This window comes from Prevotella sp. oral taxon 313, assembly GCF_003043935.1.
GTDB classification, from domain to species: Bacteria; Bacteroidota; Bacteroidia; order Bacteroidales; family Bacteroidaceae; genus Prevotella; species Prevotella jejuni.
Window position 1 is genome coordinate 3,287,278 of sequence record NZ_PYXE01000001.1, and the last position, 57,671, is coordinate 3,344,948.

Below are 57,671 nucleotides of genomic sequence, written 5' to 3' on the forward strand. Positions count from 1 at the left end.
GTGAAGAAAATCTTTGCTATCATACGTGAGGTGCTTAAGAACAAAAAACGATGGGATGTAGAAGAAGAATGTATCTTGGGCGTTTTCTCGTTTAGTAAGTTCCTTATGTGGAATGATATCCATAACCACAGACAAGAACTGCTTGAGAACAATATAGTATGTAGTCTTGTAGAACAAAAACTGACCTTTACTCCAAGCCAAGTAATATCAGAGTTGAAAGATAAGGATAAAGAGGTGAAGCCATCTGACCTTGCATTACCTGTCCCTGTAGACTCGTCACAGATGGCAGCCGTAATGGAAGCTGGTCAGGGACACTCTTTTATTCTATATGGTCCTCCTGGAACAGGTAAGTCGCAGACCATTACAAACCTTATTGCTAATGCTTTGTTCCAAGGTAAACGAGTACTGTTTGTTGCAGAGAAAATGGCAGCCTTGAATGTGGTACAGAAGCGTTTGGAGAAGATAAACCTTGGTCCATTCTGTCTTGAAATGCATTCAAACAAAATTACAAAGCGTCATGTACTTGAACAGTTGAAGAAGGCTATGGAGGCAACTCATATTCAACATCCAAAAGAATATGCACGTATTGCTGACGAACTCTATGCTCAACGGTGTAAATTGATTGAGTATATGGAGGCACTCCATGATGTTAAAGGACCGGAGGGGATGTCTTTATTTGACAGTATCATCAGATATGAATCCATAGATGGGCCAGAGCTTGATTTAGATGTGAACGATGCTGCATTTAAGCAAGTGTTCCGAATAGAGAAAATGGATAAATACGCACATCTATTGAGTCAGAAGTACCAGGCTGTACTTAGCATTACGGGGACTCCTTCAAAACACCCTTTACTTGGGCTTACTATTGAAGACGACGACCTTGCCAATGTTGGATATCTATCATCACGACTCAAAACAGCATCTGAAACACTCCGTAAGGGTGATGAGGAAAGGCATAAGCTTTTGGAAGCTGAAGCTATAAAAGCTGAATTATTAAGAGATTGCAATGATGAAGTGTTATCTCAAGATGGAGAGACGTTATATAACGAGTGGAGGAGTATCAAGGCTAAGTGGTTTCTACCTCGCTTCTTTGCTAAAAGGAGTTTCTTAACTAAGTTGAAGCAATTTAATAATCTTATTATTGAGCAAGATATTGATACTTTCCTCTCTAAATTACTAAATTATCAGCAATTACATAATGAGATAGTAACAATACAGGATGTTATACATACGTATTTTGCCGTAAGTTTTGATGATGATAAGCTTCCAACCAATGAAGACTTGAAGTGTTATGTACTGAAACTCGATAACTGGCTTCAGCATACAGATGAAGCACGAGATTGGTATCAGTGGTGTGCTTATAAGAAGGAACTTGAGATTGAGGGTCTTGGCATCATCGCTCAATATATTGAAAATAAGGAAATTTCAGCCGATAGACTGAAGGATGCCTTCTTTAAGCGAGTTTTTCGAAATTTTGCCTGTGAGAAGATAGCGTCGTCACAGGTCTTACGAACCTTTGAAGGAACAATCTTTGACGAGACAATCTCACGCTACAAAAAACTGACAGAAGAGTTTCAATTACTCAGTCAGAAGGAACTTTACGCTCGATTGGCTGCGAATGTACCCCATGTGACAGACAGTATAGACAATAGTAGTCCTATAGGCTTCCTTAATAGAAACATTGCAAATGGTGGTAGAGGAGTCTCGCTCCGTGATTTGTTTGATAATATTGACACACTATTACCAAGACTTTGCCCATGTATGTTGATGAGTCCTATGTCCGTGGCACAGTTTTTAGATTTATCACGAAGCAAGTTCGACCTTGTTATCTTTGATGAGGCTTCACAGATGCCTACAAGTGAGGCGATAGGTGCAATTGCTCGTGGCAAGTCTTTAATAGTTGTAGGTGACCCGAAGCAGATGCCTCCAACGAGTTTCTTCTCATCAACAAGTGTTAGTGAAGATGAAGCTGATATCGATGATCTTGATAGTATTCTTGATGATTGCCATAGTCTTGGTATACCATCACTTCAGTTGAACTGGCATTATCGTTCAAAGCACGAATCGCTAATTGCCTTCTCTAATAATGAGTATTATGATGGTGAACTTATCACATTCCCATCTGTTGATGACCAAACGACGAAGGTAAAGTATTATTATGTAGATGGTGTGTATGATAAGGGTGGACGCCGTTCTAATAAGAAGGAAGCTGAGACTATCGTAGAAGATATCGTCAAAAGATTGCAGAGTAAAGACCAAACAAAGTATAGTATTGGTGTGATAGCATTCAGTCAGGTACAGCAAAACTTAATTGATGACTTGTTAACTGAAAAGCTCGACAAGGATAAGAAACTGCGAGAAGCAGCTGAAGCATTATACGAGCCTATCTTTGTAAAGAACCTTGAAAACGTACAGGGTGACGAGCGTGACATCATCTTATTCTCTATTGGTTATGGTCCAGATAAGGATGGCAGAGTATCAATGAACTTTGGACCGCTAAATAATAATGGGGGAGAAAAGCGTTTGAATGTAGCAGTAAGCCGTGCCAGAAGAGAAATGAATGTCTATTCGTCTTTGAAAGCATCACAGATTGATTTGAAACGTACTAAGGCACGGGGAGTAGAAGGGTTGAAACATTTCTTAGAGTATGCGGAGCAACAAGTACTGATTAATATTTCTAATAATCATAAGGAGAACTCTGACTACATCATCTCTGAGCAGATTGCTGATGGACTCAGGGCTCATGGCCATATAGTAAATACCAATGTAGGGCGTTCAAACTTCAAGGTTGATGTGGCTATTGCAGATGCTGTTAATAATGACAATTATGTTATGGGTATTCTACTCGATGGTGAGGTCTATCATAATACGCAGACTACAAGAGATAGAGAGATTGTCCAACCAACTGTTTTGAACTTACTTGGTTGGAAGATAATGCGTGTGTGGAGTGTCGATTGGATTAATAATCCTGAACGTGTTATAGCACGTATTGAAAAGGTACTACAGCAGAACGGGAAGTTAGAAAAGGCATTCGTAAAGAATACTACCTTTGATGTTACAAAAGAAAAGGTTGAGAAAATTGAAAGCAATGAGAAAGACTATCATACGTATCAAGGTTTGGAAGATACTGGTGCTATGAGTGATGAGGTTCTTGCAAAAAAGATACTTGCATGTGAACAGCCAATGACACTGATGTATTTATGTCGATGTATCTGTGTACATAGAGGTACTGCAAGAGTTACTTCCTCTTTGGTGGCCTCGGTTAAGGATATTGCTGATAGGCTATTATTTGTTCAAGAGATAGGTAACTCAACGATATTGTGGACAGATAAAGCATGTGCTGATTCTTTCAGTGGATATAGACAGGCTCACGGAAGAGATATAACAGAAATACCTCTAATAGAAATAATGAATGCAATCATACTAACAGTACGAGAGCAGCTTTCTATCAAGACCGATGCACTGACTCTTCTTGTTGCAAAGAGGCTGGGTTTTTCACGTCGTGGCTCTAAGGTAGAACAAGCTTTAAAAGAGGGCTTAGAAGCACTTTTACGTTCTAAGAGTATTTTAGAAACTGATGGCTTTGTAAGACTACCAGAGTAAGGGTGTAGCTCTTTTTGTCAGGTTCGTCCAGCATTTGGGAGACTCCATACCTTACTGAAATAGCAATCTATACTAACGAGATTAGGGGGCATACAATTCACCTGAGATTAGTCAAGCCTTGGCGTCATTATGCTTCTGTGCCATCATACAGCGTATCTTGTAGATCAGTTAGTTATGTTTTATCTATGGGTGACTTTGATTGACACCTTGATGAAGTTGGAACATCTGCTAATATGACTGTAATGTTTATTCTCTTCAGACTTTTAAGTCTTCTTTACTATTAAGCTTCGATTTAGGTCTTCTTTGTTCAAATTTGACAGAAAAATATGGCCTGATGGTGCTTCTGAAAATAATCGGTTGTAAGCCCATCAGTACTATGACAATGGTGTCTAATATATCCCAGCTCATATTAAATTTATTTATGTAGTATCAATCAACTTCGTTATCAAGGTTTATAATAGAAACTAAGCATCAGTTCTCTTCCTCTAATGTCTTGATTACTAAAGCTACTTGAAAGCGTATTATTAATTCCATAGCTATAGCTTTTATTATTAAAGACATTGTTCCAAGCAAGACTTAAGTCAAAGTGTTTGGCTTTAAATATCAAAGTGAAGTCTTGAAAGAACATATCCTTAAACTCCTTTTTTGCAATCTCGTTATGATAGTATTCCGTCAAAGTTTCCAAACTCAAAACCTTACAAAGAGGTAGTCTAAGGCTTCCCTCATGCTTCCAACTATTTAGATTAGACGTCTTTCCGAAAGCAGGCATCTTCATCTGGTGAAAGCCATAAGTAAGTTTATAAGCTAAATCGACACCCTTTATTAAGCCAATATCAAGGTTAGAGATTATTTTTAAGTTCTTTGTGTCGTAAGGCATTTGTTGCTTATTCTGAACCATATAACTATTCATGGCATTATATAAAGCCTTTACATTTAGCTTTCCTTTTAAAAAGCCTATGCCTTGTGAACCCATTAGGAACATACTCCAGCTATTGTATTTTGTTTCTTCAGAAGTCAATGATTCTACGATATAGTTGCCCACAAAATCTTGGGTTGATGTATAAGGAGAGATTCCAAACGATCTTGTTATGCGTAATCGTATAGAAGTACCTTTCAGCGCATCGCTATAAACAACTCCTATTCCTACGCTTTTCTCTTTGTTTAGGTTATAGCCTGCCAGACCTTTATTCATATATTGATAATCTTGCAGTACCAAAGTTGGATAAAATTGGGCAGCATTTATCTGCATTGTATTAATGGATGCATCAGCCGAGAATGTCCATGTTGCTGTAGCGTTCCATCTGATATGGAAGTTAGGGGAGAATAAAACTTTAGACTGACCATTATCTAAACTATACTTATAATGGTTGTACGACATATCGCCATATAATGTGAAATCAAAGTCCTTCACCATATATTCAATGCTCGGATTGGCATATAACCTTGCAAATGTAAAGCTGCTTTTGCCCATTAGCAGTCCGATACTATCTGAAACTCCGACTAAATCAGAAGCGAAGCGGTGTTCTCCTGCATTTACTCCTATTTGTCCTGATAGAATAAATCTCCCTATTCTGAAACTTCCTCTTACGTCTGTATTCGTTTCATAGTAATGTTGATTAATAGACTGCACCAGCGAATCGACATATAGTTGTTGCGGACGTATATCCATTATATTCTTTGATTGCAGAGTGACAAGGCGTTTGCCATATTTCTTCATTATACTGAAATTATCTTTTAATGTATAAATCGGAAGATTACCCATCATCTTATGAGGATGAGTTCCCTGTTCATTCAGCCATTGTTTGTTCCAAGAGAAGTCACCAGAAAGCTCATTTTTAAGATAGTGGTTTTTAGCGTTATTCTCGTATTTTATCTTTGCAAAGAGGTCATTACTTTTCTCCAAATACTGTTTTCTGTTTTCTATTGTCTTTATACCGCTATTCGTATAAAAGTCTGAATGGCGCAAAGAGGTAGCCTCATTGCGGTCATTGGCAAATGTAATCTGTACGTTTACTTGAGAATTTTCATCTATACGCTGTAGTGCATTCAAACTAACAGCATGTGAGCGGTTAAATAATGAACGTCCTTTGAGCAATAGAGGCGATGGTGAAGGAAGAGAGAGCATAGCTGACAAAGGACTTTGTAGCTCATTAAAACTTAAAAGATTGTCCGTCTCTCTCCTTATATTCTTACCTATATTATTTGTCTTATAGGTGAGAAATGTCTGAAAAGAAGGCTTCAGACGCATGGCAAAGGTTTCAAAATTCCACAATCCTCCATGACTCTTTAGTCCTATGCCACCGCTATAGGTCGTCATCCAGCGTGCCTTAGCTCCTTGTTTCATCTTAATATTGATAGCATTATCGTCAGAATAAGTAAAATCATCTAACACACGGATAGGTTGATGATGCTTCATTACTTCTACTGTTGCGACGTCATCTTGAGGCAATGACTTTGTTGCCAAGCCATATTTCCCTCCCATCAGATTCATACCTTCTATATAGAAATTGCTGATAGACTTACCTTCGTATTGTATCTCGCCATTCTCTTTATTCACCTCAAAGCCAGGGACACGTGCAAGAACATCAGCTAATGTTCGGTCTCCTTCTCTTTTATAGGTAGTGAGTAGATATTGAATCGTATCGCCTTTTATCTTAATTGGTTTTGCCTTTACAGTTATCTCCGATAACGTTTTCGTATCTTCCTCTAATGTAATATGCTGTGCAGGCATATCCATTGTAACCTTTAATTCCTGCTTTTTATAACTTATTGCTGAAATAGATAGAATATTACCTTCTTGTGCTGTAATGGTAAACTTCCCCTTTGTATCTGTCTGACAGAAATGTAATGTCTTTTTTGTGGTTGCATCTACAGTCTTGATAATAGCTGCAGACACAGGGTGTCCTCCTACGTCAGTAACGACACCTTCCACTATCCTCTGTGCACTTATTGACTGTACAAGTAGGATAAGCAAACATAAGATAATATATTTCTTCATTAGTTATATCTTATTCTAACTCCATTTTGGGAATCTTGGTTGTATTCTTTGGGTAGATCGTAGGGTCTGAAGCCTTTTTTAAATAAGAGAGCCGGTCTATATCCTTATACTTTTTTTCCCAGAAATTATAAAACTTGACAGGTGACAACTGTTCTCTTTTAATGTTACTTGCAGTTATGTCTAAATAGCCATCGCAATGTGCAGCTAAGATTAAACCGGGTAGTCCACCTAATTTCCACGGACCGAGCGGTAAAGGAATCTCCTCACTGAACCACACCTTCCAGTCTCGTCCACGGAAATGCGTGGTCGCCATTGTGCAATTAAAGCCTATGACATTTCGTGTACTGTCTTCGTGAATAACCCATTCCGGTGTGGGTATGTCTTCTGTTATCTTATAATAAGAGTCCCATACCTGTGTGTAAGTTGTCATTTTTCCTTCTTCAAGATTTCTGTAAAGATAATCACGACTATTAGGACTTTCTACCTTATGGGTAGTCTTATTATTATTGCGAGCAGCTTTTATCTTTTCATTAATTATTGCCAAAGCCGTCTCAGGGTTGCTCCCTAAGGAATCGAAGCGCAAAGTATGATAGCTAAAGTATTCACTTACATTTTTCCCTATCCTAAGCGCATAGTCATCATAACTGTTAAGATACTTTGTGTGATAACTGATTTCGAGAATACTCGGTTCGATGATATGTGTCTCTTGTCCAAAGCAGCTAAGTAGAGACAGCATGAATGTGATACAGAAAGCGTATAATTTCATAATCATTATTTTTGATTAACGTGTTTAGAGATAATCCTTTGTGCATTAGTCTCTTTTCTTTATAGGTCTCATTGATTAAGATATTGCAAATATATAATAATATTCAATACGGCGCAACTATTTGAATAAAAATATTGCAAAGGAATTAATAGGACTTTGTAATAGCATTTAGAGACTTTGTGATTAATGTAAAATATATTCACAGGTTGTTTCTAATGGATGCATTCCCTATAGGCATATTTGAGATGTTAATATCCCTTTGATTTATATCATTTAGCCCTTATTTCATCATGTTTTGTGCCATCATACAGTGTCTTTTGAAAATAAGAAAGTTGAGTTTAATTTATGCGTGACTTTGGGTGACGCATTGAGAAAGTAAAGATTTTATATACTTACAACCTTAGAGGCAGTCAATTTAATTGGGAGTTAGTCAACCTAACTGTGGCAGTGGTCCTCTGAGCTTGATGGACAAAAGGAAAACAGCTAAGCACTATTGAGATGTTTAATCCTTCTCAGGTGGATTGTAATATCTGAACCTATTGTGGTAAGAGGCATGTCTCTTCATCCTCGCACTGCCCTAACTGGCGGAAAATAATGAGGTCCCTACGGGCGTTAAGGTTACGGAGATTACTGTATATATCATAGTCTGTTTATCAACCAACATGGCTGTAAACGCTATGTATCTCCATAGGATGACTCATATAATCACTGATGACAGTATAGCGTTCACCATTTTATGTTTTGTAACGGACGTGTATAGAGCATCTTCATGCAACCATTCGACAAGGTTCTCTACCGGTTCACTCGTTTAATACCTGTAATAGTCTTTCTTTCCATACACCCTCCCACATATTCTCTTCTTCTATTGAGTAATTCTTTATGGTATAATAATCATGCTCATCCTTGTGATAGATATAACATCTGTCCACACAGTTAATTATCCATCTGAGAGCCTTTTTGTCTATATTCTTGTTGGTCGAAGCATATTCGATGATACGCTTTAACTTGTTAACATCATAAACTCCTTCTTCTATTAATTTATAGCAAAAGGTATCTTCCTCTTCATCATTCATATTCTTTGTAAGGAGGTCTTTAGTTTCTGCCTCCAATCCTGTACTTTGTTTCACTTGGCTTTTTCTCATTTTTACTACCATTCCATACGAAAGTGACAGAACTCATCTATACTATGTAGTGGACGGTTTTATTGTTAAAACGTAACCTCCTTTTGTCTATCGCTACCATATTATTCACCGAGTCAGGTCATTTTATATTGTTTAAGTTGCTTTCTATAACCGTTAATATCATTCTCATTAATATGACAATTCATATTCTTTATCATATTCAATATACGTAATTGAATTGCTGTTTCTTGCGAGATAAGATTATCGGAATTATCTTGCTGTAACACACTTAACGCATAGATATCTACAGTCTCAATCATCTTTTTGCTACAGTACTCTATAGCAGTTACATCCTCTTCGTTTATAAAGTTTAAGCAATATGACAATGCTATCATTACATTTTGAGCAAGAACTGCAACACAACTTCCATCATCATCTGTATCAGGAATATATTCTTCTATATACTTTTCTTTATCTAAGGAGATAGTATCTGCTATGTTCTTAAATCTCTCAGACGTACATTGAAAGAATATATCATCTATTAATCTAATGAGAAAAGATGTCAATTCTTTGTTTACAAAATATTTATGAAGATAAGTCTCCATTCTATACACGCAACTTATACCAAACAGTAATTGTTTGTTAGATGGCAACTTGTCTATTATATCATATAGATTATCTCTCATCTTTGCAACCTAAATATATTAAAGACTTTATCGTACCTATATTTTCCATTTGGCCCGTTCTGAGGTCTATCTTACATAAAATAAATCCCGACATCCATAACTTTCTGACATATTTAGGTATATATAAATAGTTCTTCTTTAGTAAAAACGGGCCACCAAATAGCTCCTCTTTACCTATCTTCTCATTATTAATATATAAAGAACCTATTAAAGGTGAACCTTGAGAAAACTCTATTAGTTCTCTATACTCGATAATATAATCTCCTATTCTCTGGCGTACAGAGAACTCCCATGGAGTTTCAGAAGTACTATGAATATCTTTTACTTGCATCTTATTCTGTTTTTTATTTTGACACCTTTTACATCACTATTGCTTGTATTATGTTGTTATAAAGCACCAAGATATTTTTATTCTTATTGTTTATTATTACCAAATGTAACAGTTGTAAATATTGTCTTAGGGTATCATATAGCGCCGATGAGGCCCTTATATTAAGGACATTTGTGTGGAAAATCTATATGATTATGTTTAATAAAAATTACAAGCTAACATCAAGTGTTCAGCTTCATAAAGACATTCTTGTACTTCTCTCTATAAATGTCATCTGACTTAAAATAAACATTAGCAACTGTTCTTGCACGTTCTAAGTCACTTTGTAGACAATACATGGCTATGGCAAGTAGCGCAACGACCTCATTACTATTTAAGAAAAAGTATCTATTATGATTTTCAAAATCATTAAGAACATGCTTCATCGAACTTCTTTCATCCAAGAAAGGGATTATCTTTTCTATGATAAAAGGCTTAATCTTTTGTTCAATGAGAAGATTCATATCTTCAATTGAGGTGGGGCGCCAATCTATCGCTTGAGTGTCAGAAACAAAGCCCGCATTGATGTTTACGACAGTATCTATAGCTTCAAAAGTGTTATTAGCGCCTTTCAGTGTTGTTGCTACTTTAGTTATTTCCTTTGAATCAAGACGTATCATGATACTTATATGTCCTATACTTTTATCGTCCGGATATTTGGAAGGAGTTAAGAAGAATAATATTGATTGGACGAAATCGCCCTTACTTCGTTGGAACTTTAGAGAGCCATGTCTCCATTTGAAGCCATACTTGAAAAGTAGATCAGCTAAGTCTTTCTCTATACTGACTCTAAAGAGAGACCTTAATTCCTTTGCTTTCATTATTACTTACACGTTATGTTACTCATTGTCAATACTTTCTTCTGTTTGCTATTACCGTAGAACGGCTCCTATCCTGTCTTAGGGTAATACTCTTTGTCTCATATTCTAAACGTAAAAATCTACGATATATTATTGGATACTACCTCGTCTTGCAGGGTTGTATCCTACTCTTTTCTGCATTAGGAAATATCTTAAACAGGCAAGATAATAGATTGTGTAAGATAATCCAAGCCTGTGATATTATGGAGTCTCATAACTTCTATCAATGAGTTAGAGAAGAATAAGCCTGTGTTTTGTAGTTTAATAATATCATATTTATGATCAGCTTTGAGCTGTATGTTGTGCATCTTTGTAAACTTATATGTCCTGTTTGCATATTCCTCATAGGAGTTAATTCTTAATTGGACGCCTGAGAAGGAGTCAAGAATAACCGAATGGGCATAATCAACATTCTCTAACGATAACTCGGGGAAGCCCAACAAGAAATATTCCCTTTGAGTAGAAAACTCAGGGATATAAGCTTGTATTTTATTATAGATAGGTAAGTTTGCTTCCAAAAGTAGCTTGTATGTTTCTTCAGACACTATAAAGTCAAACAAGTTGAAGGAGTTATCCGTTAGACTCGAGATGAAATCAGTCTCCTTAACCCCCTTCTTTGTTTTATAATATGTAATCTTACTGATTCTTGAAGGGTCTATTAAAGGGAAGTTGTCATTCTTCCTGTTTTCCCATAAATACTTACAGTAATCCTGGAAATAAGCCTTTTCAGTTTTATCTATAAATGAAGGTTGTGATTTAGTAAATCGAGTCTCAACCTGGCAGGTAACGCCATCTCTTATCCCAGTAACGCGACTTTCAATAGAGGGTCTGACCCTAAAATATTTCTTATGCCTATCCATATTCTATCTGTTATTGTATTTTCTGTTCCTATCTCCCAAATAGTTTGAAGTATTATAGGGTGACGATGAGTTGAAAGTCCAGTGACATCACTCCAAATATTACAGCTTCTCACATAGCCCAACGGTGTCGAGTAGTTCCCCAGTTAACCTTATCTTGTCTTGGTTAATGCAATCACCTATCTTCAGCTAATAAGGTATATGAGTCCATAGTTGTTAGTCTATATGCTACTATTAGATGAGTCATCAATGAGCTAAAGTCCAATCATTTAGTTTCATTTTGACCACACTCTAAAATCTGGCCGACAATACCCTTCTATTAAATCCATTATCTCATGTACGAATGCAGAGCCGTCTTGATAGTCTTCTGCTATCTTACTAAAAAAGTACAAAACCTCTTCTTTGCTCTTTCCTGCGTCTTTATATGAAGACAACAGTTTCTTATATTTCAGATAAAACGCTAATGGCAGGTTCTCTACATTCTCATATCTTGCTTGCCAATCTTTAATATCTGCAATAACAGAAAGGGCTTCTTTTTTATCTATCTGACACATAAGGTTTTTAATTTTACGTTGTCTACCATTCCATACTTCTTGTTGTTCTACCAGTGTCAACGACCTTACAGGGGTCTATAACACTATGCTTACCATCATTATTAGGCTTAAACATCTGATATATCGTAAGTTGTTTCGGACATTACATTAATGTTTACCAACGACACAATAGGTGATGGGCAATTGAAAGGTATATTCTCTTCAATCATGTGGCTATATTCCTTGTATTATAACCTAAACGTAGAAAACTACATTTTATTATTGAATACGGTCTTGTCTTGCATGGGTAATATCATATTCTTTTGGTTGTTTACCCATTTGCCTTGACTTAGTTCTGCCTTCAAATATCATGACTTAATAACGAGTTAAATACCCTCAGAATAAGGAAATAATATCTCTTGGAATTGACTTTATAACCTACAATAAATCAATAAGTTACGAACAGCGTTTGAGAACATGCCCTTCTTGCTCGAAGAAGGGCGTCTTCAAGCATCAAGAAGGGCATGTTCTCGAACGTAGAAGGGCGTCTTCTTGAAGCTTGAAGATGGTGGGTTGTGTTTGAAGGGAGCGAAAAATTTTGACGTTAAGACGTGGGGTAGAGGCATGCGTCTATTCTTTTTGTATGCAAGATTAGAGTATATTACGTGCAACATCCAAAGAGACCTAAAGAGTCTTAGACATATCTTTATTTGTAGAAAAGTGAGATTAGGCAAACACCCTATCTGTTAAGACTATTGCATATCAACCTTTTCTTGTTCTAATGCCAACGTTTTCTTGTTTAGTGCAACCACTGTCATGACATGGTATAAGCCGTACAAGCATGTCTAAAGAGGTCATGTTTAGCTCTATTAGCACACTTATAAAGCGATTTACTAAGCCAAACACTTCATTCCAGATATTCGGATTAACGGCAAAGACATACCGTGTAGGATTATTTCCGACCACCTTGAGACTTGAAATCCATGGAGACGTTATGTTTAGAATAATAGTCTAATGCGGATATATACTCGTCAGTCGTTGGCTCTTCTATTTGACTTTGTACATTCATCAATACGTCTTCAAATTGCTCACCATAATATAACAACTCTAAAGACTCCATAACAACAAAGTTAGGATACACATCTTTGTCATCACTTGATATTGTTGGATATGTTTCCAGATAACAAACGACTTCAGGAGTTAACATATCCTCGTGAGAATATAAACAGTAATCCTCGTCTGTAAACCCATTCTCACTTATTTCCTTAGAGATGATAGCAATTATCTCTTGTCATTGATAAGCTTTTCTTAAATCTAATCTCATCTTCCTTAATACAATATGAATATAATAATCTGTTACGAATACTTTTCCATCTTTCAATTACTTATTTCGTTATGAAAGATGGTTACTTGGGCAACTCTATTAGCTTGAAAACGCTATGCAAAAAAGATAAGACATCATCATTGACGTCTAATTTATAGTTAAAACTATTACTTTGGTTTTCTAATTTAATAGTGTCGTTGCATAATGACATATTTCTTATCACTTCTCTTATAAACTGTGGTCTGCTTTTTACAACATAGTATTGGTTGTCTTCTTCAAATATTCTTATGGAATCAATAATATTGTAGTTATTCACTTTGTTTATATAGAGATGCTCTAACTTGTTGCCAGTAAAGAATAGATCTATCTTATCAAGTTCCTTAGTACAGTGGGTATTTTCCCATGCACTCATTACTACTTTAAAACCTAACATGTTTATTTGAAAGCATGTGTTTATAGTGACGTGTACAGGTTCTTTCCCTATATTACATTCCAGACATCTTTTGTTAATATCTAAATTAATAAAGTCTACTGTCGTAAGTTCAGGTTGACCATGTGGGTTTAAGTCAACTTTAAATTCATCATTGTCTCTTTTCATAAACTTTAATCCTGATGAAACGATAAGCTCCTCAAGATTAGGATTATAATAAAAGAGAAAGTCTTTTGCTTCAATTTGCTCCATATTGTATTATTCTATACTGAAGGTCTTGCCATGATGGATAAGTTCTCGTGTTTCCGCATCGAGCACAACATCCTCAGTTCCATACGTCTCTGATTTCTTAATGAACCATTTAGCATGCGTGTTCTCTTTATTCTTATGCTTATTTCTGGGTATAAAATAGATATCAAAAGGAGTATTAGAGAACGTTGTCTGTTGCCCTTCTCCTGTGCTAAGGTTTATCCATCCCTGCCTTTGCATCCACATAAGTACATCCTTAGGTCGCATGGCAAGATGCTTAAACTTAGCATCCTCATCGGTTACCTTTATTAAACTCCCCTTATCATCGTACTCACGCCATGTCCCAACACGTACACTGGAATACAGAAAGAAGCATCCTTCTCTCTTCAATCTGTTATTATGTTTATAATAATTCCTTATATACATTACGAAACTCATTGGTTTTATCATGTAGACACTATTTTCGTCATGGGAGATAAGAATCTGCACCAAGGTGCTATCAGACTCTTTATATACTTGATTATCTATCTTCTCTTTCCCAATCTTCTTCTTATAATATTCATAATCAAATCGGTCGTTTGTTTTCATCATCTTTATTTTCTGTGCAGCACATGAAAGTGAGATTATGAATACTACAAGGTGGGTAACAATTCTTCTCATATCTATCTGATATTTAGGTTAATCTTTATACATTAGCATAGAACAATTAGTTGCACTTTATCATTTAGTGAAAATGGTAGAGTTACGGGTTCGAGAAGCAAACAAATGCACGTATAGTGAATGTAAAGGTGAAAGCATTTATCCTATATTTTAGAATAAGCACTATAAATATTACGCCTCGTTTTATGAGTTCATCATACTCTTCAATTTCATTACATTTAGGTTACACCACTGACAGAAGTCAACATACACGGGGCCAGACAGATACCCAGCGGCATTATAATCATAACGGACACTTCTGTCGCTTATTGTATCAAGTGGTCGTAGAAAGCGGAGATTATCACCCTTGGTAGATGACTTGTCATATAGTGTTAGCCTATTATGACAGAAACACAGATGTCTTGTATAGTCAATAGTTTCATGCTGTATTGTAAGCTTCTCATGCTCAACTATAGTATTGGATATCACACATGTGAATAGAGACTATCATTGCATAAGGTAGTCCTAAGACTAATCTCTGTTCTAATTAAGCCTTATGTGAAATCCAAAAGATTCTTACATAGCACCCTGCATACTCCTTACCATCACTTTAATGAGGCTTATTTCCTTACATAACCCACATGTTTTCCCACCTTGAGACTATATGCTTTACATGGCAGGTGTCTATGCTTTTAACGCAAGAGGACTAATAAGAACCAACTAAACTATGCCAGAATGGCATGCCAACACCTTGTGTTATATGCTCCATAAGTTGTATAAACTCTGTTTCTCTTTGACTCCAACAGGCATATTGGGCAGTCCCCATACCTCTGACTAATTGCTCAAAATTATCAGCTATCAGCATCTTCTCACCAACTTCCGTCTCACTATCAATGGTATATATCCTACCTGAAGAACATTCTAAAAGGATGGTGTAAGGGTCTCCGTTAGCAATAATAATGAGACCAGCTGCTTGTAACACAGGGTAATCCTCATATCCTTTATTTCTTTGTATAAGCCAGTTTATTCCATTGTCATCGTTGTATCCAAACTGATAGCTGAGTATACTAAGGTTGCCCCAGCTATATTTTAGGATGCTGTTTATGAAGTTCTGGTCCATAACATCTATCTTTAACTCTTCTTTCAAACGTACTATTTCTGTACTGGGAATATCTACCTCCTTTAGAATTATGTCTTCAATCAGTTCTGGGTCGAGTCCCTTAGTTTTTTCAACTATAGTTTGAATAATCTCGTTTAATGTTAATAGTTTCATGTATTTACCTTTTTTATTTATAATACTACACCTCTTCTTAACCAGCAGGAGAGCTTTCCACCTTTATATCCCTCTATGTTCTGAAAGTTTATTTATCCACAGGCAGAACGAGAATACACACCTAAGCTCACCCAAAGACATAGACATAATTTGCATTGACTTGGGAAGGTTAAGTTTAAGAAGCTAATCCGATAAAATTCTCACTTCGTCTTCTTCTCATTCTATAGACCATGAAATATTGCAATTAATGATAATCCGGATCAAATTCCAAACGCCATTATTCTTCTAACCATTTATGTTTGCATAGCCACTCTCTTGTATCATTAAGGAAAGACTCTCCGTAAGTTTGGATTCCATCTAATTTCCTTTTATATCTCTTAAAAGTCTCAACCAAGAAACTATAAAAGGCTTTTCCCATGAGTAAACGCTGACAATTCTTGGGGAGTGGATAATACTTTCCATCTATAAAAGGTCTGATGATTTCCTCATCGATAGCTATGTCTATACCCAATGCGTTGTCATTCTTATAAAATCTTCGCATTGATCTCCGCTCATATTCTTTAGGAAGACAACGAAAACATAGCCATAACTTAAATGGAAAACAGTTCTTGTATTTAGGGAAAACGGCTGCCTCATATTCGTATAGCTCTTCTTCTATTTCCCATATCTTACACCAACTTGCACCTGGTGCATCCTTCGTAAGTCCTAATTCAAACATATCTATTTATTGACAAAGTGATAGATGACTTATATGAGTATTGAACATTAATAGCCTCATGAGGTTATTCTATTATTTCATTAGCACCTTGTTCTATAACTTGTCCTGTATTTGCATTTATCTTAACAAAATGGATTTTGCCATCACATGGGTTCCATGTAATAAACCAAACGGGGATATTATGGTCCTTAGCAATGTAACGATTTACCGAAACTCCCTTATCGAACAAGTCCAGTTTTAACTGTTCTTTTACGAACTTCATTACTTTCTCCCATGGATAGTTCGTGTAAGGAGCATCTTTATCGATAGTTTCTATTAAATAGCCATTCTCATCATAGCATTTCCAAAGACCTATATTAAACTGATTATAATAGTAGCGTCCTACTTTCTTGAGCGTCTTTGTCTTGTTGTAATATTCCTTATAGGTACCGAATAATTCATGATCTTTCCTTGCATACTCAACGAACTCAGATCCATTCTCACCTCCGAACTGACGCACCCTACCTTTTATACTATCTTCAAAAACGTATTCTGTTCTTTGCTTATGCGTGTAGTATCTCGTAGAATCAAATCTCTCGGTAGTCCTTTCTTTGTTTTTAATGTTATTACAACCCGTATTTTGTGCCTTACAACACCCTGTAATCAGAAGTAATGTAAGTGCGGCAAACATTTGTCTTACCATGATTTATTATATAAAGATGTGTATATTACTTTATTCCTACTCTCCCTTTCCCTATCGTTCCTTGAACTTCTCTTTGCTTATTAAGTAGGGGAGGTATAGTTCTACGGCCCTTTTGTAATAGGCACGTCTGCTGAACGCATATCAAAACCAGTCTAAACTGCCCTTTTTCATAGCGTGTTATCATTAAGTGAAACGCTCGTATATGTCTCGTTCTCCTATTTCCCTACAGGTATGCCTCTCGTTCTCAGTCCTTCTCTCGATACTCAGCCTTGTAGCTGACAGTGCATAACTTACCTTATGGCAATAAGTAGTTTGTTGGGCTAACCAACTTGTTCATTCATTATCAAAGGTATTCATTCTTACGTAAACAACGGCCGTTAGCCTGTACTCTTTAAGACTTTTTAGCGTAAGAAAGGGTCTGGGGATGAGGTTTCTGTCCCTCGCTGGGAGGCGCATAGTCTGTGAGGTCGCTTCTATTGGGCTGTTTGTAATGCTTGTTAGTAGGTTCTTCTCTCACGGTGGATGAGTCGTTCTCTCACAGAGTGCACAGATGAAACAGAGCCAATTAGCGTACATGTAGAGCGTACGAATAGCCTTCGGTCGACAGAAGGCACAGAGCATTTCTGCTATTGGGGGACATGCTGCTTGTGAGAGAGGTGTTTTAATAAGGAGGCGAAAAATCATTACATTGTAACAAACAAAACACCCTCTAAATAGGGGAATGATATCTTATGTAATCGGAGTTATAACCTACAATATATCAGTAAGTTATAAACCGCGTTTGAGAACATGCCCTTCATGCCCGAAGAAGGGCGTTTTCAAGCCTCAAGAAGGGCATGTTCTTGAACGTAGAAGGGCGTCTTCTTGAAGCATGAAGAGGGTGGGTTGGGTTCGAAGGGAGCGAAATTCCTTGACATTAAGACGATGGGCATGCGTAGATAATACTTGTGTGTAAACTTAACGACATCGATGGCTGGCTGAGGTTTAAGGCCTTTGGGTATGATATGAGTCCTTTATAGACTCGTCTTGTAGGCTACTAAGATGGCAATCAGTTCTCTCCGATATCTCTCGGTTAGTGTGCTGTGTCTATCTACGATGTGTAGTTTTTATGATGATATGACCCTCTACAGCATAGAGACAGTAGTAATGGCGGATATAGAGTAGTCTCCTATCTTGCCGTACTTCCGCTCTTCATGGTCAATGACTATGGGCAACATTGCTTATAAGTACTCATATCTTTAAGTTTATGGGTAAAGCTAACCAATTATTACATTACTTTATGAGAGCACTTATCTCTTTCTCTAAGGAGTATAAATCATTCGTTATTGGATCTTCATAATCGCTAACAATATCTAAATAGGCTCTCGTTATTCCGTTGATTGGATTTAATGTCAGGCTCTGACAGTTATCGGATAATAAACTCTTTACGCTCTCCAATCTTGAAATAATTAGGTCTAATTTAGGCTCGTAAGGTAGTTTGTTCTTTAGACCAACTATTACTTTATCTAATTTATTCTTCATATTTTTATATTTAGTAGCAGCCCTAACCGAATCGAATTAAGTCTTTATAACGTCTTGCCAGATGGCCTTCAATTCCCTTTCATATTTTGTTGCATTCGCAATGTCTATCCTTTTCAGGTATCTACACAAAGCTGTTGGATGCTCTTTAAGTAGATAGTACTCGATCAGAAAAGCAACCAGAAAGTTTTTATAGTAAGGAAGTTCTGTGATGAGTTTAGGCTTCTCATCACCACTTAGGTCTTCTCCTTTAGGATATTCATCCTCATCCTCAAAATCATAACTCATCTTCCTTTCCACAAAAGAAACAATTTCTGTCATGTTTGAAATGAGTAAGGTTTCTAAGTCCTCGACCTCAATTTGTGCGGCTTTTAACTGCTCTTTGTCATAATCTAACAGTACAAAAGGGATATTACTCTCAATCTCTATATTCCTTTTTTGTAGTATGTTCCTTAGAAGATGTTCATAACTTTTACCATTGATAAATCTATTTATTTCATCCATATTGCCAAGAGTTTGTTTCTTCAATTACTTTTCTTAATTTATATTCAATATGTCTATAGAGATTCATTGATGCGAGTTCCTATGGAGTAGTTTGTGCTTATTCCATGTCTTGTTTGCTGTTCAAAAAGAAAACAATAATTCTCAAGGGTTGAACTTGAGTACTTATATTTTATAATATCAAATGGGAATTGTTGGACTTAGGCCCAATGTATTTACCAAATTATAGTTATATATAAAAGTTGAGGCTAATCTTTTCGCTTGACAGGCTTATCACTTATTGGTGAATGTCATTACTTCTCCATAGGTCGTAATACTGGAGACGGCTGTAGTAGAGTCCTACCTCCTCATCCTCATACTGCCCTCACTGGTGGAAACAAGTAAGTTCTTGCAGCTGTGGAGCGGCTGTCTTGTTTTAAGGATACCGTGCCTCTTACAGCGTACCATTGTACTATTGTTATTTCCTATCTGATGGTCATACTCTTTGTAATATGACTTAAACGCAAAAAACTACAATTTATTATTGAATAAAGTTATGTCATGTAGGGTAATATCATATCCTTTCTTCACTGGTATAAAGAAACTTTTGAGATGAGGAATACTCATAATATCCCTCACTTTACAGTCTCTAACACTCGTTGACCCAATCATTCTGATTTCTTTAAGATTGGACAAATGCTGTAAGAAAGCAATAGAAGGTAACTCTCCACAGTTATCTATTATTAGTCTTTCCATGTTTGTTAATGAGCCAAGTATCTCCCAGTCTTTAATCTTCTTACAGTTCTGAAATGCAACAGAGGTAAGAGATTTGTTATCTTTTAGCCAGCTTATAGACTCCATTTTGGAATTGTAACCTATTCCGATGTGCTCTAAGTGTGGCATATTCTGTAGTGCATTAAATTCGCTTAACTTACTTTTCATCAATCCTATTCGTCTTGCTTTTCCAAATGAGACAAATTCGTTTGAGTTCGTTCCAGAGTAGTTATCAATAAAGATATATTCTAAGTTCTTGCATTGGAAGATTGATTTACAGTTCTTTTTATTATAGTTTAGATAAATGCACCATAGCAAGGGTAATGAAGAAAAAGGGATTTCTTTGTCTGCGCTACCATATATCTTTAAATACTCTAACTTTCTCAAACAAGACAAGTGAGACAGGTCTTCATAAGTATATGAATTCAGGTTTAATGCTCTTATATGCTCTAAAATAGATATCTTTTCAATATTTTCAATCTTCTTGTTTATGTCCTCTGAGATTGCTATAAGACCATCAACATTGTTCGTATTTATATAAGATACATCAGGTATCTGTTCTATATTTGCTTGCATAAAAGCATATTCTTTTCCGAAATACTCCTTCCTTATAATAGTCTTCTCCCCTGTCGGTAAGCCTCTTTCTCCTTGAAACTCTAAAACGTTGATATTACTTTCTTTCATTCTTAATAATATTTCTTTTATGAATTTATGCCCATAGAGTGTGGAATAGATTTGGACTACTAACTTGTATATCAGGCTCCTTGTTGTTCGCTCCATAGGCTCTGCAGGCTACAACGAACATTATCTATATGCTGATGAAATTCATTCTTGCTACTTGTGCTTGGTAATGTTTTTTTGTGTAAAGTAAGGCCTTATATCAGCAACAAAGATACGTTCTTTTTCAATACTTTTGCTGTATTTGATACTTCACTTTTAATATACACGGGGCCAGACAGACAACCAGTGGCATTATAATCGTAACGGACACTTCTCTTGTTTATTGTATCAAGTGGCCGTAGAAAGCGAAGGTTATCACAGCCTCATATATCAGTAGGTGGGTGATTGACAGAACCCTTTTCGTTTCAGCTCGCTTTTTAAGTGCTGTTCTAATCATCTTTTATGCACTTAAATGTAGTTTCTCCGCAAGCCTTTAGATGCCTTTATGATAACAGAAAGCTCCCATGCGTCCTCCCGCCATGTACTAAAAGTTACAGCGAACTTACTTACCCTCTTAGTAAGATACGCATGCAACTCGTAGGATGTTTTACTTTCTCTATGTTAGATGGACGCATCCCAAGGCTCTTATCTATACCTCCATTGTGCTGTGAGGGCAATAACTTGACATATCTGAGGAATCCATTTGCTCTTGAAAAATCTTTACTTTGCGTCGAGCTATATCCCTTCAAAATAGGAATATAAGGTCTCTTGGGATTAAGTCTATAACACGCAATGAATCAGAAAGTTATGAATAGCGTTTGAGAACATGCCCTTCTTGCTCGAAGAAGGGCGTCTTCAAGCCTCAAGAAGGGCATGTTCTCGAACGTAGAAGGGCGTCTTCTTGAAGCATGAAGGGGGTGTATTGTGTTCGAAGGGAGCGAAATTCCTTGACATTAAGACGATGGGCATGCGTAGATTATACATGTGTGAAAACTTAAAGATATCAATGCTTGGCTAATGCGTAAGGGGCCAAAGTGTGATATGATTCCTCGGTAGTCATGCCTTGTAGGCAGCTAAGACGGCATAACAGCTATATATATTAGGCTCGAAATGATACTTTACAATATATTCATACAGTGTGAGTTCGCCCCTTGCCAAGCTCATTGTGGCTTGACTAACATGATTATCTATCCTTGATACATAGCAGTAGAATTGGTTATAATAAAGCTCCAGACTCCTTGTACTCATACTGGCTTAGTTAGTAGGAAGGGATGATGGTTCAGCATGAGTGAAGCTTGACAAGCTTATCCATAGAGGTTATATTCAGTCTGTTGATGCGCCTGTTATCTTGTAGTTAGACTATAGGTCAGTAATAGAAATGCCCCGTTAGGGAGGTGCTATTCGATTTCTACTCTTAAAAACAAATCCTTTATTAAAGAGTCATTATCGCATATCTCTCTAAACTTCAGTATGAAATCCCTTAAGGCATCAGCATCTGTAGCATAGGCACAATACATGCCTGCTTCTGGATCATGGTGTATGGTAGCTTTTAATTCAGGCATATATTCTTTCAAGAAAGCTTTGGCCAAAGCACACCAGTCATATCCATTCCCTTCAAAGCCCTCTTCTTCTCTTGTTTCAAAAAGTTCTTGTTTGTATTCTCCTGTACTCAAACATACAGAGAATAGATCTTCATGATTGACCCAGAAAAAGGGTGCTATCTTACTTTTGAAATGTTTAGTGTCCATATTGTTCTAACTGAATAAAGAGTTCATCACTGTTAGTTTTTATTCCTTCTCGGTATTTTGCTGGGATTTTATTACCGCATCGTTCGAACCAATCGTTAAACACCTTTTTCCACTCTTGCACCTTCTCTTTCTTGATTAGAAGGTTTGCATTAACAGGAAACCTCTTCGCTAAAGACACTAATATATCGATATGAGTCATTACAGCTTGAACTGGTTTATTAGCTGTTTTAAGCCATTCTATGTTCTCTTCTATCTGCCTTAACGCTAAGTTGATATACCGTGCATTCTCTAATTCGGCCATTTCATTTCCTTCTGGTGCAGTACTAAATATCCTCATACTTTATGTATTATAATTTACAACCTCTACTTTAAGGTTCTTGATGTAGTCTTTTAGTTTATTCAACCCTCTTATTCTATGACCTGTCCTATCTCTTTGCAGAGTAGTCGACCAGTCTTGGCATTCCATGTGTAGGTAATGTCTCCACTTATATCCGTTATGGAATCGTTCAAACAACACATGACAGTGAGACTATAAATAATAAAAGGTAAGTGATGAGTCTTCTCATATTCTTATCTGATATTTAAGCTCATCTTTGTCAATTGTTATAGGACGAGCAGGTGCACTTTATTCCTTAGTGATAGCTGCAGAGTAATGGTTTCAAGTGCAAATCTACATATTCTTTTCCTTAAAAGCAAATCTTCATATATTCTTTTGAGTGTTATGCTTATTCTACCTTTGGTCTATTTGTCATTTTTTACGCCTATCTCTTGAGCGATTTTATCCCTGTCCTCTCTCCGAATCGAGTGGGGAACGATAATCGAGATAGGGCCATGTATGATTGTATGCAGCTTAATAAACGCTTTACATTCATGTCATTTGCGTAATTCTTAGTACTGTTTATTCAATCTTCTACACTTAGATTAGTAGTTTCCCTTTGTGCCACACGTAGCTATATGCTGCTTCTGTTAATTGTGTTATATCCCCTTCTTATTTTCATGTGTCAGTGTTTTATATTTTATTATGCCATTCTGTCTATGTACATTCCGTCTTTTTATCATTCGAATGCCCCATTGTCTTTGTATATTTATGGTACTTTGTACGATTAGGAAAAGTTTTAACATGAATCATTTGAGTGGTTGAGGCTAACGATAACGTAGATGGGTAAGAAAAAAGCTCATAACATTCAATAAGTCAGTTGGTTATGATTACCTGTTGAGAAGGACGTTATTAAGGGATAAGAAGGGCGTCTTCAAGCCTCAAGAAGGGCATGTTCTTGAACGTAGAAGGGCGTCTTCTTGAAGCATGAAGGGCAAGTATTGGTTGTGAGATAAGCGAAAAAGATTTACAGAGTGAACTTACTGTCACTTATTGTAAGTCTATGTTTCCTCCTTCTTTCCTATCTTCTATCAATGTTTTCACGCTTTTCGGATGATGTATGGATGTTCCACATGTGAGGAAAAGAAGATGATGAAACCTGTTACTCCGCCAAGCATCGTTCACTCTGTTACCTTGTCTATCATATTCTGGCTAAAAGTGTTTACACTGTCTTAACTATATCCCGTCTCGGAAGACTTGCGTAACTATAGTCATAGTAAGGTTATTCAGTCAAAATCAAATTTGCTGTCATTACTGTCATTCGATGTTGTCATTTAACTTGTTAGTAATCAGTAGTGTTACACGAAATGTTAAATATGACAGCAACTTAAAATAAAAATAATTCTTGTATAATGTGTTGTGTTTTCCTTCTGTCAGTAAGGTGAGTTATTACCTCATAATGTCAGAGCATCAGTTAACAATCAAGAGTTCAAAACAGCGTGATTTATTATTGAGTTGTAGGCATGGCGAGAGAGCTCACAGCTTAATGTTAGTCTGTTTTAGGGATAGTATTCATGGAGGAAGTATATCACAGTCTTTTTATGAGTGAATAACATGCTAACCCCATTTTGGTAAGATTTATTTCTGTTTTTTACGTCAATCAGCTAATAATCGAGATATTTTATCTATATTTGCATTGTGTTATAAAGCAAAGCAAAGATGAAGAAGTATGTCCTCGACTTGAAGGTATCTTCTGTGGAGAGAGTCAATGCAAGGAATGTCCTTATTAAGTTGACAGATGATAAACCACTCCCAGAGATGCTGCCTGGTCAGTTTGTAGAGGTGAGAGTGGACGGCTCACCTTCTACCTTTCTTCGCCGTCCTATATCCATAAATTTCGTTGATATTGAGCGTAATGAGCTGTGGCTGCTTGTAGCAACAGTAGGAGAAGGAACGCATGCGCTCGCACGCTTGCGCAAAGGCGACATGTTAAACTGTGTGCTCCCATTAGGTAATACGTTCACACCCTTGGCAAGTTCGTCAGAACGAGTACTACTCGTTGGTGGCGGAGTAGGGGTGGCTCCACTATTATATTTCGGTAAGCAGATAAAGGAAGCAGGCGGAACACCAGTCTTCTTGTTGGGTGCTCGTACAGCAGCCGACTTAGCTGAAATATCGCTTTTTGAGCAGTATGGAAGGGTATGTATAACCACTGAGGATGGCTCAGCAGGTGAGAAGGGGTTTGTCACAAACCATTCAGTTCTGTCCACAGAGCGTTTTGACCGTATATCTACGTGTGGTCCTAAGCCCATGATGAAGGCCGTAGCACATTATGCCTATCAAGCCTCAATCCCTTGCGAAGCATCGTTAGAGAACATGATGGCCTGCGGAGTCGGTGCTTGTCTGTGTTGTGTAGAGAAGACAACAGAAGGTAATCTATGCGTATGTAAGGAAGGTCCTGTCTTTGATACACGTAGATTGATGTGGGGAGAATAAATCAGAAAGGAGTGGTAGGAGACTTTGTTTGCTTTTATTAGGTCGATAAAATGAATCGTCTTAATAAGGTTGATAGAAGGAGAATACCACAATGTTTCGTAAAAATAGATGATTATAATATGGCTGATTTAAGTGTAAAGATAAGTGACTTACATCTCAAGAACCCCGTGATGACGGCCAGTGGTACTTTTGGCTATGGTTTGGAATTTGCCGATTTCGTACCATTGGAAGAGATAGGAGGAATCATCGTCAAGGGAACGACGCTGAAGCCACGAGAAGGAAATGACTATCCGCGCATGGTGGAGACACCTCAAGGGATGCTAAATTGCGTAGGCTTGCAGAATAAAGGTGTAGATTATTTCATCGAACATATCTATCCTCAGATAAAGGATATCGACACGAATATGATAGTTAATGTGAGTGGAAATTCTCCAGAGACGTATGCTGAGACGGCAGAGAAACTCGATGCGTTGGAGAGAATACCAGCTATCGAGGTGAATATCTCCTGTCCAAACGTGAAAGAAGGCGGTATGTCGTTTGGTGTCACCTGTTCTGGGGCAGCTTCAATCGTGAAGGCTGTACGCGAACACTACCATAAGACGATGATAGTCAAGCTATCACCTAATGTCACAGACATCGCCAGCATTGCACGTGCCTGCGAAGATGAAGGTGCCGACTCAGTGTCGCTGATAAACACGTTGATGGGAATGGCAATCGACATAGAGCGTCGTCGCCCTAAGTTGAGTATTCGTACAGGAGGGTTGAGCGGTCCAGCTGTAAAACCAGTAGCAGTCCGAATGGTCAATGATGTGGCAAAGGCTGTAAAGATACCAGTCATTGGGTTGGGGGGTATCTCAACTGCGGAAGATGCGATAGAGTTCCTTATGGCGGGTGCCACTGCTATCCAAATAGGTACAGCAAATTTCCTTGATCCTCAAGTAACGATAAAGGTGCGTGATGGTATTAATGATTGGCTCGATCGTCATGGCTGTAAGTCTGTAACAGAAATCATTAATTGTCTGGCATAGACATGTAGGGTAAGGAAAGGTGTAGGAATAGTTCGTTACATGGAAGACGAATGGTGATAAATACTGTCATTGTTCGTAGATATGGATGGACGAGCAAAGTCTTATAACCGTAGTTCCTTAAAGAAAAGCTAAGTGCTGACAATGTCTCTACCTCTTTTATAAGGCGATGTCAGCACTTATTTTCGTTTATTAGTTTAAGAGATATCTGCCTTTGTGGTTAGTCTTTAGGCCGAGTGTAAATGCAAAACAGGTGGTATCCGCTCTTAGAAGACCATTAGTCTTACTTTTAATCAGCAAGATTAGAAATGTAATCAATATCAGTTGAAGAAAGATACTTAGATAGGATTAATTCCTACCCCTCATTGGTGAAGTTGGAAAGTGGGGTAGAGAAGGTTATGTTTTACATTTTTTTGCACAAAGTCTATTTATGTGCGCATTATTATAAGGAGCGTGTTTTAAAATACATTAAAATAGGGGTTGTTCGCTTGCTGTATTATTTCTCTTTTTATTATCTTTGTAAGATAGAATCAGAAATATATAAGTTTACTTTTAAAGCAATGTTTGAAAATTTAAGTGATCGTCTTGAACGCTCCTTTAAGATACTCAAGGGAGAAGGAAAGATAACAGAGATAAATGTAGCAGAAACCTTGAAGGACGTGCGTAGAGCACTTCTTGATGCCGATGTTAACTATAAAGTAGCTAAGTCGTTTACAGATACTGTAAAGCAGAAGGCATTAGGTATGAATGTGCTTACAGCCGTTAAGCCTGGACAACTCATGGTTAAGATAGTACATGATGAGTTGGCAGAATTGATGGGTGGCGAGGCTGTTGGTCTGAATTTGTCAGGTCGTCCTTCAATCATTCTTATGAGTGGTTTGCAAGGTTCTGGTAAGACTACATTCTCTGGAAAGTTGGCAAACATGCTTAAAACAAAGGAACATAAGAATCCTTTGTTGGTTGCTTGTGACGTCTATCGTCCTGCAGCTATCGACCAGTTGAAGGTCGTTGGAGAGCAGGTGGGAGTAGCTGTCTATAGCGAACCAGAGAACAAGAATGTAAACGAGATTGCTGATCATGCACTTGCAGAAGCAAAGGCAAAGGGGAATGACGTAGTTATCATCGATACAGCCGGTCGTTTGGCCGTTGATGAAGAGATGATGAATGAGATTGAGAGTCTCAAGAATCATGTTCATCCCGACGAGACTCTGTTCGTTGTTGACTCAATGACAGGTCAGGACGCAGTGAATACTGCCAAGGAGTTCAATGACCGTTTGGATTTTAATGGCGTCGTTCTCACAAAGCTTGATGGTGATACGCGTGGTGGTGCGGCGTTATCAATCCGTACTGTCGTCACAAAGCCAATCAAGTTCATTGGTACAGGCGAGAAGATGGAGGCTATTGATGTGTTCCATCCAGGTCGTATGGCCGATCGTATCTTAGGTATGGGTGACGTTGTCTCACTTGTAGAACGTGCGCAGGAGCAGTTCGATGAGGAAGAAGCAAAGCGTCTGCAGAAGAAGATACAGAAGAACCAATTTGATTTCAACGACTTCTATAACCAGATACAACAAATCAAGAAGATGGGTAACTTGAAAGACCTTGCTTCTATGATTCCTGGTGTAGGCAAAGCTATCCGTGATGTTGATATCGACGATAATGCCTTTAAGGGTATTGAGGCTATTATCCAGAGTATGACACCGAAGGAGCGCACGAACCCAGAATTGCTCAATAACTCCCGTCGTCAGCGTATTGCAAAGGGCTCTGGTACCAATATACAAGAGGTAAACCGACTCATTAAGCAGTTCGACCAGACTCGTAAGATGATGAAGATGGTTACTGGCTCGAAGATGGCTGGTATGATGGGCAAGATGAAAGGTATGCCGGGTATGCCAAAGATGCCGAAGATGTAAGAAACACATATTCATTAAATAATATCATTACTATGGAATATCAGTTAATAGACGGAAAGGCAACAGCAACTGCAATAAAGCAGGAGATTGCCGAAGAAGTGAAGGCCATTGTTGCCGCGGGTGGTAAACAACCTCATCTGGCTGCTGTATTGGTGGGACACGATGGCGGAAGTGAAACCTATGTTAAGAATAAGGTCATTGCCTGCGAGCAGTGTGGATTTAAGTCTACACTCATTCGTTTTGAGGCTGATGTTACAGAAGAAGAGCTTTTGGCTTGTGTGGATAAGCTGAATAAAGACGAAGATGTTGATGGCTTCATCGTTCAGCTTCCTTTGCCAAAGCATATCGACGAGCAGAAGATTATTATGGCTGTCGACTATCGCAAGGATGTGGATGGCTTCCATCCTATCAATGTGGGTCGTATGGCGATTGGTTTACCTTGCTTTATCTCAGCTACTCCATTGGGTATCCTCACCTTATTGCAGCATTATCATATTGAGACTTCTGGTAAGAAATGTGTCATCTTAGGCCGCAGCAATATTGTTGGTAAGCCTATGGCACAGCTGATGATGCAGAAACAATATGGTGATTCGACGGTAACAGTATGTCACTCTCGTTCAAAGGATTTGAAGAAAGAGTGCCAAGAGGCAGACATCATTATTGCAGCTATTGGCAGACCTGAATTTGTAACAGCTGATATGGTGAAGCCTGGTGCAGTGGTTATCGATGTCGGTACGACACGTGTAGAAGACAAAACACGCAAGAGTGGTTTCAGACTGTGTGGTGACGTGAAATTTGATGAGGTTGCTCCTCTTTGCTCTTTCATAACTCCTGTCCCTGGTGGTGTTGGTCCTATGACCATCTGCTCACTGATGAAAAATACACTTGCGGCAGGCAAGAAAGAATATTATAAGTAGATGACAGCAGAAGAATACTTCCAACGAGGTAATGAATGCCGACAGAGAGGCGACTGGCAGGAAGCCTTAGCTAATTATATGGAGGCTATCGAGTTGGACCCTGATTCTCCAGCAGTAATCGCAAAAGAGATGCTGGAGAATATTCTCAACTTCTATAACAAGGATGCGTATAATCCTTAAAATACAAAAACTATGAGCAAGATGAAAGGTGCCATTGTAGTAAACACAGATCGATGCAAAGGATGCCAGTTGTGTATCGTTGCATGTCCCAAGGATGTTATTGCATTGGCTCAGAAAAAAGTAAATGTCCACGGCTATCCGTATACAGAGTCTGCACGACCAGATGATTGCATCGGTTGTGCTGCTTGTGCTACGGTTTGTCCTGATGGCTGTATCACGGTCTATCGTAAAAAAGTGGAGGAATAATTTATGGCAGAACAAGATGTAAAACTAATGAAGGGTAATGAGGCTATCGCTCATGCAGCTATCCGCTGTGGCGCTGATGGCTATTTCGGTTACCCTATCACTCCTCAGAGTGAGATAATAGAGACACTTGCAGCATTGAAGCCATGGGAGACAACGGGTATGGTTGTTCTTCAGGCTGAGAGCGAGGTGGCTTCTATCAATATGATATATGGTGGTGCTGGTGCTGGTAAGCGTGTGCTAACAAGTTCTTCATCACCTGGTGTAGCTTTAATGCAAGAGGGTATCAGCTATATGGCAGGTGCCGAACTTCCAGGCGTCTTTGTAAACGTTCAGCGTGGTGGACCAGGTCTTGGAACAATCCAACCAAGTCAGAGTGATTATTTCCAAGCGACACGTGGAGGAGGTAATGGCGATTATAATGTGATTGTATTGGCACCAAGCTCAGTACAGGAGATGGCTGACTTTGTTGACTTAGCATTTGAGTTAGCATTCAAGTATCGTAATCCTGCAATGATTCTTTCTGATGGTGTGATTGGTCAGATGATGGAGAAGGTTGTCCTTCCACCGCAGAAGCCACGTCGTACAGAGGAAGAAGTCCGTAAGGAATGCCCATGGGCTTCAATGGGACGTACCGCTGGTCGTGAACCAAATATCATTACCTCTTTGGAATTGAAGCCAGAGATAATGGAAGAGAGAAACCTCCACTTACAGGAGAAGTATCGTCAGATTCGTGAGAATGAGGTACGCTTTGAGACGCAGCAATGCGAAGATGCAGACTATGTAATCGTTAGTTTCGGTAGTGCAGCACGTATTGGCGAGAAGGCTGTTGAGCTGGCTCGTGAGTCGGGATTGAAGGTCGGCTTGTTCCGTCCTATTACTTTGTGGCCTTTCCCAAGCAAGCAACTTGCAGAGTTATGCAAGGGTAAGAAGGGTGTATTGGTTAGTGAAATCAATGCAGGTCAGATGGTACAAGATGTTCGTTTGGCTATCAACGGAGCTTTACCAGTAGAGCATTTTGGTCGCTTAGGTGGTATCGTTCCTGACCCTGAAGAGATAGTCAAGGCACTCAAGGAAAAGTTAGTAAAGTAAGAAGGGAGGACGTATATTATGGCAAATGATATCATTTCACCTGAGAATCTGGTGTATAAGAAGCCAACATTGATGAACGATACGACGATGCACTATTGTCCGGGTTGTTCTCATGGTGTGGTTCATAAGTTAGTTGCAGAGGTTATCGAAGAGATGGGAATGAGTGATAAGGCGATTGGCGTATGCCCTGTAGGCTGTGCTGTGTTCGCTTACCGTTATCTTGATATCGATTGGCAGGAGGCCCCTCATGGTCGTGCTCCGGCTGTAGCAACAGGTATTAAGCGCCTTTGGGAGGACCGTTTGGTCTTCACTTATCAAGGTGATGGCGACCTCGCTTGTATTGGTACAGCAGAAACAATCCATGCTTTGAACCGTGGCGAGAATATTCCTATCATCTTTATTAATAATGCCATTTATGGTATGACAGGTGGACAGATGGCGCCTACTACGCTTATGGGTCAGAAGACTGCAACTTGTCCATACGGTCGTGAACCAGAACTGCATGGCTATAATCTGAACATTACGGAGTTAGCAAGTCACTTGAAAGGAACCTGCTATGTAACTCGTCAGAGTGTTGACACCGTTGCTTCAATCAATAAAGCGAAGCGTGCTATTCGTAAAGCATTTGAGGCAAGTATGCAAGGAAAGGGAAGCTCATTAGTAGAGATTGTTGCAACCTGTAACAGTGGTTGGAAGCTTTCTCCTGTTAAGGCTAACGAGTGGATGCGTGAGAATATGTTCCCTGAATATGAAAAGGGTGATTTGAAAGACACTACAGGTCTTTAATCCTTCCCTATATAAATAAGGTGTAAAATGAAAAAAGAGATAATTATTAGTGGCTTCGGTGGTCAGGGCGTACTCTCTATGGGTAAGATCTTGGCTTATTCGGGACTAATGGAAGATAAGGAGATAACATGGATGCCTGCTTATGGACCAGAGCAGCGTGGTGGTACAGCCAACGTTACTGTTATTGTAAGCGACGAACGCATCTCTTCTCCTATCCTTAGTAAGTATGATGTTGCGATTGTTCTGAACCAACCTTCGCTTGATAAGTTTGAACCAAAGGTTAAGCCAGGTGGTATTCTTATCTATGATGGTTATGGAGTATTCAATCCTCCTACGCGTAAGGACATCACCATCTATCGCATTAATGCTATGGATAAGGCTGCTGAGATGAAGAATGCAAAAGTGTTTAATATGATTGTTCTGGGTGGTCTGCTTAAGGTTTGCCCTGTTGTCAGCACTGATGGACTAAAGAAGGCACTCTTCAAGAGTCTTCCTGAACGCCATCATAACCTCATCCCACTAAATATGGAAGCAGTGGAAGAGGGAATGAAAATCATTACTCAGCAATAATTAAGTGGTAAACAACAATAGTAACTATTGTTATAATAAAGGAATTTAACCTGATTTTTTATAACTCTCTAATTTGTTTAAGGGACCTAAGCAGTGATGCTACGGGTCCCTTTTTCTTTAGAAAACATCTTATCCTTCAAGATTGTGTCTTCTTGTATTTGTCGTTGAGGGCTGAACAGATATTGTTTCTGTTATCATGCTAATAGCTTCTCATTAGCATGCAAGCAATCTTCTAACAACAGGTAGAAGTCTATTATGGCAATCCGCTGCTTGGTGTTACAAGTTAGCAGGATTCATATCAACTTATAGAATCATATTTGTAGAGTGTTCGCATGATTGCAGAAAGTTGGAGGTAGAACTTTCGATAGCCGTGAGTGAAACAAACGATAAGGGCCTGTTCGAACCACTTTGTGGACTTCCAATAATTTTGAAATATCGCTTTCGGTATTGAAGAGGGTTCTCCCTACAATATATGTGATATAGCCCTATTGTTTCACATGTTATTATGTTACAATAAGATAAAAGATATATAACATTGTTCAATATTTCCATCTTTATGGTTTCTTATGCTCATAATATAGGGGCCTGTGCATTTTTTATCTAAAAAAATTTGGCTGTCTCATTATTTTTTTATTACTTTGCAGCGAGTTTAAGACACTGACATTATAGATTTTACAAATATTAATTAATTCAGAGAAAACAATGAAAAAGTTAGTTTTAATGTTGGCTGCTGCTTCTATGGCAGCATCTGTTTCTGCTCAGACTGTAGCAGAGAGCAAGACATTTGATAACATCTACGTTGGTATTAACGGTGGTGTTGCAACAAAGACAACTGGTCATAAGTGGTTGAGCGACCTCGATCCAAACGCTGGAATCCGTATCGGTCGTTATTTCACTCCAGTATTCGGTTTGGCTATTGAGGGTAATGCATACTTCTCTAACAAGCCTTGGACTTCTACAGGTACTGTAGTTCGCGCTACTAACGCAAGCTTGCTCGGTACTGTAAACCTTAGCAACTGGTTCGGTGGTTACAAGGGTGAGCCACGTACATTCGAGGTTAGTGCACTCTATGGTCTTGGTTGGATGCACGTATTCACAAGCAACAAGGCATTCAAAGATGCTACTGCTGACAACCGTAACCGTATGACTTCAAAGGCAGCTCTTGATTTCGCTTTCAATTTCGGTTCAGAGAAGCAGTTCCAGTTCTACGTAGAGCCTTCTATCAATTTCGCATTCTTGGGTCAGTCAAAGAACAAGGAATTAGTTGCAACTGGTAATGCTTTGAATCCAGTAGCTTTAGCTGATCATCAGGAGTATGGTTACAAGGCAGCTTCACAGGCAGGTCAGCCAGCTTACAACATCAACAACTCATTCGTTCAGTTGAATGCTGGTTTCATCTACAAGTTTGCTAACTCTAACGGTACACACAACTTCACAATCGTTACTCCACGTGACCAGGCAGAGATCGATGCTTTGAACGCTCAGATCAACGAGCTCCGCAACCGTAAGCCAGAGGTTATCACTAAGGAGGTTGTTAAGGAAGTTCCTTCTGTTAAGGTTAAGGAGTTCACTGTATCTGACCTCGTATTCGTAACATTCGCTCAGGGTAAGTCTGCTCTTACAAACGACGCTAAGGCTGCTCTTAACAACGTTAAGGAGGGTGTTCACGTTCAGGTTGTTGGTACAGCTTCTCCAGAGGGTTCTAAGGAACTTAACGATCGTCTCTCACAGGCTCGTGCTGACGTAGTTGCTAACTACCTCAAGGGTCGTGGCGTTATCGTTGACGAGGCAACTGGTAAGGGTGTACAGGGTGTAACTTCTAACCGTCTTGCAGTTGTTTACGTAAAGTAATCTAAACGAGTAAGTTAAGAAGGACAATCCTTCAAACAATAACAATAAGGGATGCATCTTTAGGGTGCATCCCTTTTTATTTTGCTTTTTCGTAATCAACTTACTGCTTGTCATATAGTGCGATCTCTGTGAGAAACAACACACTTAACATGTCTCATATATGTCATCTTATCGAGCGGGAAAGTCCTTCTTCCACAGAGAAGCATTGAATTTTGCACGCAAATAGAATCTATATATAGGGCCTATCCATTGTCTTAACGTAAACTTTTTTTGACTCTCAAGAGAGTAATACATGGTCTTTTAGATAGAAGAAGAGGCCTAACAGTATTCAAGAACATGCTCTTCTTGGGTGATGAAGACGCCCTTCTTGCCTCAAGAAGGGCGTCTTCTTTAATGCAATATGTAACATATTGATACAATGTGTGTTACGAATTTTATCTGAAAGGATATTATACCCCAACATAAGGGGTGTTCTGCTCGACTATGTGTAATGATTTTTCTTAATCCTATTAATCCTCATGAAGAGTGAGGTTAAATGTTTGAACTGTTCCCTAAGAAGTGGAGTGTGCCTTCTTTAGATATAACGATTCATTTCTACTAAGGGCAACTACGAGTCTTCAGATTTTCTTGCTTACATAGAATATAATGACAATTTTTCCGTTATAATAATAAGTTAGGCATTGGTAAATGCATAAAGTAAATGTTCGTGTAAGATAAGTGTAATATGGAAAAGTTATCAAAGATAGGAAGATATGAGTTTTTGGCTGAGCCGTTTCATTGCGACTTTTCCAATCATTTGTTTATGGGTCACTTAGGCAATCACTTGTTGAATGCTGCTGATTTCCATAGTAATGATCGTGGTTATGGTATGAATTATCTCAATACTGTCAATAAGACGTGGGTGTTGAGTCGCTTGGCTATTGAGGTGGAGGACATGCCGAAGGCCTACGATAAGTTTTTCGTAGAGACTTGGGTGGACAGTGCTCTGAGGTCTTTTACAAGCCGTAACTTTAAGATAGTCGGGGAGTCTGGGCATGTTTATGGTTACGGAAAGAGTGTGTGGGCCATGATAGACCTTGATACACGTCATCCTGCCGACATACTTGCCGTTCGTGGCGGCTTGATAACTGAGTATATAGAAACCGAATATCCTTGTCCGATAGAAAAGTCTTCACGTGTGAAGCTATCAGTTGGTGCAACTCCAATCCGTTCAATCGACACTTATTATAATGATGTAGATATCAATGGGCATATAAACTCAGTCAAGTACATAGAGCATGTATTAGATCTGTGGGACGTAGCTTGGTATAAGCAGCATTGTATCAAGCGTTTTGAGATAGCATACGTAGCAGAATCTCATCAAGGAGATAGACTCCACTTCTATCGAGAGGGTCGGGATTCAGATACTGATTTTGATGTTAGAATAACCAAGAGTAATAGAGACAGCGCAGAAGTAGAGGTTTGTCGTTGTAGAGTTCAGTTTGTTTGATGCCAATCAAATATTAGTAGAACCAACGAGAAGCTGTTGGTTCTTACTGATGCGAGCCTACAATAAGTAGGCTGTATCTACAAAATAATTTTTCCTGTCACATCTGTCATGCTTTATGAGTATCTAACTAATTAGATTGCAATGAGTTAGTTCTAAATGTTAAAATGACAGCAAATGAATTTAAAAATAAATTTGTTATAAACGTTGTATTTCAGCTTTAATTTTAGTCCAATTAGTGAGGACTCCAATAAACCGAGATGTGTTGAGACCTACCACATTAATCCATGTATCAGAAGACCAAATCTTTTAGGGTAGAAATAAGAAACTTCCATCCAAAAGGATCTCCTCTTCCAGAATCATCTCTCGCATAACCTGCTGAACAAGGTCCCAATCATCATTCAGTTGACGAATCTCTGTAATAGCATGCTTATGCCCATCTTCTAAGAGTGTCAGCAGTTGTTTTCTGATTTGTTCTTTCTCGTTCGTATCATCTTCTTTGGTATGCGATAAGCAGACATCACATTGTCCGCAGTCGGTTGATTTATTTTCTCCGAAATAGGAAAGTAGCTGTCTGCTGCGACACACTCGCTCATTTTGTGCGTAATTGATAACAGAGTTGATGCGTTTGATAAATTCTTCTTTTCGATTTTCATATACCTCTTTACTAAGAACAACATCAACACCGTCAATACGATCTTGTGTGTAGCTAATAAGTGGTATATTCTTACGAGGGATGAAATTGATGATACGTTTTTTACTAAGATTGGTGAGTATCATGTAGGTTTGGTTTCTATCCAACCCAGCTTCCTGTCCAAGATAACTTTCATCTATGTAGCCATTGTCGGAGAAGAGTCCACCATAATTGCGAAGTAGTGCTGTTACGATATCGTCTTCTTTATCGCTCAGCGAGTCTAATCGGTAAAGTTCATCCCTATTGAGAAGGAAGCGAACACGTGCCTTAGTGTCTGGGTTAAGTTCGTAATCAATATATCCTGCTCGTTGAAGGATGGTCAATGCTGCGTTAACACGTATGGGAAAATGCTTGAAAGTATTGCAGAATTTGTCAATCGGAAACTCAAATATACATCCGTAGCCACTCCCAACGCCTATCTGATAGAAGTAGGCTAAGTGTTCATAGACTGTTTGGATATAGTCTTTAGGTGGGAAGGTATCTTCGATGCGCTTCTGCAGTGTGCGTCTGTCATTGCCATTATAAAGTAGAACGGCGTATGCCTTATTACCATCACGACCTGCACGACCTGCCTCTTGGAAGTAAGCCTCCAATGAACTCGGGCAATCAATATGGATAACTACACGTACGTTAGGCTTGTCAATACCCATACCAAATGCGTTCGTCGCAACCATGACACGTATCCTATCAGTCTGCCAGTCGTTCTGGCGTTGGTCTTTAACACCAGGTTCTAAGCCTGCGTGATACCATGTAGCCGAGATACCATGTTCTGTGAGCATCTTTGCAATCTCCTTTGTGCGTTTTCTGCTACGGCAGTAGACAATAGCTGTCTTGGGTAAGGATTGCAGAATATGTACCATCTCGGCATCTTTGTCCTCAGTTTGGCGTACGACATAAGCTAAGTTCTTACGCTCAAAGCTCATTCGGAAGACATTCTTCTCTTTAAATCCTAAGCGGTCTTGAATATCATCAACGACATCTGGTGTAGCTGTTGCAGTTAAGGCAAGGATAGGTGCATCAGGTACTAACTTTCGGATGTTCTCAATCTGTAAGTACGAAGGGCGAAAGTCATAACCCCATTGACTGATACAATGGGCTTCATCAACAGTGATGAAACTCACTTTTATGTGTCGTAGTTTTGTTTGAAAAAGGTCAGACCCTATACGCTCAGGAGAGATATAAAGCAACTTTATACCTCCAAAAGAGCAGTTATCCAAGGTTGATACAATGTCATCATGGCGCATGCCAGAATAAATAGCAGCAGCAGTGATGCCTTGTTGACGGAGATGGTCAACCTGGTCTTTCATCAACGCAATAAGAGGAGTAATGACCAGGCACACTCCTTCTTGGGCTAATGCTGGTACTTGGAAAGTTATGGACTTTCCTCCTCCTGTTGGCATTAGTCCTAAGGTATCCTTTCCTGAACCGATACTCTCGATGATGTCCTTCTGAATACCACGGAAATCAGGATAGCCCCAATATTGATGAAGAATGTCGAGATAAGACATTAAACTACATGCTTTGAACGATGAACATTGAGGTTTGAGCTTTTGGACTTTAGGGTTGATAGTCCTTATTGTTGATACAAATAATACAGATCAATACAATTGTTAGCAATCCTCAGTAGGTCTGATATCTTCTATTTGCAGTTGAACAGATCCACGCTTAAAGACGTTATCTTCAATCGTGTAGGCAATGTCAAACGAGCGTTTTGATTTGATGTAACGGGCTGAAGCACTCTGTCCGAAAGCGATACCATTCATTACGTTGTTGGATTTAGAGTCAACCAGTTCTAACTTGATATGCTCTTGCTCGCGTCCTACAACCTTACTTGTTCCAAAGTCGTAAACATCTAACGTACAGAAGAGTGGTTTGGGATTGCCAGGACCAAATGGGGCAAAGCGTTTCAAATCAGTGTGTAGCTTTTTGGTTATATCCTTAAAGTCGATAACAGCATCGATGTCGAGGATTGCCTCGCGCTGTTCAGGCTCAATGTGCTGTTCTACGTAGGCTTGGAAGCGTTCACGGAACTCCTTTACATCTGCCCACTTCATAGTTAGTCCGGCTGCGTATGTATGTCCACCAAAGTTCAATAATAAATCACGACAACTCTTAATCGCTGCATATACATCGAAACCAGCTACACTACGTGCAGACCCTGTAGCAAGGTTCTCGTCACGTGTTAAGACTACTGTCGGACGGAAATAGATTTCAGTCAGACGAGAGGCAACGATACCTATGACACCTTTCTTCCAATGCTCATCATAGAGGACGATACTTGATTGGTGTTTCTGGCTCTCCAAACGAGCAACAATCTGGTTGGCCTCTTCTGTCATCTGACGGTCTACATCCTTTCGTTGTTCGTTGTATTCGTCAATATGCTTTGCTTGATCGAATGCCAGACTGTATTCTCTTTCAACAAGTAGGTCAACACTCTTCTTGCCATTCTCCATACGGCCGCTGGCGTTAATACGTGGTCCAATCTTGAAGATAATATCGCTCATAGATAATTCACGACCATTCAATCCACAGATATCTATAATGGCTTTCAATCCGAGACTTGGGTTTTGATTCAACTGTTTCAGTCCGTGGAAGGCAAGAATACGATTTTCGTCTACTACAGGAACTAAATCGGCTGCAATGCTGACAGCACAGAAATCGAGTAGGGGAACAAGTCGAGAAAAGGGGATATTGTTGTTCTTTGCAAATGCTTGCATGAACTTAAAACCTACACCACAACCACAAAGGTTTTTGAAAGGATAAGTGTCATCTGGTCGTTTTGGGTTAAGGATAGCTACTGCAGGAGGCATCTCTTCATCAGGAACATGGTGGTCACAGATGATAAAGTCTATTCCCTGTTCCTTGGCATAGGTTATCTCTTCGATTGCTTTGATGCCACAATCGAGGATGATAATAAGTTTAACTCCAGTTTCTTTGGCAAAGTCTATTCCCTTCTTGCTCACTCCATAACCCTCATCATAGCGGTCGGGGATGTAGTAATCGATGTTTGAATAGAATTGTCGTAAGAATTTATATACCAACGCTACAGCTGTACAGCCGTCTACGTCATAGTCTCCGTAGACAAGAATACGCTCCTTATGCCCCATAGCATCATTGAGACGGTCGACAGCAGCATCCATATCCTTCATTAAGAAAGGGTTGATGAGGTCTGCCAACTGAGGACGGAAGAACCGTTTTGCAGCACTCTCCGTCGTTATACCACGACGTATCAGCAGTGAAGCAAGAATAGGGCTAATACCTAACTTCTCTCCTAAGTCTTTAGCTGCATTGTCCTGAGTCTCTGTAGGTGGAATGTAGTTCCATTTAAATTGCATTTTAAGTTGTTTTTATTTCTGTCCGTAAAGGTACAAAAAAAAAGCCAAATGAGAATGTTATGTGGCGTATTATTTGGTTCTGTTTTTTTTATGATATTAACCCTATTAGGCTAATTAGCTCAATTGATAATAAAACAACAATCCCGCTCAAATTGCTTAGAGCGGGATTGTTTATGATTTATAGATTGTTGAAATGATAATATCAGTAAGGCTTGTTCTTTGTTATCAATTCAACTTGTTTTATTCTTTTAGAGACCCATCTTCTTGCGGATATCCTTAGGAATAGCATTCTTGTTTACCATATAGTCCATGGTGTTAGCTGCGATGAAATTCTTGCTCATATACCAGATACCCTTGTAATCGCCAGTCTCACCCCATGAGTTCTTTACCATGTAATATTCCTTACCATTCTGATCTTTAGCGATACCGAAGATAAGCATACCGTGGTCGTCAGTAAGTTCCCAGTTATCGAAACGATCCTGACGCTGCTGCTGTGTAGGAACAACCTCTGGTACGTTTACACCGAGTGAGTCGATGATATCCTTCTTCTTTGCTGCAGAAAGACCGAGCCAATGAGCCATATCACTACCCTTCATGCTCTCAACCTTCTTACCGTCAACCATGTAAGCCAAACCCTTACGAGTGAAACCAGGCTCACTAACGTCGCCACCCCATGCTACAGTGTAGCCGTTCATGACAGCGTTATCAATGATACGCATCATCTCATCCATTGGGAGGTTATAAGACAATGGGTTGCGCCAGTTATCCTGTACCTCAACAGCAAACTGTGAGTAGAATGGGTGATGTGTGTAAGAAGTAATGGTTACATAGTCACTCCAGTTCAAACCAAGACTTGCTGCGAAGCTCTTTGGAGTGTACTGCTTGCCTTCGTAAGTGAATGTCTCTGGGCATTTGCCAAGATAAGCATCGAGGATACCCTGCAAGCCCTGCTTCCACTGACCTGAAATCTTGTTTGCCTTGTTGCGTGCAATACTGTTTACGTAAGGCTCTAACAATGAGAAGAACTCATTGAAATTGTTCAATGAATCACCATAGAGTGAGCCTGGGAATGGCATAGCACTCTCTGGACAAATACCATGAGTCTCAAGGGTGTGCAATACATCGTATGCAGAGCCACCTTGAGCAAACTGGCAATCACCATGCAAACGTACTACTTGGATAGCACGATCCATATATGTCTTATTAGCTACAAAGCTCTCACAAAGATCGTAAGTCTTACCAGTCTTCTTCAAAATCTCAGCCTCAAAATAACTGAGAGTTGAATAGTCCCAACACGTACCAGAACGGTTTTGGTCTTTGATACTTGTAATTGGATTTTGCTTTACTACTGTGAAAACAGGCTTGTTTGAGGTTGCACCCTCTTTCTTGTCTGCGGCATTAGCACCTAACGCAAGCAAAGCGAACAATGCTACTACTAAAGTTTTTTTCATAAGTTGTTCCTTATAAATCGGGTTGCCGTTGTGAGTGATACTCTTGCGGCAACCTTGATGTAAATATTAATTAAAATGTTTTATTACTTTCGGTTTGCTGCAATGAAATCTTCAACATCCTGTGGATGATAAGGAATAATATCCTTGCCAATGAAGCGGCAACCATCCTTGGTAATGAGAAGGTCATCTTCAAGACGAATACCTCCAAAGTCCTTGTACTCATCCAACTTATCAAAGTTGAGGAAATCAGCACAATGTTTCTTTGCACGCCATTCATCAATCAATGCTGGGATAAAGTAGATACCTGGTTCATCGGTAACAACAAAGCCTTCTTCCAAGCGTCGACCCATACGTAGACAGTTTGTTCCAAACTGCTCAAGGTTAGGACGTGTCTCTTCATCAAAGCCCACATTAATCTGGTCGAATGACTCCATGTCATGAACATCCATACCCATCATGTGACCGAGGCCATGAGGCAAGAACATAGCATGAGCACCAGCAGCAACGGCAGCATCGGTGTCGCCCTTAGCCAACCCAAGCTCTTTCATTCGGTCAAAGAGAATGCGGCAGATTGCAAAGTGAACATCCATATATTTAACGCCAGGCTTAGAAAGCTTCAATGCTGCATCGTGGCACTCTTCTACCACCTTATAAATCTCCAATTGTCTCTGAGTGAATTTACCACTTACAGGGAATGTACGGGTATTATCAGAGCAGTAGTGGTTGATGGTTTCAGCACCACAATCACAGAGAGCAAGGCGACCAGCCTCCAATACAGCCATTGAAGGATTACCATGCATAATCTCACCATGCTGGGTGAAGATAGTAGGGAATGATACCATTGAGCCGTATGAGTTGGCAATACCACTAACCTGACCACCGACGAACAGCTCTGTCACACCAGGCTTGCCCAGTATCATTGCAGTAGTGTGCATCTTATGTCCAATAACAGCAGCACGCTCCAGTTCTTCGATTTCTTCCTGTGTCTTTACAGAACGCATCTTAACAATCGCATGAATAAGGTCCATGCTTGCTGACTCTTTCTGCTGGTTTGGGTGAATACCAAAAAGATCAAAGATTTGAATCATGATGTCAGCACGATAAGGTGGTAAGAAATGAACCTTACGATGCTCTCTTAGTGCATTGTTGCAGATAGTCTTCAATCCCTTCATGTTGACGGTGTTAGCTACGCCCACAGCGTCTGCCATATCTTTTACAGAGTCAACACTACCATACCAAACAATGTCGTCAATATCAATATCATCGCCAACGAGAGTCTCGGTGTCATTGTCAATATCAATAACACCAACTAATCCGTCACGTTTTTGACCGAAATAATAGAGGAATGATGAGTCCTGACGGAAAGGATAATATCCATTCGCAGGAAAGTTTGCAGGCGACTCGTTGTTGCCAAAAAGGATAATAATACCTTTCCCAACAAGCTTCTTTAGCTCTGCACGGCGCTTTACATAGGTTTCTTTGTTAAACATATTTCAATTATTAGTTGGTTTGATTGCAAAGATAGTTATTTTTGTTTGAAAGTTATTAACTTTGCAGTTGTTTTTTAACGAGATTTTATGCAAATAGATAGGAATACAGGCTTAGTGTTAGAAGGGGGAGGCATGCGTGGCGTCTTTACCTCTGGTGTGTTGGATGCTTTTATGAAGTATAAGCTCTACTTTCATTACACCGTTGCTGTCTCTGCAGGGGCGTGTAACGGCTTGTCGTATGCCAGTCGTCAGCCACGTCGTGCACGCATCTCTAACATTGATATGCTTGCCAAATATGATTACATAGGATTGCGTTATCTCGTTACGCAGGGATGTATCTTTGATCCTGAATTACTCTACCACCGTTTCCCTTATGAGATTATTCCATTTGATTATGAGGAATATTTCCGTAATTGTAAGAATGGTGATGTATTTGAAATGGTGGTCACAAACTGTCAGACTGGTTTTGCTGAGTATCTTACGGAGGCATCAGGAGACAAACAGAGACTCAATGAGTTAGCACGAGCATCTTCAAGTCTTCCTTATGTAAGTAAGATGGTTACGATAGATGGTAAGGATTTGTTAGATGGTGGGATTGTTGACTCTATTCCTGTTCTCCGTTCTATAGAAACAGGACACACTACCAATGTCGTTATTAGTACGCGTAATAAGGGTTGGAGAGATACCGGGCGTGACTATAAACAGCCTAAGTTTATCTATCGTAATTACCCACGTCTTCGTGTTGCTCTGAGCCATCGAATAGAAGCATATAACCGTCAGCTCGATTTGGTAGATGAGTTAGAAGAACAAGGGAAGATACTTGTTATTCGTCCAGTGGCACCAGTAGTTGTCGGACGGATGGAGAAAGATGTAGAGAAACTTGAAGCGCTATATGAAGAAGGGTTCCGTTTGGGAGAAGAGTTTGTGAAAGAGAATCTTCCTCAACTACTCTGACATCGGCCCTTTCTGTACAATGAAATAATGATGCTAACCTTACATGATTAAGGTGACCACTTATAAATGATTAAAAAAAGGTAAATACGGTTGTATTCTTTTCGTCATTCTAAAAGGATTAGACAGATATATTGAATAGATTAATATATTTTCTTGTTACATATTTCCCCTTTCTAAATACTTTTCTTATCTTTGCACAATATATTAAAAAGAAAGCATAAATGAAGAAGATAAATTTTCTCCTTGTAGTGTTGGCAGTGGTGCTGGCATTTAGTTCATGTAATAAGTCTGAGACCTATGCAGACCAATTAGAGCGAGAGAACGATGCTATTCACGCATTTATTGTTAAGAAAGGAATAAATGTAATTACTGAAGCGCAATTCACAAAACAAGGGAACACGACAGACACAACAAAGAATCAGTATGTTCTCTTCCCTAATACAGGTGTTTATATGCAGATTGTTGAGAAGGGAACTGGCGAAGTGATTAAAAAAGGAGAGACTGCGACTGTCCTCTGCCGTTTTACTGAACGTAATCTTCTTAGGGACACTGTTCAGTTGTCAAATCAGTATCTTGTCTTTGGACCGAAGGTTGATAAGATGTCTGTAACAAACACAAGTGGTACTTATACAGCCTCCTTCGACCCTTTGTCAAGTGTGATGTATGAGGTTTATCAGAGTACTTCCGTTCCTAATGGTTGGTTGGTTCCAATGCCTTACATCGGTTTGGGCAGATTAGTTAGAGCAGACTCAAAGCTGTCACACGTAAGACTTATTGTTCCTTCACAGCAAGGACAGATTAATGCTTCACAATCTGTTTACCCTTGTTTCTATGACCTTACTTTCCAACGAGGACTTTAATACAATGTGGCGAGGGGGATTAGAAAGACGAGAAAGGACAACAATATAAGAAAACAATAAGGGGAATACCCTTCAAACATATTTTAAGTATGACGCTTATTAAATCTATTTCCGGCATCCGTGGTACTATCGGAGGTCGTGCGGGGGATACACTGAACCCGCTGGATATTGTTAAATTCGTTTCTGCTTACGCAACTTTCATTGCTCGCAAGCACCCAGGAAAGAAATTAAAGATTGTCGTTGGTCGTGATGCACGTATCTCTGGACCAATGGTAAAAAATGTGGTATGCGGTACGCTGATGGGTATTGGCGCTGATGTAGTGAATATCGGACTGGCTACAACACCTACCACAGAGTTGGCTGTACGCATGAGTGGGGCAGATGGTGGTATTATTATCACTGCTTCTCATAATCCACGCCACTGGAACGCTTTAAAACTTCTGAATGAGGAGGGTGAATTCCTTACTGCAGCTGATGGTGCTGAGGTCTTGGATATTGCAGAGCGTGAGGACTTCGTTTATGCAGATGTAGATGGTTTGGGTAGTTATACTGACGATGATTCATTTGATGAGCGCCATATAGAAGAGGTGATGAACCTTGAATTGCTCGACCTTGAGGCTGTTAAGAATCGTAAGTTTCGTGTCGTAGTTGATTCTATCAATTCTGTTGGTGGTATCATTCTACCTAAGCTTCTTGATCGTTTAGGGGTTGAATATAAGTTCTTGAATGGTGAAGCAACAGGCGACTTTGCTCACAATCCAGAGCCAATCGCAGCGAACCTCACAGGTATCATGGACGAGGTTGCCAAGGGTGGTTATGATTTGGGTATCGTTGTTGACCCTGATGTAGACCGTTTGGCATTCATTCAGGAGGATGGTAAGATGTATGGTGAGGAGTACACACTCGTCACAGTGGCAGACTATATCCTCGAGCATGTGAAGGGTAATACTGTTAGCAACCTCTCTTCAACACGTGCTTTGCGTGATGTAACAGAGAAGCATGGCGGTAAGTATTATGCTTCTGCTGTTGGTGAGGTGAATGTTACCACAAAGATGAAGGAAGTAGGTGCCGTTATTGGTGGTGAAGGTAATGGTGGTGTTATCTATCCAGAAAGCCATTATGGTCGTGATGCCCTTGTTGGTATTGCGCTCTTCCTTAGTTCTTTGGCACAGAAGGGACTGAAGGCAAGCGAACTTCGCAAGACTTTCCCAGAGTATTTCATTGCAAAGAATCGTATCGACCTTACTCCTGATACAGATGTAGATGCAATTCTTGCACGTGTGAAAGAACTCTATGGAAAGGAGAAGGATGTACAGGTAACTGATATTGATGGCGTTAAGCTCGACTTCCCTGATGCTTGGGTTCATCTTCGTAAGTCAAACACAGAGCCTATCATTCGTGTTTACAGCGAGGCTAACACCATGGAGGCTGCTGACGCATTAGGCAAAAAGCTGATGCAGGTGGTTTACGATATGCAATAGATAAAACTATTTACAATGAAATAAAAGAAGATGTCTGATTTTTTTCAGGCATCTTCTTTCAATAGACTTATTGTCTGATATTTAAGAATAAAACGATGTAACGAGCTTCTAATTACGCAATCTTTTTTTAGTTTAGAATCTCATAGATAATGTTATTTACTTAAAAAAATATTAGTGTTTTCGTTTTGTTAGATTAGAAGAGGTTGAAATGATGAGTATGCTAATCCCTATTTAAGGCTCTTACCTCTCATCTTTAATTCTTTTATAGTATAAAAAATAGAAAACATGATCTTGTTCCTTAAAGTGCAAAATAACAATGAAAGAAATCTTTTTATGCTCATATTTTGCTGAGGTAGCCGCTCTTTTGCCTCATAGTATCCCTAATTCTTTGCATGGAAAGATAGTAGCATTTATACCAACAGCAAGTATTCATGAAGAATTTAATCAATATGTTGAAGATGGAAGGGAAGCTCTTGTATCTCTCGGATTGACTATAAAAGAATTAGAAATTACACAATGTGAACAGAAAGAGATAAGGGAGGTGCTGAGGAACTGTGACTGTATCTATATCACAGGTGGCAATACTTTCTTTCTTATGCAAGAGTTACGGAGGACAGGGACTGACAGGTTAATTGTTGAACAGGTAGAGGAGGGGAAACTGTATATTGGAGAATCAGCAGGTGCTATGGTCTTTGCTCCTAATATAGAGTATGCGAAGAAAATGGATAATCATCTTTCTATGACACCTGGATTTAATGATTTTACAGCACTTGGTATTGTTAACTTCTATCCTGTTGTACATTTTAAAAGTTATCCTTTTGAAGAATCAACACAGACAGTCATACGAGAGAACAGACATCTACTCTTAAAACCAATAACGAACAAACAAGCTATAGTTGTCATTGGCGATACTATCTCCATTCAAAGTAAGCGATAATAGTCGCCATTTATGGATGCTTTGTGGCAAGTACTCTTCCCAGATCTCTTCATTTTCAACTCTTATTCTCTTGCGTCGTATCTCTTTTATTTTTCTTTATTGCTATTCCTCTATAATATATATTCACTACTGTTTGTTTGTACATTGCAATGCGAAATTAATTAATCTTTGGGAGACAGAGGTTTCCCTTTCTTATTTTTATACATTGCTTGTTGATTTTCCTCTCATGGGGGCTTCTGGTCCCCAAATACCTCTGTGTTTTCAGGTATAGATTATCAAGCTACACCAGCACTTGGGATTGCAGTTCTATGTTGAACTTGCAGCATAGAATCAGCTTGCTTAATCCATAAAAATGTTTCATTCCCAGTTATCTTTTGTCTGATGATATTCTTGTATCCCATCTACAGAATTTACTTTTACTTTTTTACCTTTAGAAAAATTCCAAGTAATAGAGAGTCCAACATACTGAGTTGAAGAGGTATTTTGATAGGTAATTTTGCTTGTTCCTATTTGTCTATCAAGTTTACGTCTATTGGCAAGAGGAGTAAAGTCAATAGCAAACTGAAGATTATCATTTAAGAATGATTTATAAATTCTCCCATTAACACTATATACTGTATGATAAGTTCTTTCAAGTGTTTGGTATTTTGGTTCAATGCTTGCATTTAGCATACCTCCCCATCCATTTGTAAATTCAAAGTTATTGTTAAAAGAGAAGTATTCTTTGAAACGGGTCTTGTTATAAAAGGCCGTACCTATTTGTAAATTTTCAGGGGTTATCTCTACACGTCCTGAGAATTTAAAGTTCCACCATTTAGTCGGAGCTTCCATATATTCAGCTCCCGTTCCCCAATAAGATTGTCCTGAAATATTAATGGGTTTTGTATAAAGGATGTTAGAATTTCTTTCATCATTAAAGGTTTGCCAATAGATACGGTTATGCGAGTTAGCATAAATAGCAGTAAGCGTTACCTTGTTTCTAAACATAGAAAAACCAACGATTAGCATATCAGACGACGGTGCCTTCAGATTTGCATTACCTACACTATAGTTATATGCATCTTTCCACGTGATAGCTGAAGATATTGCAGAGTAGGGAATGTCACTCATCATTCGTTTGTAGTTAAGCATCAAACTGTGTTCTTTCCTTTTTCCAAATGGCATCATTATCTGAATAATAGGATTGAAACTCCATTGATTGTTATGTTCATGAATATTGCTGGTCAAATCGCTAAAACCGATATGATTGAGTTGCCAGTTCACACCTGCACTATATCGGAATTTACTAATTTTTCCTTGTGCTACAGCATAAACAATTGGAGTCACACCGGAGGTTTTCGTAGTCTTTGTACTCGTATTAAAACGATTACTTATATTATTCCCAGAAGGACTATACTGTGAAGATAATAATTGGGCAGATGTTCCAAATTTAAATACAAGTGAACGATTACATGGATACAAAATATCAGCCTTAAATTTCCATAAGTTGAGCTGATTCTGTTCCGTAATATTGTTAGTGTTTTCCTCTTCAATATAATATAGCGAATTATTGTTACTATGTCTATTCAAATAGTCGGTGGTTACTTCTATAGAACTTCCTCTTTTATTTAATGGCATGGAGAACTTGATGGTTCCTTCATGCAGATGAATATTCGCTACCTCGCTAATTGAAGTCCATTCGTTGTTGGCAAACGTTTTAGTTGTTGGCGACGGGTTTGAAGAGGCATAAAGATAGCTTCCGCCTATCTGAACTCCAGATTTGAATTCTTGAGTAAGGCTGATTCGATTCCTGAAATTAACAGAGCTGGAAACTAAACTATTAGACATTAATGATTGTATATCTTGTTCTGCCTGCCATTGCTCTGCAGTTTCCTTTATCTTCTTATGTCCGAAATCCATATTATCATATAGGCTAAGATTCTTATAGCGGGCATTAAAAAGTAATCCTACATCCTCATTTCCAAAGCCACAAGATCGAAACCACTCGGAGTTCCCTATAATACTACCATAGAAGCCTCCATTTTTAGGACGGCGTAAAGTTATTATAATGCTTCCTCCACTCAACGCTGCATTATTTTCTGCACCAGCAAGGTATTTTACTTCAACCTTATCAATCCTTTCCCCTGGTATCTTATAAAGTTCAGAAATGTCAGACAGTTTTACACCATCTACATATATTTCACTAACAGATAGTCCATTTATCTTGAATTTGCCTTCTTCAAATGAAATGTTTGGAAGGAAAGAGAGTATAGAGGCTGCAGGTTTACCTTTAACAATGTTCATTCCTTTGAGATTGGTTATGTATCCGTCTGGTTTATTAACTGTCCGAGATGCCATAACAACAACTTCATCAAGGTGCTTTGTTTCTTGCGCTAACCCTGTTGAGCAAAACATCAATAGACAGGGTATAAAACATTTATTTAGATAGTTTTTCATAATTTTGTTGATAAAATCTCTGTAAATGAAGATAAGTGATGGGAGTAATTTTCTCTGACCACAAACTGTGCTATTTCCAACAGACTCGTTTTGTCTGCCATGAAGATAGCGTAGTCCTTAAATGTTGCAATCTGTTTTTCCATAATGCTTTTTGTTTCTTGATTTATATGGCAAAAATACTTCTTATAGAAATATCACCTATTACACTTTTGTGTAATTTGGCATCTCTCTCTTTGTTTTTTACACTTTTGTGTAATCTTTTTGCGGTATTCCACATTAAAAATGTACTTTTGTAGTGAAATATATCAGAGAGTCTTAGCACGTTTAGCATATATGACAGACATAAAAGATTTCTTTATAGCATCGAACACCGTGCGCAACGCACCTGACTATGATTCCAATGTACTCTCTACATTGGTGCAAACCGTAGAGGCTTTTGCTCGTGTTACCTATCAGAGTATTTACTTGATAGACTATTACAGGCAGGAATTTCTTTATGTGTCGGACAACCCATTGTTTCTTTGTGGACATACGGCAAAGGCAGTGAAGGAATTAGGCTACAGCTTTTACTTGGAGCATGTACCGGAGGACGAACAAAAAATGCTTGTTGAGTTAAACTGCAGTGGGTTTAAGTTTTTTGAGACTTTCGATAATGTTGATAAATACCAGTGTTCTATGTCCTATCACTTTCATCTGAAGAGTGGAACAAAAAGTAAGTTGATTAATCACCAGCTTACTCCCATTCTATTGACAGATGAAGGTAAGATATGGATTGGTATGTGTGTCGTATCACTATCTTCACATAAAACAGTGGGACATGTAGAGTTTCACAAAAAGGGTAATCTTAACTATTGGAAATATTCTTTCGAAGGGCATCGGTGGAAAGAATGTGATGGAATATCACTCAAAGAAGAAGAACTTGAAGTGCTACGGTTGTCAGCAGCAGGGCTTACCATGACGGAAATTGCGAACAGAATGTGCCGCTCGTTAGATTCTATCAAAACCTATAAACGCCACGCCTTTGACAAATTAGGCGTGACGAATATCACCGAAGCTATTTCAAGAGCTACCTTAAACAAACTCTTCTGAAAAAATAACTTACGGCAAAAGCGAAGAGAGATAGAATTTAGGAAAATAGTTCACAGGTTTTCCTGTAGCAAGATTGTACATTGCCGTTGTACACAAGCCTGCTGCAATCCATGATGCTATGGACAGTTGCGGAGGTGGGAGCATTTCGCTTTCCTTTTTATATTGGGTTACAATTTTGTCTAACCACTCTTTAGGTTGATTCCAAAAAGCCCCGTGTCCGGTTACATATTCAGCTACCTTTAATTCAAATCCCTTTGGCTCTTCAGTCAGTTCAGATAAAGAGTGCCCCCATGGGTCTACAATCGTAACAAAGCCAGCCCAACCAAAGTTGTATGGGTGCAGTACTGGGATTTTTCTTTCCTTGCAAATTTCATCAAAGACGAATGGAGTTTTATCCTTAAAGTCCAATGCATTGATGGCTACATCATGACCATTCAATAATTTCTCAATGTTATCTGGAGTCAAGAACTTTGTATGAAAGTCTATCTGCGCATTTGGATTGATATTTAGCAAACGCTCAGCCAAACATTCTGCTTTATATCTGCCAATGTCATTCTCTGTATAGTTCTGCCTGTTCAGGTTGCTTCGCTCTATCTTGTCTCCATCAACGATGGTGATATGCTCGAAACCCAACCTCAAGGCACATTCTGCCACAATGCTGCCAATACCTGCACCACCAAGGAATATCTTATAATCCTTGATGACGCTTTGTTCTCTTTCGCTCACATAGAGCCTGTTTCTGCTGTATCTTTCTTCCATAACGAAATAGTTATTTTAGGCAAAAGTAGATGTAATAAAGCATATGTACTCTACACAAAAGTGTAATAATCAATCACATTATTGATTATTTTAGATTTTATAACATATTCAGGAGATAACATGTTTGCGTTGCTACTCCTTATAGTTATCCTCCAACAACCTTTCCAAATCCGAAGCCTTATAGAGTATCTTTCCTGCGAATTGCGTATAGGGAGTAATCCTCCTGTCCCGATAGCCCTGCAGGGGCGGGGACTGATATACAGCCTCTCGCACACCTCCTTGCCCGTTAGGAAATGTTCTTCACCAAAGAGCGGCTTGTGTGTCTGTGTACTTCCTTAATTCTCTTGCTTACACTACTGATAGCGGACAGCACCACTTGTATATTGTCCGCTTCCATATTCAAATCTCTTACCAGTTCCATAATCTACTTGTTTATTTTAACGTGAGTTCGACGAATTCAGAACAATGTAAGCTGTGTGTCAATGGTCCTTTGCACATTGATGCACGGCTTCTTTGGGAACAGATAATGGGCAGCAATTGCCCCGAATAAGTTGACGATGATTTTTTTAAGCATCTATGTTTGGAGTATTCCACTTGCACAATGTTCTTAAGTTCATCATTCATCGTTTCTATAATGGCTCTTTTTCTGAGTAAGAGCCTGTCTGAAACACTCATTAAAGCTCCTTTCATGCTTTCGGCGTAATGGACATTTGGTAGGCTGGTCATTCCAGTCTACCAAATGTCTATTACTAGAACCCGAGAGAGTTTTCAGTCTACCAAATGTCCATTATGCCTTAAATTCTATTATCAATCAGCTTCTTTGAGGCATTTATTTTTCATTCTCTAGATAGCTAGAATGTTGGAGAATCTGTATCTCTATTATTCAACCTGCGAGTAAATGATTTATTTTTCCCTGCATTGAAATTATACTCTACCCCTATTGCAAACATCGAATGGTTGTCTTTTATTCTGCGCTCTTCGTTATAGTTTACAAAAGAAGAAGAGTTTGTCTTTGTAATGTATTTCGCATCTTTGCCAATAAAAAATACTGATGCTGAGAATTTCCAATTTTTTACTCTATAGCTTGCTGTAAAATCATTATTATTTTCAGTACTACTCTTAAAGCTTCCGTTGGCAGTGTATACAGGAATTACCAAATGATAATGTGCATTGAAATTCTTATAATTAAAGTCTACATCGAACAGATTGTCTACGGAGAAGATTTTATTAACATCATCCTCATTGTATACTTTCTCCATTTGAGGTACACCAGCCAAAGAGAAAGACAACAAGTCATTTCCAAATGGCTTATACTGGAGCATAATGAATCCCCCATAGCTATTTACATGCTTACAATTTTTATAACCTAATATCAGTTCATTGTTATCGGTATAAAAATATTGATAGATAGCTTTTGACTGATAGGAATATGTTGTCTTCATCATTAAGTCTATATATTTACTATAGTGATTCAGCATAAGCGTTACTCTAGTATCCTGTCCATTCTTTAAATGAGGGTTACCTTTCTTATAAATATCTCTTGTTAGCATGGTAACATTACTACTAAGCATATTTAAAGAAGGAATAATTGGGTTAGAAGTAAATTCAAATCTCAGTGATGTGTTATTCGACACATTATAACCTAATTCTGCCTTAGGGGTAAACATAATCTCTGAATGAGACGCAAGTGGTGAATTAATTCTTAATGTTGTAACTCCCACATTTGCTTTATACATAAGTTTACCTTTACCCCCTACTAATTCTGTATAAAGATAATGTTGTGACTGGTTGGTGGAATATACATCTTGACCTGATAAATTATTCAAGTTGGATCTTGAATGTGAAAATTCTGTACGGTAACCTGTATTCAATTTAATATTTGCAAATCGATGCGAATAATCAATCTCACCGATGATGCTATTCTTTCTATTCTTCAGCCTCATATCATCTACATATGGCACTGCTCCATTTGAAATTTTCTCATCTTCATAGGAAGTGCTATGAGTACCAAAGGTAGCTGCATTAATATTTACAGATAAATTATTTTTATCATTAAACTGCCTATCAAAGTAGAGATCTAAAGAAGGATTAAAGGTATAAATATTATCATGAGAATTACGAATAATACCGTCTTTATGTCCCAGCACTCCATAGACACCATTTTGAATACTTTTACTATGTTCCCAGAGAATATTAGGCTCAAAGGAAATCTGGAAGATAGACTTCATATTTGGGATATAAGCATATTTCACACTAATATCTTGGTTAATATATCCGAATTTTTCCTTTCCAGAAGACTTATCGATATAATTATCCACACCCTTCGTATATTCATACGAACGGCTATTTACCACATTCTTGTAATCACGTAAGCTAAAATCGTAAGAAAGATCAAACTTACTCTTACCTTGTGTGATAGAGAGGTAGACCTCATCATCTGAGAAACCAGTGCTGAATGCATCCCTCGTCTTTAGTCCGAAGCTGTAACCTTTTTCTAATGTTTTTGTAACAACATTTATAACAGAACTAGCTGTAGCATATCGCGCTGGTGGTATATCATAATATTCTATATACTTTATATTACTTGGTTTTAGGGCTTTAAGATCCACTTCAGAAGAACGAATGTTATTGATAAGGATAAAAGGAACTTTTCCATCAACATTCTTTAAAGTTCCTGTTAAGGCATCTTCTCTTATTTCTGGAATATCCTTGACCAAGTCTCTACCCACCTGAGCATGCTTTATTTGCTCACTGGTAAAAGTGATTGATCTATGATCGATATGTTGTATATTTCTATTTGCCGTTACTACTGTCTCCTTTAATTCTACAGCTAATGGTTGTAAAGAATAATTTCTGTTTAAACGAGAGGAGTCTGATAAAGCGATATTTTCTTTTATTGTCTTATACCCCAAATAAGACACGACAATTCTATAAGATTTCGTAGGAACATTATCTAAAGAGAAATTTCCTTCTAAATCCGTTAATGATCCAGAATAGTTCTTTGTTGTATCGGCCTGTAATTGCAAAGTCACATTTGCAAAAGCAATATTTTTACCTGTTTGAGAATCCTTCACATTGCCTTCTATTTTTCTTTGAGCATGTAGCCCCATACTACAAAGGAAAAAGCAAATCAAAGAAAATATTATTTTATAGTTCATAATACTAATCCTATTAAAATTTATTTATCATTCTATACGTCCAATATTACTTGTTGGTTTTAAAAAACGATTTTTAAATTGTCTACTCGTAGTTTTTCGACATCTACCCCTTTTCTTTTCTGTCTGGTCAGAATGCCGTCTTACAGCTTAAGGCATTGCTTTCCTTTATACAGTTTGGTCTGTTTTTATAATCTTGTCGACTTGATTATTTCTATTGCAAATATATTTATATCTCCAAATTATATCGTTACACTTTTGTGTAATTCTGAATTTGTTGCCTGAAATATTACACAAAAGTGTAATCATGCTGCCTTGCAAAGTTCACCATACTTGGAAAAGAAGCCCATAATACCTCTTTTGCTGAAACATACAGGAACGGTCTCCGATGTCAGGTAGTCGATGGACTTTCCGATTTGACGTGTACCAAATCCCAACACCTTCATTACTTTCAATAGTTTGCTGTCAATTTCTGAAATCATATAGCTGTACTTGTCCTCAACTATCGGCTGTATTGCTAATGCCATTAATCGCTTGAACAATGTCAATGTAGATATTCCCGAATCCTTTGCAACGGCAAAGCGTCTGATATGCCAAAAATTATATTTACTTTCCTGGTGAATAGCATTTAGTGGGTTTATTCCATATAATTTTTCGATAGGAAGAGCCTTGTGTTTATCCCAATGAAAACTCCTGATGCAGCCAACTATATTCCCAAAGGCATCCCTTACAATATAGGTATGAGATTTGTGGTTAATTGTTTGTATATTACAATGCAAAATTAATTAATCTTTGGGAGACAGAGGTCTCCCTTTCTTATTTTTATACATTGCTTGTTGATTTTCCTCTCATGGGGGCTTCTCGCCCCAAGGGTCTCTATGTTTTCAGGTATAGATTATTAAGCTACACCAACACTTGGGATTGCAGTTCTATGTTGAACTTGCGTTATTCAGCGCTCACCGATATTATACAGTGCATATCAATTTATCAAACCTTAAATAAGGCTTGAATCGTATTATATGGTGTTTTGTCGTGTTTCTTAGCTGTTTCTACAACCGAATGAAGTTCAAGAAAAGCGTCTGCTCCGAAGTCAGAACGAAATGTGCAGGAGTCCTTCTGTTTTAATTTTAGCTTGCGTATTCCCCGTTCGCTTCCATTATTATCAGATGGTATCATCGGATTTTCAAGGAATTTGAAAATGTAGTCTCTGCATTTGTCCAAACCTTTTCTGAACGTAATAAACTTTTTACCAAGCCGTTCTATATTCTGTTTGAGTAGATTATCCAAACGTTCAATGCATGCCACCTGATAACGGCAGTCATCCGTTCTAAGCTATCGCTAAACTTGTCTGCCAACACCTTCGACCCTCTTCCATCAGTAGGGAAATGGGCTTCTTTATAGCCTTTATACGAAGACTTAGAGGAGAGAATACTGACTGATCAATACCGCTGAATAGTTACGATTGATTGTGTAAGGAAAAGCAGAATAAGCTGCAGCAGGCAGCCAGCGAGTAAGCCTAAAACAATTTGACCGAAATACTTGCGATATTGTTCAATGTAACCAAAGAGGAACTTAAACGCTCGTTCTTCTTTAGGTTCTTCGTCCATCTTCTTTTCATAAAACGCAGGAGTAGGTTCTAAGAACATAGCGATACCCTTTTCCTCACCGCCCGATTGTGTGCTTATCCAGTGCTTCTTAAATTCTTCGAGATAGCATTTAACAAGTCCCTTAGCAGGATCAGCAATGTAGAATGTATTTCCCTTCTTGTCCTTGTACAGTACTACAAAATGATTTTGATTCCAGTGGAGGATACAGGGGTAATGAGCCTCCCAAAGTTTATTAATACTGATTCTTCCGCCGATAGTTCGTAATCCAAGTTGTAAAAGCTGTTTCATTAATACCAAGTCATGAGACTCCTTCTGTGGTTGCAAAGCAAATTTTAGAAAGATATTCTATTCTAAAAAATTACATACCATCGCAAGGCATGCAACTCCACACTCCATCGCATCATTTTGCTTAATAAAAGGGAAGTTATTCATTACATTCTTTCTTTTTCTTCTTCATTAGAGTGTATCTTATCATGCTGGATTGCATGTTTTGACCCGGTAGAGAAACTAAATGTTACGCTGACAAAGAATTTTCGGGAAGTGAAATCAAAGTCTGTACGGTGCTCAAAGTCACCGTTCTTGAATATTTGTTGGTTCTTTCCTCTGCTATTCAGCAAGTCTTTTACACCAAAATTGATATTCAACTTGTCTTTCAAACAACTATAATCCCCCTCTATATCTACTCCAATGTAATCTGATTTCTGAATAAGATAAAGTTGTTTATAATGCCTGATATAGTGTAAATTAGCCATTGCAGTAAGTTGCTTGGACAACCTGAAACGATTAAAACTTGACAGGACAAGCCCAAAGTCATTAACACGTTTGGTACTGTTCCGATAGAAATTCTCACTTAGTTCGACATTACTTCTGCTATTCCATAGACCATACGTAAAAGGAAATTCTATGTATAAAGCTAATTTCTTTAATTTGCCATCATTTCTTAATGTGTAGCGTGTTTGTCGTTCGTTCATCTGTTCGTATACCTCATTGATTTTCCTATCAATAAAAAGAGCAGATAACGAGAAAACATATCTTGACTTCAAAACGAATTGTAGTGCTGCATTGTACAGCAATTCGTCTTTCAGATTAGGATTACCTTCCTTATAAGATGTTTCGGACAGATGAAAAACAAATGGATTTACCATCTGATACGACGGACGGTTTATCGATTGCGTATAACTAAGCGACAGGGCATTCCCTTGTCCCATACCTTTTCTCACAAAGAAAGACGGGAAGATATTATTGCCTTTTTGATTGTTATGTAATTGGGTTCTAACTCTTTGTTGGGTATTCCATTCTGTATATTCGTCACGTAGTCCCACTTGAAAATCCCAAGGTCGTGAGGAGTACCTGTACATTCCATATATCGCATATCGTCGCTCAACATAACAGAAATCATCCCATTGGTCAACATCTTCCGATAACATTCCTCCTAAAGTCGTGTTTCCGAGATATAGCTTATTATCATAATGGATACTGGAATTGATATACTTGGTACCAAGAGTAAACTGATGACGGTTGAAGAACTTTGTAAAATCTACCTGTGCACTACAGATGTTGACGTATTCGAATGAAGATTGCGATTTAGATATAATACTATCCCCACCTATACCTTGGGTGTATTTATTCTCATACTCGTACAAATCATATTCTCTTTCTCCTACATAATCTGCAATAAGGTTCAGTTTACTGCCTAGTGTATCTGTTTTCCATTCATAATTTAATGTAACATTATTGGTATTAGGCTTTAATGTATATGGTGCATAACTCCTAATACTTGTTTGATAAGGACTATTGTCGGTAATAGTAGAATGAACCCAACAGGCATTGGCATAATCCTTTGAATAGTTGCCCGACCATTCTACGCCTAAATAATGCTTCGGAGAAATATAAAAGTCAAAGCCTAACTTAGGTCTATAATAAAGACTTTTATCTGTAGATTCAGACATACTATTGATGGTAATGTTTTGTCCATAGTCGCTTTCGGATATCTTACTATGACTTGCCGACTGCCCTAACGCCATATTAGCATAAAGAGCAACGTTCCCCCACGAATAGGTTACCCCTGCAAATTCCGAAAATAGATTCTTGCTTTTCCGTTCGTATTCACTGCCCACATAACCTGATAGTCCGTACTCATGTTTCTTCTGACGGTTAATAACAAGAACAGCCGTGCCTCCTTCTGCATCGTACCCGGCTGTTGCCTGAGGCAGCAACTCCAAATTCTTTATATCATTACCGCGCAAGGATGATAAATAG

General features: G+C 38.5%; 48 protein-coding genes and 3 pseudogenes (2 of these 51 only partly in view). 17 read left to right on the forward strand and 34 right to left on the reverse strand.

What is annotated here, in order from left to right; genetic code table 11:
• On the forward strand, nucleotides 1-3,603 hold the 3' portion of the coding sequence (locus AXF23_RS12860) for a DUF4011 domain-containing protein (protein ID WP_107625575.1). 1,716 nt of this gene lie to the left of the window's left edge; 3,603 of the gene's 5,319 nt are visible here — the last part of the coding sequence; the start codon falls outside the window, past its left edge; its stop codon occupies nucleotides 3,601-3,603.
• A gap of 445 nt (nucleotides 3,604-4,048) precedes the next feature.
• Here the strand turns inward: AXF23_RS12860 and AXF23_RS12865 are convergent, their stop codons facing one another.
• From AXF23_RS12865 to AXF23_RS12955, 20 genes are all read right to left on the reverse strand, one after another.
• Nucleotides 4,049-6,601: a peptidase associated/transthyretin-like domain-containing protein gene (locus AXF23_RS12865; protein WP_107625576.1), complete on the reverse strand. Its 2,553-nt coding sequence runs from the start codon at nucleotides 6,599-6,601 to the stop codon at nucleotides 4,049-4,051.
• A gap of 10 nt (nucleotides 6,602-6,611) precedes the next feature.
• Nucleotides 6,612-7,373 (reverse strand): GLPGLI family protein, encoded by a 762-nt coding sequence (locus AXF23_RS12870; protein WP_233251306.1) that lies wholly within the window; start codon nucleotides 7,371-7,373, stop codon nucleotides 6,612-6,614.
• A 794-nt stretch (nucleotides 7,374-8,167) separates the two neighbouring features.
• Nucleotides 8,168-8,509, reverse strand: a complete 342-nt coding sequence (locus AXF23_RS12875) for a hypothetical protein (protein ID WP_233251307.1) — start codon at nucleotides 8,507-8,509, stop codon at nucleotides 8,168-8,170.
• Nucleotides 8,510-8,622: 113 nt separating this feature from the next.
• Nucleotides 8,623-9,174, reverse strand: a complete 552-nt coding sequence (locus AXF23_RS12880; RefSeq protein WP_107625577.1) for a DUF416 family protein — start codon at nucleotides 9,172-9,174, stop codon at nucleotides 8,623-8,625.
• On the reverse strand, nucleotides 9,164-9,505 hold the full coding sequence (locus tag AXF23_RS12885; protein ID WP_089365886.1) for a hypothetical protein: 342 nt from the start codon (nucleotides 9,503-9,505) through the stop codon (nucleotides 9,164-9,166). The genes AXF23_RS12880 and AXF23_RS12885 overlap by 11 nt, the downstream gene beginning before the upstream one ends.
• 221 nt (nucleotides 9,506-9,726) lie before the next feature.
• Entirely contained in the window at nucleotides 9,727-10,365 is a 639-nt protein-coding gene (locus AXF23_RS12890) for a hypothetical protein (protein ID WP_089365885.1), read from the reverse strand.
• Nucleotides 10,366-10,556: 191 nt separating this feature from the next.
• The gene (locus tag AXF23_RS12895; RefSeq protein ID WP_089365884.1) at nucleotides 10,557-11,264 is read right to left on the reverse strand and encodes a hypothetical protein; all 708 of its coding nucleotides are present in this window, start codon (nucleotides 11,262-11,264) and stop codon (nucleotides 10,557-10,559) included.
• A gap of 272 nt (nucleotides 11,265-11,536) precedes the next feature.
• Nucleotides 11,537-11,875, reverse strand: a complete 339-nt coding sequence (locus AXF23_RS12900; protein ID WP_233251308.1) for a hypothetical protein — start codon at nucleotides 11,873-11,875, stop codon at nucleotides 11,537-11,539.
• Between the two features lie 871 nt (nucleotides 11,876-12,746).
• Complete coding sequence (locus AXF23_RS12905) at nucleotides 12,747-13,001, reverse strand: DUF7716 domain-containing protein (RefSeq protein WP_107625578.1); 255 nt, start codon at nucleotides 12,999-13,001, stop codon at nucleotides 12,747-12,749.
• 199 nt (nucleotides 13,002-13,200) lie between these two features.
• Complete coding sequence (locus AXF23_RS12910; RefSeq protein WP_107625579.1) at nucleotides 13,201-13,800, reverse strand: DUF8184 family protein; 600 nt, start codon at nucleotides 13,798-13,800, stop codon at nucleotides 13,201-13,203.
• Nucleotides 13,801-13,806: 6 nt separating this feature from the next.
• The gene (locus tag AXF23_RS12915; protein ID WP_107625580.1) at nucleotides 13,807-14,457 is read right to left on the reverse strand and encodes a hypothetical protein; all 651 of its coding nucleotides are present in this window, start codon (nucleotides 14,455-14,457) and stop codon (nucleotides 13,807-13,809) included.
• Between the two features lie 685 nt (nucleotides 14,458-15,142).
• A complete protein-coding gene (locus AXF23_RS12920) occupies nucleotides 15,143-15,709 on the reverse strand; it encodes an SMI1/KNR4 family protein (RefSeq protein ID WP_107625581.1) in 567 nt (188 codons plus the stop codon).
• 277 nt (nucleotides 15,710-15,986) lie between these two features.
• On the reverse strand, nucleotides 15,987-16,427 hold the full coding sequence (locus tag AXF23_RS12925) for a hypothetical protein (protein WP_107625582.1): 441 nt from the start codon (nucleotides 16,425-16,427) through the stop codon (nucleotides 15,987-15,989).
• A gap of 64 nt (nucleotides 16,428-16,491) precedes the next feature.
• On the reverse strand, nucleotides 16,492-17,109 hold the full coding sequence (locus AXF23_RS12930) for a hypothetical protein (protein ID WP_199222196.1): 618 nt from the start codon (nucleotides 17,107-17,109) through the stop codon (nucleotides 16,492-16,494).
• 1,272 nt (nucleotides 17,110-18,381) lie between these two features.
• Nucleotides 18,382-18,630 (reverse strand): hypothetical protein, encoded by a 249-nt coding sequence (locus AXF23_RS12935; RefSeq protein ID WP_107625584.1) that lies wholly within the window; start codon nucleotides 18,628-18,630, stop codon nucleotides 18,382-18,384.
• Nucleotides 18,631-18,666: 36 nt separating this feature from the next.
• Nucleotides 18,667-19,131, reverse strand: a complete 465-nt coding sequence (locus tag AXF23_RS12940) for a hypothetical protein (protein WP_107625585.1) — start codon at nucleotides 19,129-19,131, stop codon at nucleotides 18,667-18,669.
• A gap of 507 nt (nucleotides 19,132-19,638) precedes the next feature.
• The gene (locus AXF23_RS12945; protein ID WP_233251309.1) at nucleotides 19,639-20,661 is read right to left on the reverse strand and encodes a leucine-rich repeat domain-containing protein; all 1,023 of its coding nucleotides are present in this window, start codon (nucleotides 20,659-20,661) and stop codon (nucleotides 19,639-19,641) included.
• A 936-nt stretch (nucleotides 20,662-21,597) separates the two neighbouring features.
• Nucleotides 21,598-21,789: a hypothetical protein gene (locus AXF23_RS15865; RefSeq protein ID WP_146156745.1), complete on the reverse strand. Its 192-nt coding sequence runs from the start codon at nucleotides 21,787-21,789 to the stop codon at nucleotides 21,598-21,600.
• Nucleotides 21,790-21,938: 149 nt separating this feature from the next.
• Complete coding sequence (locus tag AXF23_RS12950; RefSeq protein WP_107625587.1) at nucleotides 21,939-22,289, reverse strand: immunity 51 family protein; 351 nt, start codon at nucleotides 22,287-22,289, stop codon at nucleotides 21,939-21,941.
• Nucleotides 22,279-22,626, reverse strand: coding sequence for a hypothetical protein (locus tag AXF23_RS12955; protein WP_089365877.1), 348 nt, complete (start codon nucleotides 22,624-22,626; stop codon nucleotides 22,279-22,281). The genes AXF23_RS12950 and AXF23_RS12955 overlap by 11 nt, the downstream gene beginning before the upstream one ends.
• A 1,698-nt stretch (nucleotides 22,627-24,324) precedes the next feature.
• Here AXF23_RS12955 and AXF23_RS12960 point away from each other — a divergent pair.
• From AXF23_RS12960 to AXF23_RS13010, 11 genes are all read left to right on the forward strand, one after another.
• Nucleotides 24,325-25,101 (forward strand): dihydroorotate dehydrogenase electron transfer subunit, encoded by a 777-nt coding sequence (locus tag AXF23_RS12960; protein ID WP_009012061.1) that lies wholly within the window; start codon nucleotides 24,325-24,327, stop codon nucleotides 25,099-25,101.
• A gap of 119 nt (nucleotides 25,102-25,220) precedes the next feature.
• A complete protein-coding gene (locus AXF23_RS12965) occupies nucleotides 25,221-26,129 on the forward strand; it encodes a dihydroorotate dehydrogenase (RefSeq protein WP_009012060.1) in 909 nt (302 codons plus the stop codon).
• A gap of 557 nt (nucleotides 26,130-26,686) precedes the next feature.
• Entirely contained in the window at nucleotides 26,687-28,039 is a 1,353-nt protein-coding gene (gene ffh, locus AXF23_RS12970) for a signal recognition particle protein (protein WP_089365908.1), read from the forward strand.
• Nucleotides 28,040-28,071: 32 nt separating this feature from the next.
• The gene (gene folD, locus AXF23_RS12975; RefSeq protein WP_107625588.1) at nucleotides 28,072-28,956 is read left to right on the forward strand and encodes a bifunctional methylenetetrahydrofolate dehydrogenase/methenyltetrahydrofolate cyclohydrolase FolD; all 885 of its coding nucleotides are present in this window, start codon (nucleotides 28,072-28,074) and stop codon (nucleotides 28,954-28,956) included.
• Nucleotides 28,957-29,136, forward strand: a complete 180-nt coding sequence (locus AXF23_RS12980) for a tetratricopeptide repeat protein (protein ID WP_107625589.1) — start codon at nucleotides 28,957-28,959, stop codon at nucleotides 29,134-29,136.
• Between the two features lie 12 nt (nucleotides 29,137-29,148).
• Nucleotides 29,149-29,382: a 4Fe-4S dicluster domain-containing protein gene (locus AXF23_RS12985; RefSeq protein WP_004360126.1), complete on the forward strand. Its 234-nt coding sequence runs from the start codon at nucleotides 29,149-29,151 to the stop codon at nucleotides 29,380-29,382.
• A gap of 3 nt (nucleotides 29,383-29,385) precedes the next feature.
• A complete protein-coding gene (locus tag AXF23_RS12990) occupies nucleotides 29,386-30,471 on the forward strand; it encodes a 3-methyl-2-oxobutanoate dehydrogenase subunit VorB (RefSeq protein WP_107625590.1) in 1,086 nt (361 codons plus the stop codon).
• 18 nt (nucleotides 30,472-30,489) lie between these two features.
• Nucleotides 30,490-31,257, forward strand: coding sequence for a thiamine pyrophosphate-dependent enzyme (locus tag AXF23_RS12995; RefSeq protein ID WP_089365871.1), 768 nt, complete (start codon nucleotides 30,490-30,492; stop codon nucleotides 31,255-31,257).
• A 27-nt stretch (nucleotides 31,258-31,284) separates the two neighbouring features.
• On the forward strand, nucleotides 31,285-31,827 hold the full coding sequence (locus tag AXF23_RS13000) for a 2-oxoacid:acceptor oxidoreductase family protein (RefSeq protein ID WP_009012055.1): 543 nt from the start codon (nucleotides 31,285-31,287) through the stop codon (nucleotides 31,825-31,827).
• A 702-nt stretch (nucleotides 31,828-32,529) separates the two neighbouring features.
• Nucleotides 32,530-33,678 (forward strand): OmpA family protein, encoded by a 1,149-nt coding sequence (locus tag AXF23_RS13005; RefSeq protein ID WP_199222197.1) that lies wholly within the window; start codon nucleotides 32,530-32,532, stop codon nucleotides 33,676-33,678.
• Nucleotides 33,679-34,402: 724 nt separating this feature from the next.
• Nucleotides 34,403-35,167, forward strand: coding sequence for an acyl-[acyl-carrier-protein] thioesterase (locus AXF23_RS13010; RefSeq protein ID WP_107625592.1), 765 nt, complete (start codon nucleotides 34,403-34,405; stop codon nucleotides 35,165-35,167).
• 306 nt (nucleotides 35,168-35,473) lie between these two features.
• Here AXF23_RS13010 and AXF23_RS13015 read toward each other — a convergent pair whose 3' ends face one another.
• The 4 genes from AXF23_RS13015 to AXF23_RS13030 all read right to left on the reverse strand — a co-directional run bounded on the left by AXF23_RS13015 (nucleotide 35,474) and on the right by AXF23_RS13030 (nucleotide 42,134).
• Nucleotides 35,474-37,366 (reverse strand): RecQ family ATP-dependent DNA helicase, encoded by a 1,893-nt coding sequence (locus AXF23_RS13015; RefSeq protein ID WP_107625593.1) that lies wholly within the window; start codon nucleotides 37,364-37,366, stop codon nucleotides 35,474-35,476.
• Between the two features lie 102 nt (nucleotides 37,367-37,468).
• Entirely contained in the window at nucleotides 37,469-39,193 is a 1,725-nt protein-coding gene (gene recJ, locus AXF23_RS13020; RefSeq protein WP_009012050.1) for a single-stranded-DNA-specific exonuclease RecJ, read from the reverse strand.
• 248 nt (nucleotides 39,194-39,441) lie between these two features.
• Nucleotides 39,442-40,644, reverse strand: coding sequence for a C1 family peptidase (locus AXF23_RS13025; RefSeq protein ID WP_107625594.1), 1,203 nt, complete (start codon nucleotides 40,642-40,644; stop codon nucleotides 39,442-39,444).
• An 83-nt stretch (nucleotides 40,645-40,727) separates the two neighbouring features.
• Nucleotides 40,728-42,134 carry an aminopeptidase P family protein gene (locus tag AXF23_RS13030; RefSeq protein WP_107625595.1) on the reverse strand — a complete coding sequence of 469 codons (1,407 nt, stop codon included), beginning with the start codon at nucleotides 42,132-42,134 and terminating at the stop codon, nucleotides 40,728-40,730.
• A gap of 87 nt (nucleotides 42,135-42,221) precedes the next feature.
• On the opposite strand from AXF23_RS13030, the gene AXF23_RS13035 reads away from it, so the two are divergent.
• The 4 genes from AXF23_RS13035 to AXF23_RS13050 all read left to right on the forward strand — a co-directional run bounded on the left by AXF23_RS13035 (nucleotide 42,222) and on the right by AXF23_RS13050 (nucleotide 46,366).
• Complete coding sequence (locus AXF23_RS13035) at nucleotides 42,222-43,088, forward strand: patatin-like phospholipase family protein (RefSeq protein WP_089365864.1); 867 nt, start codon at nucleotides 42,222-42,224, stop codon at nucleotides 43,086-43,088.
• 221 nt (nucleotides 43,089-43,309) lie between these two features.
• Nucleotides 43,310-43,948 (forward strand): DUF4827 domain-containing protein, encoded by a 639-nt coding sequence (locus AXF23_RS13040; RefSeq protein WP_009012046.1) that lies wholly within the window; start codon nucleotides 43,310-43,312, stop codon nucleotides 43,946-43,948.
• Between the two features lie 89 nt (nucleotides 43,949-44,037).
• Nucleotides 44,038-45,429 (forward strand): phosphoglucosamine mutase, encoded by a 1,392-nt coding sequence (gene glmM, locus AXF23_RS13045; protein WP_107625596.1) that lies wholly within the window; start codon nucleotides 44,038-44,040, stop codon nucleotides 45,427-45,429.
• A 316-nt stretch (nucleotides 45,430-45,745) separates the two neighbouring features.
• Nucleotides 45,746-46,366 carry a Type 1 glutamine amidotransferase-like domain-containing protein gene (locus AXF23_RS13050; protein WP_009012044.1) on the forward strand — a complete coding sequence of 207 codons (621 nt, stop codon included), beginning with the start codon at nucleotides 45,746-45,748 and terminating at the stop codon, nucleotides 46,364-46,366.
• A 357-nt stretch (nucleotides 46,367-46,723) separates the two neighbouring features.
• Here AXF23_RS13050 and AXF23_RS13055 read toward each other — a convergent pair whose 3' ends face one another.
• Together AXF23_RS13055 and AXF23_RS16140 are read right to left on the reverse strand one after the other, a co-directional pair.
• Nucleotides 46,724-48,802, reverse strand: coding sequence for an outer membrane beta-barrel family protein (locus AXF23_RS13055; RefSeq protein WP_107625597.1), 2,079 nt, complete (start codon nucleotides 48,800-48,802; stop codon nucleotides 46,724-46,726).
• Complete coding sequence (locus AXF23_RS16140; protein ID WP_199222198.1) at nucleotides 48,799-48,945, reverse strand: hypothetical protein; 147 nt, start codon at nucleotides 48,943-48,945, stop codon at nucleotides 48,799-48,801. The genes AXF23_RS13055 and AXF23_RS16140 overlap by 4 nt, the downstream gene beginning before the upstream one ends.
• 190 nt (nucleotides 48,946-49,135) lie before the next feature.
• Here AXF23_RS16140 and AXF23_RS13060 point away from each other — a divergent pair, with 190 nt between their 5' ends.
• Nucleotides 49,136-49,891, forward strand: coding sequence for a helix-turn-helix domain-containing protein (locus AXF23_RS13060; RefSeq protein ID WP_107625598.1), 756 nt, complete (start codon nucleotides 49,136-49,138; stop codon nucleotides 49,889-49,891).
• Nucleotides 49,892-49,900: 9 nt separating this feature from the next.
• Here the strand turns inward: AXF23_RS13060 and AXF23_RS13065 are convergent, their stop codons facing one another.
• The 8 genes and pseudogenes from AXF23_RS13065 to AXF23_RS13100 all read right to left on the reverse strand — a co-directional run.
• A complete protein-coding gene (locus tag AXF23_RS13065; RefSeq protein WP_107625599.1) occupies nucleotides 49,901-50,650 on the reverse strand; it encodes a ThiF family adenylyltransferase in 750 nt (249 codons plus the stop codon).
• 132 nt (nucleotides 50,651-50,782) lie between these two features.
• Nucleotides 50,783-51,071, reverse strand: a pseudogene (locus AXF23_RS13070) (helix-turn-helix domain-containing protein).
• 36 nt (nucleotides 51,072-51,107) lie between these two features.
• Nucleotides 51,108-51,343, reverse strand: a pseudogene (locus AXF23_RS13075) (transposase); the annotation flags it as partial.
• A gap of 158 nt (nucleotides 51,344-51,501) precedes the next feature.
• Entirely contained in the window at nucleotides 51,502-53,808 is a 2,307-nt protein-coding gene (locus AXF23_RS13080) for a TonB-dependent receptor (RefSeq protein ID WP_107625600.1), read from the reverse strand.
• Nucleotides 53,809-54,110: 302 nt separating this feature from the next.
• Nucleotides 54,111-54,332 (reverse strand): hypothetical protein, encoded by a 222-nt coding sequence (locus tag AXF23_RS13085; protein WP_233251310.1) that lies wholly within the window; start codon nucleotides 54,330-54,332, stop codon nucleotides 54,111-54,113.
• A gap of 460 nt (nucleotides 54,333-54,792) precedes the next feature.
• Entirely contained in the window at nucleotides 54,793-55,026 is a 234-nt protein-coding gene (locus AXF23_RS16380; protein WP_233251311.1) for an IS66 family transposase, read from the reverse strand.
• Between the two features lie 218 nt (nucleotides 55,027-55,244).
• Nucleotides 55,245-55,844: pseudogene (locus AXF23_RS13095) on the reverse strand (cysteine peptidase family C39 domain-containing protein).
• On the reverse strand, nucleotides 55,844-57,671 hold the 3' portion of the coding sequence (locus AXF23_RS13100) for an outer membrane beta-barrel family protein (protein ID WP_233251312.1). It continues 176 nt past the right edge of the window; only the last 1,828 of its 2,004 coding nucleotides appear in the window; its start codon lies off the right edge, out of view; its stop codon occupies nucleotides 55,844-55,846. The pseudogene AXF23_RS13095 and the gene AXF23_RS13100 overlap by 1 nt, the downstream one beginning before the upstream one ends.

What these genes read in the sequence shown, in the direction of transcription:
- AXF23_RS12865 (WP_107625576.1), bottom strand. Translation starts at nt 6,601, where the DNA reads ATGAAGAAATATATTATCTTATGTTTGCTTATCCTACTTGTACAGTCA.
- AXF23_RS12870 (WP_233251306.1), bottom strand. Translation starts at nt 7,373, where the DNA reads ATGATTATGAAATTATACGCTTTCTGTATCACATTCATGCTGTCTCTA.
- AXF23_RS12875 (WP_233251307.1), bottom strand. Translation starts at nt 8,509, where the DNA reads ATGAGAAAAAGCCAAGTGAAACAAAGTACAGGATTGGAGGCAGAAACT.
- AXF23_RS12880 (WP_107625577.1), bottom strand. Translation starts at nt 9,174, where the DNA reads ATGAGAGATAATCTATATGATATAATAGACAAGTTGCCATCTAACAAA.
- AXF23_RS12885 (WP_089365886.1), bottom strand. Translation starts at nt 9,505, where the DNA reads ATGCAAGTAAAAGATATTCATAGTACTTCTGAAACTCCATGGGAGTTC.
- AXF23_RS12890 (WP_089365885.1), bottom strand. Translation starts at nt 10,365, where the DNA reads ATGAAAGCAAAGGAATTAAGGTCTCTCTTTAGAGTCAGTATAGAGAAA.
- AXF23_RS12895 (WP_089365884.1), bottom strand. Translation starts at nt 11,264, where the DNA reads ATGGATAGGCATAAGAAATATTTTAGGGTCAGACCCTCTATTGAAAGT.
- AXF23_RS12905 (WP_107625578.1), bottom strand. Translation starts at nt 13,001, where the DNA reads ATGTTAACTCCTGAAGTCGTTTGTTATCTGGAAACATATCCAACAATA.
- AXF23_RS12910 (WP_107625579.1), bottom strand. Translation starts at nt 13,800, where the DNA reads ATGGAGCAAATTGAAGCAAAAGACTTTCTCTTTTATTATAATCCTAAT.
- AXF23_RS12915 (WP_107625580.1), bottom strand. Translation starts at nt 14,457, where the DNA reads ATGAGAAGAATTGTTACCCACCTTGTAGTATTCATAATCTCACTTTCA.
- AXF23_RS12920 (WP_107625581.1), bottom strand. Translation starts at nt 15,709, where the DNA reads ATGAAACTATTAACATTAAACGAGATTATTCAAACTATAGTTGAAAAA.
- AXF23_RS12925 (WP_107625582.1), bottom strand. Translation starts at nt 16,427, where the DNA reads ATGTTTGAATTAGGACTTACGAAGGATGCACCAGGTGCAAGTTGGTGT.
- AXF23_RS12930 (WP_199222196.1), bottom strand. Translation starts at nt 17,109, where the DNA reads ATGGTAAGACAAATGTTTGCCGCACTTACATTACTTCTGATTACAGGG.
- AXF23_RS12935 (WP_107625584.1), bottom strand. Translation starts at nt 18,630, where the DNA reads ATGAAGAATAAATTAGATAAAGTAATAGTTGGTCTAAAGAACAAACTA.
- AXF23_RS12940 (WP_107625585.1), bottom strand. Translation starts at nt 19,131, where the DNA reads ATGGATGAAATAAATAGATTTATCAATGGTAAAAGTTATGAACATCTT.
- AXF23_RS12945 (WP_233251309.1), bottom strand. Translation starts at nt 20,661, where the DNA reads ATGGAGCGAACAACAAGGAGCCTGATATACAAGTTAGTAGTCCAAATC.
- AXF23_RS15865 (WP_146156745.1), bottom strand. Translation starts at nt 21,789, where the DNA reads ATGAGTACAAGGAGTCTGGAGCTTTATTATAACCAATTCTACTGCTAT.
- AXF23_RS12950 (WP_107625587.1), bottom strand. Translation starts at nt 22,289, where the DNA reads ATGGACACTAAACATTTCAAAAGTAAGATAGCACCCTTTTTCTGGGTC.
- AXF23_RS12955 (WP_089365877.1), bottom strand. Translation starts at nt 22,626, where the DNA reads ATGAGGATATTTAGTACTGCACCAGAAGGAAATGAAATGGCCGAATTA.
- AXF23_RS12960 (WP_009012061.1), top strand. Translation starts at nt 24,325, where the DNA reads ATGAAGAAGTATGTCCTCGACTTGAAGGTATCTTCTGTGGAGAGAGTC.
- AXF23_RS12965 (WP_009012060.1), top strand. Translation starts at nt 25,221, where the DNA reads ATGGCTGATTTAAGTGTAAAGATAAGTGACTTACATCTCAAGAACCCC.
- ffh (WP_089365908.1), top strand. Translation starts at nt 26,687, where the DNA reads ATGTTTGAAAATTTAAGTGATCGTCTTGAACGCTCCTTTAAGATACTC.
- folD (WP_107625588.1), top strand. Translation starts at nt 28,072, where the DNA reads ATGGAATATCAGTTAATAGACGGAAAGGCAACAGCAACTGCAATAAAG.
- AXF23_RS12980 (WP_107625589.1), top strand. Translation starts at nt 28,957, where the DNA reads ATGACAGCAGAAGAATACTTCCAACGAGGTAATGAATGCCGACAGAGA.
- AXF23_RS12985 (WP_004360126.1), top strand. Translation starts at nt 29,149, where the DNA reads ATGAGCAAGATGAAAGGTGCCATTGTAGTAAACACAGATCGATGCAAA.
- AXF23_RS12990 (WP_107625590.1), top strand. Translation starts at nt 29,386, where the DNA reads ATGGCAGAACAAGATGTAAAACTAATGAAGGGTAATGAGGCTATCGCT.
- AXF23_RS12995 (WP_089365871.1), top strand. Translation starts at nt 30,490, where the DNA reads ATGGCAAATGATATCATTTCACCTGAGAATCTGGTGTATAAGAAGCCA.
- AXF23_RS13000 (WP_009012055.1), top strand. Translation starts at nt 31,285, where the DNA reads ATGAAAAAAGAGATAATTATTAGTGGCTTCGGTGGTCAGGGCGTACTC.
- AXF23_RS13005 (WP_199222197.1), top strand. Translation starts at nt 32,530, where the DNA reads ATGAAAAAGTTAGTTTTAATGTTGGCTGCTGCTTCTATGGCAGCATCT.
- AXF23_RS13010 (WP_107625592.1), top strand. Translation starts at nt 34,403, where the DNA reads ATGGAAAAGTTATCAAAGATAGGAAGATATGAGTTTTTGGCTGAGCCG.
- AXF23_RS13015 (WP_107625593.1), bottom strand. Translation starts at nt 37,366, where the DNA reads ATGTCTTATCTCGACATTCTTCATCAATATTGGGGCTATCCTGATTTC.
- recJ (WP_009012050.1), bottom strand. Translation starts at nt 39,193, where the DNA reads ATGCAATTTAAATGGAACTACATTCCACCTACAGAGACTCAGGACAAT.
- AXF23_RS13025 (WP_107625594.1), bottom strand. Translation starts at nt 40,644, where the DNA reads ATGAAAAAAACTTTAGTAGTAGCATTGTTCGCTTTGCTTGCGTTAGGT.
- AXF23_RS13030 (WP_107625595.1), bottom strand. Translation starts at nt 42,134, where the DNA reads ATGTTTAACAAAGAAACCTATGTAAAGCGCCGTGCAGAGCTAAAGAAG.
- AXF23_RS13035 (WP_089365864.1), top strand. Translation starts at nt 42,222, where the DNA reads ATGCAAATAGATAGGAATACAGGCTTAGTGTTAGAAGGGGGAGGCATG.
- AXF23_RS13040 (WP_009012046.1), top strand. Translation starts at nt 43,310, where the DNA reads ATGAAGAAGATAAATTTTCTCCTTGTAGTGTTGGCAGTGGTGCTGGCA.
- glmM (WP_107625596.1), top strand. Translation starts at nt 44,038, where the DNA reads ATGACGCTTATTAAATCTATTTCCGGCATCCGTGGTACTATCGGAGGT.
- AXF23_RS13050 (WP_009012044.1), top strand. Translation starts at nt 45,746, where the DNA reads ATGAAAGAAATCTTTTTATGCTCATATTTTGCTGAGGTAGCCGCTCTT.
- AXF23_RS13055 (WP_107625597.1), bottom strand. Translation starts at nt 48,802, where the DNA reads ATGAAAAACTATCTAAATAAATGTTTTATACCCTGTCTATTGATGTTT.
- AXF23_RS16140 (WP_199222198.1), bottom strand. Translation starts at nt 48,945, where the DNA reads ATGGAAAAACAGATTGCAACATTTAAGGACTACGCTATCTTCATGGCA.
- AXF23_RS13060 (WP_107625598.1), top strand. Translation starts at nt 49,136, where the DNA reads ATGACAGACATAAAAGATTTCTTTATAGCATCGAACACCGTGCGCAAC.
- AXF23_RS13065 (WP_107625599.1), bottom strand. Translation starts at nt 50,650, where the DNA reads ATGGAAGAAAGATACAGCAGAAACAGGCTCTATGTGAGCGAAAGAGAA.
- AXF23_RS13080 (WP_107625600.1), bottom strand. Translation starts at nt 53,808, where the DNA reads ATGAACTATAAAATAATATTTTCTTTGATTTGCTTTTTCCTTTGTAGT.
- AXF23_RS13085 (WP_233251310.1), bottom strand. Translation starts at nt 54,332, where the DNA reads ATGGCATTAGCAATACAGCCGATAGTTGAGGACAAGTACAGCTATATG.